The organism is Clostridium saccharobutylicum DSM 13864 (assembly GCF_000473995.1).
In the GTDB taxonomy this organism is placed as follows: Bacteria; Bacillota; Clostridia; order Clostridiales; family Clostridiaceae; genus Clostridium; species Clostridium saccharobutylicum.
In genome coordinates this window covers 3,361,275-3,418,945 of sequence record NC_022571.1, presented here as the reverse complement: position 1 = coordinate 3,418,945, position 57,671 = coordinate 3,361,275, and the positions used below count along the sequence as shown (strand labels likewise).

General features: G+C 28.7%; 52 protein-coding genes and 1 riboswitch (1 of these 53 only partly in view). Of the genes, 41 read left to right on the top strand and 11 right to left on the bottom strand.

The window, feature by feature from the left end:
• From CLSA_RS14855 to CLSA_RS14735, 25 genes are all read left to right on the top strand, one after another.
• Positions 1 to 708, top strand: partial view of a phosphatase domain-containing putative toxin gene (locus tag CLSA_RS14855; protein ID WP_022747206.1) — the 3' portion only. The gene continues 258 nt to the left of window position 1, outside the view; the window shows 708 of its 966 coding nt (coding positions 259-966); its start codon lies off the left edge, out of view; the stop codon is at positions 706 to 708.
• 257 nt (positions 709 to 965) lie between these two features.
• Positions 966 to 2,624: a B12-binding domain-containing radical SAM protein gene (locus CLSA_RS14850; RefSeq protein ID WP_022747205.1), complete on the top strand. Its 1,659-nt coding sequence runs from the start codon at positions 966 to 968 to the stop codon at positions 2,622 to 2,624.
• Between the two features lie 226 nt (positions 2,625 to 2,850).
• The gene (locus tag CLSA_RS14845; RefSeq protein ID WP_022747204.1) at positions 2,851 to 3,306 is read left to right on the top strand and encodes an Lrp/AsnC family transcriptional regulator; all 456 of its coding nucleotides are present in this window, start codon (positions 2,851 to 2,853) and stop codon (positions 3,304 to 3,306) included.
• A 1,162-nt stretch (positions 3,307 to 4,468) separates the two neighbouring features.
• Complete coding sequence (locus CLSA_RS14840; RefSeq protein ID WP_022747202.1) at positions 4,469 to 5,311, top strand: D-amino acid aminotransferase; 843 nt, start codon at positions 4,469 to 4,471, stop codon at positions 5,309 to 5,311.
• A 15-nt stretch (positions 5,312 to 5,326) separates the two neighbouring features.
• Positions 5,327 to 6,439, top strand: coding sequence for a DUF4392 domain-containing protein (locus tag CLSA_RS14835; protein ID WP_022747201.1), 1,113 nt, complete (start codon positions 5,327 to 5,329; stop codon positions 6,437 to 6,439).
• 15 nt (positions 6,440 to 6,454) lie between these two features.
• Entirely contained in the window at positions 6,455 to 7,240 is a 786-nt protein-coding gene (locus CLSA_RS14830; protein WP_022747200.1) for a putative hydro-lyase, read from the top strand.
• Between the two features lie 14 nt (positions 7,241 to 7,254).
• Entirely contained in the window at positions 7,255 to 8,031 is a 777-nt protein-coding gene (locus CLSA_RS14825) for a LamB/YcsF family protein (RefSeq protein ID WP_022747199.1), read from the top strand.
• A 163-nt stretch (positions 8,032 to 8,194) separates the two neighbouring features.
• The gene (gene alr, locus CLSA_RS14820) at positions 8,195 to 9,337 is read left to right on the top strand and encodes an alanine racemase (protein ID WP_022747198.1); all 1,143 of its coding nucleotides are present in this window, start codon (positions 8,195 to 8,197) and stop codon (positions 9,335 to 9,337) included.
• A 208-nt stretch (positions 9,338 to 9,545) separates the two neighbouring features.
• On the top strand, positions 9,546 to 10,256 hold the full coding sequence (gene pxpB / locus CLSA_RS14815; RefSeq protein ID WP_041716295.1) for a 5-oxoprolinase subunit PxpB: 711 nt from the start codon (positions 9,546 to 9,548) through the stop codon (positions 10,254 to 10,256).
• On the top strand, positions 10,256 to 11,257 hold the full coding sequence (locus CLSA_RS14810) for a 5-oxoprolinase subunit C family protein (RefSeq protein ID WP_022747196.1): 1,002 nt from the start codon (positions 10,256 to 10,258) through the stop codon (positions 11,255 to 11,257). Before pxpB ends, CLSA_RS14810 begins: the two co-directional genes overlap by 1 nt.
• Before the next feature lie 21 nt (positions 11,258 to 11,278).
• Positions 11,279 to 11,740 carry an acetyl-CoA carboxylase biotin carboxyl carrier protein gene (locus CLSA_RS14805; RefSeq protein ID WP_022747195.1) on the top strand — a complete coding sequence of 154 codons (462 nt, stop codon included), beginning with the start codon at positions 11,279 to 11,281 and terminating at the stop codon, positions 11,738 to 11,740.
• An 18-nt stretch (positions 11,741 to 11,758) separates the two neighbouring features.
• Entirely contained in the window at positions 11,759 to 13,105 is a 1,347-nt protein-coding gene (gene accC / locus CLSA_RS14800; RefSeq protein WP_022747194.1) for an acetyl-CoA carboxylase biotin carboxylase subunit, read from the top strand.
• 758 nt (positions 13,106 to 13,863) lie between these two features.
• Entirely contained in the window at positions 13,864 to 14,190 is a 327-nt protein-coding gene (locus CLSA_RS14795; protein WP_022747193.1) for an ATP synthase archaeal, H subunit, read from the top strand.
• Positions 14,177 to 16,126 carry a V-type ATP synthase subunit I gene (locus CLSA_RS14790; RefSeq protein WP_022747192.1) on the top strand — a complete coding sequence of 650 codons (1,950 nt, stop codon included), beginning with the start codon at positions 14,177 to 14,179 and terminating at the stop codon, positions 16,124 to 16,126. Before CLSA_RS14795 ends, CLSA_RS14790 begins: the two co-directional genes overlap by 14 nt.
• Positions 16,127 to 16,140: 14 nt before the next feature.
• On the top strand, positions 16,141 to 16,629 hold the full coding sequence (locus CLSA_RS14785; RefSeq protein WP_022747191.1) for a V-type ATP synthase subunit K: 489 nt from the start codon (positions 16,141 to 16,143) through the stop codon (positions 16,627 to 16,629).
• Between the two features lie 68 nt (positions 16,630 to 16,697).
• Complete coding sequence (locus CLSA_RS14780) at positions 16,698 to 17,288, top strand: V-type ATP synthase subunit E (protein WP_041716294.1); 591 nt, start codon at positions 16,698 to 16,700, stop codon at positions 17,286 to 17,288.
• 11 nt (positions 17,289 to 17,299) lie between these two features.
• Positions 17,300 to 18,301, top strand: coding sequence for a V-type ATP synthase subunit C (locus CLSA_RS14775; RefSeq protein WP_022747189.1), 1,002 nt, complete (start codon positions 17,300 to 17,302; stop codon positions 18,299 to 18,301).
• Positions 18,294 to 18,611, top strand: a complete 318-nt coding sequence (locus CLSA_RS14770; protein WP_022747188.1) for a V-type ATP synthase subunit F — start codon at positions 18,294 to 18,296, stop codon at positions 18,609 to 18,611. Before CLSA_RS14775 ends, CLSA_RS14770 begins: the two co-directional genes overlap by 8 nt.
• A 9-nt stretch (positions 18,612 to 18,620) precedes the next feature.
• The gene (locus tag CLSA_RS14765; RefSeq protein ID WP_022747187.1) at positions 18,621 to 20,399 is read left to right on the top strand and encodes a V-type ATP synthase subunit A; all 1,779 of its coding nucleotides are present in this window, start codon (positions 18,621 to 18,623) and stop codon (positions 20,397 to 20,399) included.
• Positions 20,392 to 21,771, top strand: a complete 1,380-nt coding sequence (locus CLSA_RS14760) for a V-type ATP synthase subunit B (RefSeq protein ID WP_022747186.1) — start codon at positions 20,392 to 20,394, stop codon at positions 21,769 to 21,771. The genes CLSA_RS14765 and CLSA_RS14760 overlap by 8 nt, the downstream gene beginning before the upstream one ends.
• Before the next feature lie 3 nt (positions 21,772 to 21,774).
• Positions 21,775 to 22,416, top strand: coding sequence for a V-type ATP synthase subunit D (locus tag CLSA_RS14755; protein WP_022747185.1), 642 nt, complete (start codon positions 21,775 to 21,777; stop codon positions 22,414 to 22,416).
• 181 nt (positions 22,417 to 22,597) lie between these two features.
• A complete protein-coding gene (locus CLSA_RS14750) occupies positions 22,598 to 23,551 on the top strand; it encodes an MraY family glycosyltransferase (protein WP_022747184.1) in 954 nt (317 codons plus the stop codon).
• 274 nt (positions 23,552 to 23,825) lie between these two features.
• Positions 23,826 to 23,934, top strand: a riboswitch (SAM riboswitch).
• Positions 23,935 to 24,080: 146 nt separating this feature from the next.
• Positions 24,081 to 24,542 carry an S-ribosylhomocysteine lyase gene (locus tag CLSA_RS14745; RefSeq protein ID WP_022747183.1) on the top strand — a complete coding sequence of 154 codons (462 nt, stop codon included), beginning with the start codon at positions 24,081 to 24,083 and terminating at the stop codon, positions 24,540 to 24,542.
• 29 nt (positions 24,543 to 24,571) lie between these two features.
• Entirely contained in the window at positions 24,572 to 25,255 is a 684-nt protein-coding gene (locus CLSA_RS14740) for a vitamin B12 dependent-methionine synthase activation domain-containing protein (protein ID WP_022747182.1), read from the top strand.
• A complete protein-coding gene (locus CLSA_RS14735) occupies positions 25,245 to 27,665 on the top strand; it encodes a homocysteine S-methyltransferase family protein (protein WP_022747181.1) in 2,421 nt (806 codons plus the stop codon). The genes CLSA_RS14740 and CLSA_RS14735 overlap by 11 nt, the downstream gene beginning before the upstream one ends.
• Before the next feature lie 268 nt (positions 27,666 to 27,933).
• On the opposite strand, the gene CLSA_RS14730 is transcribed toward CLSA_RS14735, so the two are convergent.
• Positions 27,934 to 29,202 carry an IS4 family transposase gene (locus CLSA_RS14730; protein WP_022747180.1) on the bottom strand — a complete coding sequence of 423 codons (1,269 nt, stop codon included), beginning with the start codon at positions 29,200 to 29,202 and terminating at the stop codon, positions 27,934 to 27,936.
• A gap of 933 nt (positions 29,203 to 30,135) precedes the next feature.
• Entirely contained in the window at positions 30,136 to 30,939 is an 804-nt protein-coding gene (locus CLSA_RS14725; protein ID WP_022747179.1) for an MBL fold metallo-hydrolase, read from the bottom strand.
• 482 nt (positions 30,940 to 31,421) lie between these two features.
• Between CLSA_RS14725 and CLSA_RS14720 the strand changes: the two genes are divergently transcribed.
• The 6 genes from CLSA_RS14720 to CLSA_RS14690 all read left to right on the top strand — a co-directional run bounded on the left by CLSA_RS14720 (position 31,422) and on the right by CLSA_RS14690 (position 36,814).
• Positions 31,422 to 31,958, top strand: a complete 537-nt coding sequence (locus CLSA_RS14720; protein WP_022747178.1) for a hypothetical protein — start codon at positions 31,422 to 31,424, stop codon at positions 31,956 to 31,958.
• 165 nt (positions 31,959 to 32,123) lie between these two features.
• The gene (locus CLSA_RS14715) at positions 32,124 to 32,369 is read left to right on the top strand and encodes a DUF1292 domain-containing protein (RefSeq protein WP_022747177.1); all 246 of its coding nucleotides are present in this window, start codon (positions 32,124 to 32,126) and stop codon (positions 32,367 to 32,369) included.
• A gap of 17 nt (positions 32,370 to 32,386) precedes the next feature.
• Complete coding sequence (locus tag CLSA_RS14710; RefSeq protein ID WP_022747176.1) at positions 32,387 to 32,785, top strand: hypothetical protein; 399 nt, start codon at positions 32,387 to 32,389, stop codon at positions 32,783 to 32,785.
• Between the two features lie 1,122 nt (positions 32,786 to 33,907).
• Entirely contained in the window at positions 33,908 to 34,111 is a 204-nt protein-coding gene (locus CLSA_RS14700; RefSeq protein ID WP_022747175.1) for a DUF896 domain-containing protein, read from the top strand.
• Positions 34,112 to 34,275: 164 nt separating this feature from the next.
• A complete protein-coding gene (gene hprK / locus CLSA_RS14695; RefSeq protein WP_022747174.1) occupies positions 34,276 to 35,187 on the top strand; it encodes an HPr(Ser) kinase/phosphatase in 912 nt (303 codons plus the stop codon).
• A 229-nt stretch (positions 35,188 to 35,416) separates the two neighbouring features.
• Positions 35,417 to 36,814 carry an aminopeptidase gene (locus CLSA_RS14690; RefSeq protein ID WP_022747173.1) on the top strand — a complete coding sequence of 466 codons (1,398 nt, stop codon included), beginning with the start codon at positions 35,417 to 35,419 and terminating at the stop codon, positions 36,812 to 36,814.
• A 279-nt stretch (positions 36,815 to 37,093) separates the two neighbouring features.
• Here CLSA_RS14690 and CLSA_RS14685 read toward each other — a convergent pair whose 3' ends face one another.
• Complete coding sequence (locus tag CLSA_RS14685; protein ID WP_022747172.1) at positions 37,094 to 37,936, bottom strand: PHP domain-containing protein; 843 nt, start codon at positions 37,934 to 37,936, stop codon at positions 37,094 to 37,096.
• Positions 37,937 to 38,386: 450 nt separating this feature from the next.
• Here CLSA_RS14685 and bcaP point away from each other — a divergent pair, with 450 nt between their 5' ends.
• On the top strand, positions 38,387 to 39,829 hold the full coding sequence (gene bcaP, locus CLSA_RS14680) for a branched-chain amino acid transporter BcaP (protein ID WP_022747171.1): 1,443 nt from the start codon (positions 38,387 to 38,389) through the stop codon (positions 39,827 to 39,829).
• Between the two features lie 470 nt (positions 39,830 to 40,299).
• Here bcaP and CLSA_RS14675 read toward each other — a convergent pair whose 3' ends face one another.
• Positions 40,300 to 40,779 carry a DUF4883 family protein gene (locus CLSA_RS14675; protein ID WP_022747170.1) on the bottom strand — a complete coding sequence of 160 codons (480 nt, stop codon included), beginning with the start codon at positions 40,777 to 40,779 and terminating at the stop codon, positions 40,300 to 40,302.
• Between the two features lie 160 nt (positions 40,780 to 40,939).
• On the opposite strand from CLSA_RS14675, the gene CLSA_RS14670 reads away from it, so the two are divergent.
• On the top strand, positions 40,940 to 41,962 hold the full coding sequence (locus CLSA_RS14670) for a pyruvate kinase (RefSeq protein WP_041716292.1): 1,023 nt from the start codon (positions 40,940 to 40,942) through the stop codon (positions 41,960 to 41,962).
• 462 nt (positions 41,963 to 42,424) lie between these two features.
• Here the strand turns inward: CLSA_RS14670 and CLSA_RS14665 are convergent, their stop codons facing one another.
• From CLSA_RS14665 to CLSA_RS14655, 3 genes are all read right to left on the bottom strand, one after another.
• The gene (locus CLSA_RS14665) at positions 42,425 to 42,919 is read right to left on the bottom strand and encodes a hypothetical protein (RefSeq protein WP_022747168.1); all 495 of its coding nucleotides are present in this window, start codon (positions 42,917 to 42,919) and stop codon (positions 42,425 to 42,427) included.
• 15 nt (positions 42,920 to 42,934) lie between these two features.
• Positions 42,935 to 43,555 carry a J domain-containing protein gene (locus CLSA_RS14660; protein WP_022747167.1) on the bottom strand — a complete coding sequence of 207 codons (621 nt, stop codon included), beginning with the start codon at positions 43,553 to 43,555 and terminating at the stop codon, positions 42,935 to 42,937.
• Positions 43,556 to 43,704: 149 nt separating this feature from the next.
• Positions 43,705 to 44,586: a DUF5685 family protein gene (locus tag CLSA_RS14655; protein ID WP_022747166.1), complete on the bottom strand. Its 882-nt coding sequence runs from the start codon at positions 44,584 to 44,586 to the stop codon at positions 43,705 to 43,707.
• Positions 44,587 to 45,291: 705 nt separating this feature from the next.
• On the opposite strand from CLSA_RS14655, the gene CLSA_RS14650 reads away from it, so the two are divergent.
• On the top strand, positions 45,292 to 45,834 hold the full coding sequence (locus CLSA_RS14650) for an NADH peroxidase (RefSeq protein ID WP_022747165.1): 543 nt from the start codon (positions 45,292 to 45,294) through the stop codon (positions 45,832 to 45,834).
• Positions 45,835 to 46,040: 206 nt separating this feature from the next.
• Here the strand turns inward: CLSA_RS14650 and CLSA_RS14645 are convergent, their stop codons facing one another.
• A complete protein-coding gene (locus CLSA_RS14645) occupies positions 46,041 to 46,703 on the bottom strand; it encodes a macro domain-containing protein (RefSeq protein WP_022747164.1) in 663 nt (220 codons plus the stop codon).
• A 259-nt stretch (positions 46,704 to 46,962) separates the two neighbouring features.
• The gene (locus CLSA_RS14640; protein ID WP_022747163.1) at positions 46,963 to 47,550 is read right to left on the bottom strand and encodes a hypothetical protein; all 588 of its coding nucleotides are present in this window, start codon (positions 47,548 to 47,550) and stop codon (positions 46,963 to 46,965) included.
• Positions 47,551 to 48,169: 619 nt separating this feature from the next.
• On the opposite strand from CLSA_RS14640, the gene CLSA_RS14635 reads away from it, so the two are divergent.
• Both CLSA_RS14635 and CLSA_RS14630 read left to right on the top strand, forming a co-directional pair.
• Entirely contained in the window at positions 48,170 to 48,388 is a 219-nt protein-coding gene (locus tag CLSA_RS14635) for a hypothetical protein (RefSeq protein WP_022747162.1), read from the top strand.
• 263 nt (positions 48,389 to 48,651) lie between these two features.
• Positions 48,652 to 49,443: an HAD-IIA family hydrolase gene (locus tag CLSA_RS14630; RefSeq protein ID WP_022747161.1), complete on the top strand. Its 792-nt coding sequence runs from the start codon at positions 48,652 to 48,654 to the stop codon at positions 49,441 to 49,443.
• 134 nt (positions 49,444 to 49,577) lie between these two features.
• Here the strand turns inward: CLSA_RS14630 and CLSA_RS14625 are convergent, their stop codons facing one another.
• Positions 49,578 to 50,255 (bottom strand): zinc dependent phospholipase C family protein, encoded by a 678-nt coding sequence (locus CLSA_RS14625; protein ID WP_022747160.1) that lies wholly within the window; start codon positions 50,253 to 50,255, stop codon positions 49,578 to 49,580.
• A 262-nt stretch (positions 50,256 to 50,517) separates the two neighbouring features.
• Here CLSA_RS14625 and CLSA_RS14620 point away from each other — a divergent pair, with 262 nt between their 5' ends.
• From CLSA_RS14620 to CLSA_RS14600, 5 genes are all read left to right on the top strand, one after another.
• Positions 50,518 to 51,201: a Crp/Fnr family transcriptional regulator gene (locus CLSA_RS14620; protein WP_022747159.1), complete on the top strand. Its 684-nt coding sequence runs from the start codon at positions 50,518 to 50,520 to the stop codon at positions 51,199 to 51,201.
• A gap of 105 nt (positions 51,202 to 51,306) precedes the next feature.
• Positions 51,307 to 52,752 (top strand): peptidoglycan-binding domain-containing protein, encoded by a 1,446-nt coding sequence (locus tag CLSA_RS14615; protein ID WP_022747158.1) that lies wholly within the window; start codon positions 51,307 to 51,309, stop codon positions 52,750 to 52,752.
• Between the two features lie 187 nt (positions 52,753 to 52,939).
• Complete coding sequence (locus CLSA_RS14610) at positions 52,940 to 53,542, top strand: nucleoside/nucleotide kinase family protein (protein ID WP_022747157.1); 603 nt, start codon at positions 52,940 to 52,942, stop codon at positions 53,540 to 53,542.
• A gap of 342 nt (positions 53,543 to 53,884) precedes the next feature.
• Positions 53,885 to 54,733, top strand: coding sequence for a zinc metalloprotease HtpX (locus CLSA_RS14605; RefSeq protein ID WP_022747156.1), 849 nt, complete (start codon positions 53,885 to 53,887; stop codon positions 54,731 to 54,733).
• A gap of 122 nt (positions 54,734 to 54,855) precedes the next feature.
• Positions 54,856 to 56,145 carry a hemolysin family protein gene (locus CLSA_RS14600; protein ID WP_022747155.1) on the top strand — a complete coding sequence of 430 codons (1,290 nt, stop codon included), beginning with the start codon at positions 54,856 to 54,858 and terminating at the stop codon, positions 56,143 to 56,145.
• Between the two features lie 196 nt (positions 56,146 to 56,341).
• On the opposite strand, the gene CLSA_RS14595 is transcribed toward CLSA_RS14600, so the two are convergent.
• Complete coding sequence (locus CLSA_RS14595) at positions 56,342 to 57,472, bottom strand: DUF362 domain-containing protein (protein ID WP_022747154.1); 1,131 nt, start codon at positions 57,470 to 57,472, stop codon at positions 56,342 to 56,344.
• Between the last annotated feature and the right edge of the window lie 199 nt (positions 57,473 to 57,671).

Genomic DNA, 57,671 nt, shown 5'->3' with positions numbered 1-57,671 from the left:
ATATCTGGTAGTGGTGCACTTTCAGAAAAAGGTTTAGCTATGATAAAAGAGAAAATAGGTAATAAAATTACCATGGATATTGATTTACGTCAAGAAGATCATGGCTTTGTCAATGGTATGGGGATAAGCTGGTTTGGAAAAGATGATCAAGCTAATAAAGGCCTTTCTAGAGATCAAATTATAGCTGATGAGAAGAATAAATTAAATGAAATATCTAAAAATGGATATGTTATGTTTGATACACTACCTAAAGGAAAATCTGTAAACACAATTAGTGAAATCAATAACCCAGAAAATGTACAAACGGAAGAAGAGTTAGCTAAAAGCCTTGGAATGAGTTATTTGAGAATTACTGTAACTGACCATGAAAAACCATTAGATGATCAAGTAGATTTATTTGTTGAGTCAGTAATAAATCTTCCACAAGATACTTGGCTACATTTTCACTGTAGAGGAGGAGCTGGGAGAACTACTACTTTTATGGCAATGTATGATATGATGCATAATGCAAAGAATGTTAGCTTTGAAGATATAATGAAACGCCAAAATTTGATTGGAGGTTCAGATTTATTGAAAAGTGAAGATAAGGATGAAAGTCAAGATAGATCAGATTTTATTAATAAGTTTTATGATTACTGTAAGGAAAATCAAGATGGATTTCAAACATCATGGTCCCAGTGGATTAAAAAATCTGAAAAAAAATCATAACCAAATAGTTTAAAAAACCAATAATTCATATAATTATCTCTTTTAAATCAAATTATTTGCTATCTTATATAATATAAAGAAACTAAAAATATAAATGTAATTGAATTAAAAGTTGCTTTTGAGAATATACCTAAAAAGACTAGCATTAAATAAGTGTTAGTTCTTTTTATTAAGTTCTTAATAATGTATACTATAAAAAGTATTGAAAATTATTATTGTTTTCAAATTTAATAGATACGTGAAAGGAAGATTTAAAGATGAAAGTACTATTAACAGCAGTTGACTCTAAATTTATTCATAGTAATTTAGCTGTTAGATATTTAAAGAATTTTACAAGAGATCTTGATTACGAAGTTAAGATAAAAGAATTTACTATAAATGACAGAGAAGGGAGAATATTAGAAGAAATAATTAAAGAAAAGCCAGATATTGTAGCATTCTCAACATATATTTGGAATGTTGAACTTATTTCAAGAATTGCGAATTTAATTAAAAGAGTTGATTCTAATATAGAAATTTTATATGGTGGACCAGAAGTCTCATTTGACTCAAGAACTTTTCTAAAAAATAATGTAGGAGAATATGTTATAGAAGGTGAAGGGGAAAAAACTTATAGGGACTTTGTTTTACATAAATTAGGTAAAGTTAAACTGGAAGACGTTAAGGGTCTTCATTATAAAATTGATGAGGTTGTTTACTCTAATGAAAAACGCCCACTTATGTCCATGGATGAAATAGTTTTTCCATATGAAGAAGGCGAAGATTTAAGTAATAAAATTGTTTATTATGAAGCATCTAGAGGATGCCCATTCAACTGCAAATACTGTCTTTCATCAACAAGTCATGGAGTTAGATTTTTAGATATTGACAGAGTATTAAATGATTTAATGTACTTTATAAATAAAAAAGTCAGATTAGTTAAATTTGTTGATCGTACCTTTAACTGTAATTCTAAATTTGCTATGGCAATATGGGAGTTTTTAATTAAACAAGATACAAACACTCAATTTCATTTTGAAATATCAGCAGATATATTAAAGCCTCAGGAAATAGAACTTTTATCAAAGGCTCCAAAAGGAAGATTTAGATTTGAAGTTGGAGTTCAAACAACTAATGACGAGGTTTTAAGAAATATAAATAGGTTTGTTAACTTTAGTGATATAAAGGAAAAAGTTTTAGAAATTGAAGCGTTAAGGAATATTGACCAGCATTTAGATTTAATAGCAGGACTTCCTGGAGAAGATTACGAATCATTTGAAAAGTCTTTTAATGATATGTATGAGATAAAACCAGAGGAAATACAACTTGGTTTTTTAAAATTATTAAAGGGATCTTCCATGAGAGAAGATGCAGATAAATATGGAATGGAATTTTCACCATATCCACCATATGAAATTTTAAAAACAGATAAGATATCATATGAAGAACTATTGAAGTTGAAGAAAGTAGAAGAAATGGTTGACAAGTATTACAATTCTCAAAAGTTTAAGCTTATAATCAAGTATTTTGAAAATAAATTTGAGAAACCTTTTAATTTTTATTATAGCTTAGGTATGTTCTTTGAAAATCAAGGATACTTTAATAAAAATATAGGAAATGCGGAATATTATAAAGTATTTTTAGATTTTAATGAGAGTATATTAAAAGAAAGTAATGAACATTTAAAAGAGATTGTTAGATTCAATTACTTAATATTCAATAAAAGACGTGGATTACCAGAATTTTTAAGAAGTGATATGGAAAAAGAGGAAGAAAAGAGCATAAAGGAAAAACTAAAAGAACAATATTCGTTTAAAGAATATCATTTGGAAAAATTTAAAATTGACTTAGAAAAATATATTGAAGCTGGAGAAATAGTACAAGAGAATACTTATTATTTATTTAATGATAAAGCTGATTATATTAGATGTATTTAAATAATATAAAAAATGATTGATTAGAATACCACATTATTCAGAAATGGATTTGTGGTATTTTTGTAATTATTTAAATATATTTGATAACCAATATAATAGTATAATGTCAAAATTAACATTTATAGACTTTTTTATTTTAAGATATTATAATAGTCATAATATTATTTGAAAATTACAGGGGCTATATAATTTTTAGATGATTATTTGAGATTTGGGGGAATAATTTATGGATAAAATGGATTATAAAATATTAAAATGTTTAAAATCAAATGCAAGAAGCAAAGCATCAGCAATAAGTAAAGAAATTCATTTATCAGTTTCAGCAGTTATTGAACGAATACATAAGATGGAAAATAATGATGTAATTAAAAAATATACAATAATTGTTGACCAAAAAAAATTAGGAAATGATATGACTGCATTAATGGAAGTTAGCCTTGAACATCCGAAATTTTATGAATCTTTTACTAAAGCTATTAAGTGTAATGATAATATTGTTTCATGTTATTATTTAACAGGAGATTTTGATTTTATGATCAAAATTATTTGTGCATCATCGAATCAACTTGAACAAATCCATAGACAAATAAAAAGTTTAGAGGGAGTCTCATCAACAAAAACTCACTTTGTTTTGAAAAGTATAAAAAATACATTCAGTGTTATACCAGATACAATTGAATAATCAGCAATACAAAATAGATAAACAACTTGGGATTTAGAATTGTGTGGTAATTAACCGAAAGAATGGTGATTATTTTACTCGGTTGCTAGATAATTAAACTGTGGATTTCTAACAGGATAAGTTGTACCCACTTTAGCTTGCTCCAATTATTCAATTGGACAAGCAAAAGTGGAACGACTTATTCTGAAGAAATACCTACAGCTTAATTATCAATGCAACACTACGTAAAATAGTCACCATTTTTTCTAGTTTATAATACATTTCAAAGTTTAAATTTAGTTTATGTTTTTTTATTTATATAGATATTTAATTCAATAACTTGAATCATACTAGAATATATATACATGTTTATTAAACTTAATGTAGTTTATATATTATAAATCAACTACATTTTTACAGTTCTGTAGAAAAAAATATATTTGATTTTATTAATTTACTATATAAGTCTAAGTTCTATGCTAGATTAGATATCAATACGTGTAAAGTTTAATCAATAATCACTAAATTTTATGGGTAATTGAATATTTTATTATGTTATATATTAATAATACAATCTATTCTGAATTGTATTATTAAATTAGCATTTATATCTTCACAAAAACTTGCTATATTTCTTAATGATGGATTTTTACGACTATACCTTTTAAAGGTGAATGATTTGTAATGTATCAAAACTAGAAAGAAGCTGTATTTTTTTCGGAGTGTTGCATTTATAATTTGGCTGTATGCATTTCTTCAGCAGAAGTTGTTCTATTTTTGCTTGTCATCAACTTATTTGAGGAGCATGCAGGAATAGTGCAACTTCTGCTGGTAGAAATCCACAACCAAATTATATAGCAACCGAGAAAAAGAATACAGCTTCTTTCGATAAGTCACCACTTAACTCTAAGATTTAAGTAGTTTATCTATAAGGAGTAAAAATTTCATGTTTTTAGTTTCAATTGTGGAAAATATAGAAAAAATTTTTGATTAAATATTAAAAACAATAAAATTTATTGAAATTTCAAAAAATATTGAAAATTTTTATTTGAGAATATAATATGTATGTATAACATAGATTTGAGCAAAAGCCAAATATGTTTTAGACAATGGGGTCGATTTTAAATGTCTAAAATATATTTGGCTTTTTTGTTTTATTTAATAAATTTTAGGAGGCAATTATATGAAAAATTTAGGCTATTACAATGGAGAATATGGTTTATTAGAGGAAATGAAAATACCAATGAATGATCGTGTGTGTTATTTTGGAGATGGAGTTTATGATGCAACTTATAGTAGAAATCATGTAATTTTTGCATTGGACGAGCATATTGAACGTTTCTTTAATAGTGCAGGATTATTAAGAATTAAAATTCCTTACTCAAAGGAAGAACTTAAGGAAATTCTTAAAGATATGGTTAAGAAAGTTGATTGTGGAGAACAATTTGTTTATTGGCAAGTTACAAGAGGAACTGCAATGCGTAATCATGCATTTCCAGATACACCAGCGAATTTATGGATTACATTAAAGCCAGCAAATATTAAAGATATGTCAGAAAAAGCAAAATTAATTACTTTAGAAGATACAAGATTTTTACACTGCAACATTAAAACATTAAATTTATTACCTAGTGTAATTGCAGCACAAAAAACTGAAGAAGCAGGATGCCAAGAAGCTGTATTCCATAGAGGGGATAGAGTAACTGAATGTGCACATAGCAATGTTTCAATTATAAAAGATGGAATTTTCAAAACTGCACCAGCAGATAATTTGATTTTACCAGGTATTGCAAGAGCTCATATTATTAAAATGTGTAAGAAGTTTGAGATTCCTGTAAATGAAACAGCATTTACATTAAAAGAATTAATGGAAGCAGATGAAGTTGTTGTTACTAGTTCAGGTCAATTCTGTATAACAGCTTGTGAAATAGATGGAAAACCTGTAGGTGGAAAAGCTCCAGAAATTATAAAAAAATTACAAGATGCATTATTAAATGAATTCTTAGAAGAAACAAAAGAAGAGTAGGAGGTTGGGTAGAATATGAATCAAAAAGAATTAACATTATTTAATATAGGCGAGAATTTAGATAATTTAATGAATTTAGATCCTAGAGGATATGGTGTTTGTCGTATATTGTACTCTGCATCAAGGGAGTATACTAAAGAACCTTTAACTACAAATGCAGCAAAGAAGCTGTTAGATACTTTAAAAGAAGGCGATTTAGTTTATATAATGACTGGATTTGTATTACTTCCATTTAAAAAGGCTGAAATGGATGGAATAGTAAGTTCTATTCTTCTTGCAAGATCTTTGGTTAAGGCGTTTAATGTAAAACCAGTAATTATATGCCCAGAGGAAAATATGTTAGCAGTAAAGAATTTATCTGCTGTAGTTGGATTACATTGTTATGATAGTATTGAAGAATTAAAAGAATATCCTATATCTATGGCTGCTATATCATTTACAAAGGATGCAAGTAAAGCAGAGCAGCAAGCAGATGATATTATGTCTAAAGGATTACCTAGTGCAGTTATTAGTATTGAATGTCCAGGAGCTAATTCTGTTGGAAAATATCATAATGCAGTTGGTTTAGATGTTACAGAATTAGAAGCAAAACAAGATATTTTATTTACAAAATTACAAGACAAGGGAGTCCTTAATATAGCAATAGGTGACCTTGGTAATGAAATGGGAATGGGAACTATTAAGGAACATTTAGAAGAATATATTCCATATGCAGCTAAAGGTAGATGTAATTGTGGATGCAATGGTGGAATTGCAGTTGCAACAAAAGCAGATAATATTATAACTGCTACTGTATCAGATTGGGGATGCTATGGATTAATTGCAGCAATTGCCTATTTAAAGAAGGATCTAGAAATATTGCATACAAAGGAAATGGAAGAAGAAGCAATGGTTGCAGCTTCAAGAAGTGGAATGATAGATATGTATGGATGGTTAACACCTGCTATAGATGGTTTTGGATTATCAATGAATCTTTCAATTGTTAATTTAATGAGAGAATGTGTATCTTATGCTATTAAATTAGAAAAAACATGTGCTACATGGTTTGAAAAAGTTATTGAATTAGGATACTATGACAATGTTATTGATACAAAGGATAGCAATGAACGATTAGTAATGCTAAAGTAAAGGAGGATAAGTGTAATGAATTATTCACAAATGGATCCAGCAGAAGTTCGTAGATTAATACGTGAAGGTGAAATTACAGGTCCAACATCTGGAATGTGTGCAGGATATGCACAAGCTAATTTAGTTATTCTTCCAAAAGATTTAGCTTATGACTTCCTTTTGTTTACTCAAAGAAATCAAAAATCTTGTCCTATATTAGAAGTTAGTGATATGGGAAGCAGAAGTCTTAAATATATAGCTAATAATGTTGATATTGCTAAAGATATTCCTAAATACAGAGTATATGAAGACGGAATACTTACAGGTGAATATACAAGTGTGGAACATTTATGGAGGGATAACTTTGTAAGCTTCTTAATAGGCTGTAGTTTTTCTTTTGAATCAGAGCTATTAGAAGCAGGGATAAGTATAAGGCATATTGAAGAAAATTGTAATGTTCCTATGTTTAAGACAAATATAGAATGTGAACCTGCAGGTATTTTTAATGGGAAAATGGTTGTCAGCATGAGACCTATTCCATATGATCAAATTGTTAAATCTGTAATGGTAACAGGAACAATGCCAAAAGTTCATGGAGCACCAATTCATATAGGAGATCCATCTGTTATTGGAATTTCAGATGTGACTAAACCAGATTTTGGAGATAGTGTACAAATAAAAGAAGGAGAAGTACCAGTATTCTGGCCTTGTGGTGTAACACCACAATCTGTAGTAATGAATGTAAAGCCTAAAATTGTTATTACACATTCTCCAGGTCATATGCTTATAACAGATGTTAAAAATGTAGATTTAAAATATTAAGGTGGGAAAATTTTATGCATGAAGTAGATTTAAATTGCGATTTAGGCGAGAGTTTTGGGAATTATAAACTTGGATTAGATGAAGAAGTAATATCATATATATCTTCTGCTAATTTAGCATGCGGATTTCATGCATCAGATCCTCTTACAATGAGCCATACAGTTGAATTAGCTAAAAAGGCTGGTGTTTGTGTTGGTGCACATCCTGGATTGCCTGATTTAGTAGGGTTTGGAAGGAGAAATATGAATATTTCTCAAAAAGAAGCTAAAGCTATGGTTCAATATCAAATTGGTGCATTGGATTCTTTTTGTAAAGCGCAAGGAATCAAAATGCATCATGTAAAACCACATGGAGCTTTATATAATATGGCAGTAAAGGATATAAAGCTTGCTACAGCAATTTGTGAAGGTATATATGAAGTTAATCCACAACTTATTTTACTTGCTTTATCAGGAAGTGAAATGGTGAATGCAGCAAATAATGTAGGCTTAAAAGTAGCAAGGGAGGCCTTTGCTGATAGGGCTTATGAAGAGGACGGTACTTTAGTTGCAAGAACCAAAGAAGGATCAATGATTACTGATGAAGATGAATCTATTAAAAGAGTTATTAGAATGATTAAAGAAAACAAAGTTAAAACGATTACTGGAATTGATATACCAATTAAAGTAGATTCTATATGTGTTCATGGAGATGGTGCAAAAGCATTAGAATTTGTAAGAAAAATTAAAGCAGGTTTAGAAGAACAAGATATAAAAATTACACCGTTATATAAATTAGTTTCTAATTCTTGATTTATAAGAATATCTCAAAGTACTATTTGTATTTAAGAACAGTTGTATATTAAAAAATATATATGTTGAAATATGATTTACTCATTAATTTAATGATATAGTATATAGTTTTAAATTTTCAACATATATAAATAAAAATATTAAATTAAAAGAAGGTTTTTTTATGGAAAAATATTTTAGATCTTACGCAAGAATAGATTTAGATGCTATCTCGCATAATATAAATGAAGTAAAGAAACGAATAGGACATGGCGTAAAGGTTATGGCAGTAATTAAAGCAGATGGCTATGGTCATGGTGCTACTGTCTTAGGAGATTTTCTTAAAAACGAAGTTGATTATTATGGAGTTGCTACTATAGAAGAGGCTATGGAGCTGCGTGAATATGGAATAAAAGTACCTATATTAATCCTTGGTTATACATCTCCAAGTCAATATTTAACTCTAGTTGAAAATGATATAACTCAAACTGTATATAATATAGAAATGGCTAAAGAAATGTCAAATGCAGGAGAGAAATGCAAAAAACAAGCTAAAATTCATATTGCATTAGATACTGGTATGACAAGAATAGGATTTCAGCCTAATGAAGATGGTGCTTTAGCCGTTAAAGAAATCGCAACTTTTCCGAGTTTAAATATTGAAGGTCTATTTACTCATTTTGCTTGTGCAGATGAAAAAGATAAGAGTTATAGTGAATTGCAGATAGATAGGTATGATAAGTTTGTAGAATTATTAGAAGAAAAAGATATAAATATTCCTATTAAGCATATGTGCAATAGCGCAGGAATAATGGAATTTGACCACCATCGTTTTGATATGGTTAGATCAGGAATAATAACTTATGGATTATATCCATCTGAGGATGTTAATAAAGATGCTATTAAATTGAAGCCAGCTTTACAATGGAAAACACATGTGGTCAATGTTAAAAATGTTGATTCCGGACATGGTGTAAGTTATGGAGCAACTTATATTACAAAAAATAAAACTAAAATTGCAACAATTTCTATTGGATATGCTGATGGATATCCAAGAGCTCTATCGTCAAAAGCAAAAGTATTGATTCACGGTAGTTATGCACCAATTATAGGTAGGGTTTGTATGGATCAGATGATGATTGATGTCACTAATATTGATAACGTGGAGATTGAAGACGAAGTAACTTTAGTTGGACAAGATGGTAGGAATGCTATTTCTGTTGAAGAATTAGCTGATATAGCTGGAAGTTTCAATTATGAGTTTGTTTGTGGAATAGGAAAAAGAGTTCCTAGAGTTTATGAAGGCGTAGAACAAGAATGTATATAAATTGAATATTAATTAGTTTAAGAGAAAATATTAATATTGAATTGTGAATTTAATAAATATGTTCTAATAAGTTATGATTTTTTTAATAAAAAATATTACTACTGAACTAGTATGCTAGAAATTAATTTTAAAGAAGAATAAATTAAAAATAATATAGAATATGTTTCTGAAAAGTATAGTAGAAATTGTTGGAGGGGGAAGCGCAATTATGAAGAAAAATGAATTTAAAACTGAAATTTCTCAAATAAGTGAAACGTGTGCGCTAATTGAATTTGGTAAGGAAATTAATGAAGATATAAATAAAAAAGTTAGAATATTATGCGCATATCTTGATAAACACCCATTTAATGGAATGACAGAATATGTGCCAGCCTTTTCTAGTGTTTCTATTATTTATGATCCTTTATATATGAAGAGCGAATCTCCTTATGAAGTAGTAAAAGATATTTTAGAGGATATGATATCTGATCTTGATTTCTCATCGAGTGATGAAGAACATATAGTTGAAATTCCAGTATGTTATGGTGGAGAATTTGGTCCAGACATTGAACATGTAGCTGAAATAAATAATATTACTGTTGATGATGTGATAAAAATTCATTCTGAAGGAAAATATTTAGTTTATATGATAGGATTTGCACCAGGTTTTCCTTATTTAGGAGGAATGTCAGAAAAAATTGCAGCTCCAAGACGTGAATCTCCAAGAACAGCAATACCAGCGGGATCAGTAGGAATTGCCGGAATGCAGACAGGAGTATATCCAATAGAGACTCCTGGAGGTTGGCAGCTTATAGGTAGAACTCCTATAAAGATGTTTGATTTAGATGGGAATCCTAAAAGTCTTTTACAGTCAGGGGATATAGCTAAGTTTTATCCTATTTCCTATGAGGAATACTTAAAGTTAAAGGAGGAAGAATAGTGAATATATCTGTTTTAAATCCAGGACTTCTTACAACAATTCAGGATTTGGGGAGAATTGGATATCAAAAAGATGGAGTTATAGTTAGTGGAGCTATGGATAGTTATGCGATGAGACTATCTAATATTATAGTTGGAAATGAAGAAAATGAAAGTGTTTTAGAAATAACTTTAGTTGGACCTTCATTACAACTTAATGAAGGAACTTTATTTGCTATAACTGGTGCAGATCTTTCTCCTACTATTAATGGGCTAAAGGTTCCTAGTGGAAGACCTGTTTATGTAAATAAAAATTGTACATTGAAGTTTGGTTCGTGTAAAGCAGGCTGTCGTTCTTATTTAGCTGTAGCTGGTGGGTTTGATGTTCCAAAAGTAATGAATAGTAAAAGTACATATTTGAGAGCGGGATTTGGTGGTTATGAAGGAAGAGCATTGAAAAAAGGAGATATACTTAGAATTGGTGTTAAAAGTTTAGAGTCTACTATACTAATAGAAAAATTAAAAGAGATTAGTGATAAAGATGATTTTGTAACACTAAAATGGTATGTAAAAAACTTTATTAAAGAAATCTCAGAGAATACAGTGATTAGAGTTTTTCCAGATAGGCAGTTTCATAGCATTTCAGAAGAAAGCATAAAAAAATTCTTTGATTCAAAGTTTAATATTGATGCTAGGTCTGATAGAATGGGATACCGTTTATGTGGGGAAAAAATTCAATTTAAAGAAAAGTTAGAAATGATATCTGAAGAAGTTTCTGTGGGAACTATTCAAGTTCCACCTGATGGAAATCCAATTATTCTTTTAGCTGATAGGCAAACTGCTGGAGGGTATCCTAAAATCGCTCATGTAGCTTCTGTGGATATTCAAAAAATAGTGCAACTTAAACCAAATGATAAAATAATATTTAAGAAGATAACATTAAAGGAAGCTGAAAAATTATATTTTTCTAGAGAAAGATATATATCAGAGATAAAAAAAGCTATAAAGTTAATAACTATATAGAAGAGATAAGGGGTAAAATTAATGATTAATATAGATGATATAGAAAAAATTATTAAAGTTGTTGATAAATTTGATGTTCCTCATTTTGAATTTCAACATGAAGATAGTAAGATAGTAATAGATAAGAATAAGACATGTGAAGGTTTAGCTAGTACAAATACGTTTGCTAAAGGTGAAATTAAGGATGCTCAGTCTAAAATTAAGAAAAGTATCAATGAGGACGTTGAGATAGAAATTACAGAGAAGGAATATATTAAAGCCGCTTTTGCAGGTACTTTCTATTGTTCCAAAGAAAAAAATGAACAAGCCTTCGTTAAAGTTAATGATGAGGTAGAATGTGATACTGTTGTTGGATTGATTGAAGTGATGAAATTATTTAATGAAGTTGAAGCTGGAGTTCAAGGAACTATAGTTGATATATTAGTTAAGGATGGAGACTTTGTAGAATACGGCCAACCACTATTTGAGATAAAAAGTAAGTAATTTGAAAAGGAGAAAGATATGTTTAAGAAAATTCTTATAGCTAATAGAGGAGAAATTGCTGTTAGAATCATACGTGCTTGCAGAGAGCTTGGAATTTCAACAGTTGCTATTTATTCAGAAACTGATAAAGATGCATTGCATGTGAAAATTTCTGATGAAGCTTATTGTATTGGTAAAACATTTGTAAAGGATAGTTATCTTAATGTACAAAATATATTGAGTGTCGCTATACATGCTAAAGTAGATGCTATTCATCCAGGTTATGGTTTCCTTTCAGAAAACACAGATTTTGCTCAAATGTGTGAAGAATTTGGAATTAAATTTATAGGTCCATGTTCTGAAATTATAAGTTTAATGGGTGATAAATCTAATGCAAGAGATACAATAAAAAGAGCTGGAGTGCCTACTGTTCCTGGGACAGATGGAGAAATACAAAATATTGATGAAGCAATAGCAATTGCAAAAGAAATAGGATATCCAGTTATAGTTAAAGCATCAGCAGGAGGCGGAGGTAAAGGAATGAGAGTGGTTAATTCTGAAGATGAATTAATAAGCTCCATTGAAACTGCTCAAAAGGAAGCACAAAACTATTTCGGAAATCCTATGGTTTATTTGGAGAAATATTTAGAGTATACTAGGCATGTAGAAATTCAAATAATTGGAGATAATTATGGAAATGTAGTTCATTTAGGTGAAAGAGATTGTTCAATACAAAGACGTCATCAAAAGCTTGTAGAAGAATCACCATCACCAGCATTAAATGAAGATTTAAGAAATGCTATGGGTGACGCGGCTGTAAGAGTAGCTAAGGCTGTAAAGTATAATAGTGTAGGAACTGTTGAATTTCTTTTAAATGAGGATAATAATTTTTATTTTATGGAAATGAATACAAGAATACAAGTTGAGCATGGTGTTACTGAAATGATAACTGGCATTGACCTTATGAAAGAACAGATATTAGTAGCAGGTGGTGAAAAATTATCTTTTACTCAAGAAGATGTTAAGATAAATGGATGTGCTTTAGAATGTAGAATAAATGCGGAAGATCCATCTAGAAACTTTATTCCTTGTCCAGGAAAGGTTGAAAATTATTTATCACCTGGTGGAATTGGTTTAAGAATAGATAGTGCAGTTTACCCAGGATATGTTATCCCACCATTTTATGATTCAATGGTATCAAAAGTGATTGCTTGGGGAAGAGATAGGGATGAAGCAATTCTAAGAATGAAAAGAGCATTAGATGAATTTGTTATTGAAGGAGTTAAAACAACAATTCCTTTTCACAAAAAATTGATGGACAATGAAACTTTTAGGTCAGGAAACTTTAATACTAAGTTTTTGGAAATTAATAAAGATTTATTTTAATGTGTTCTTTAAGGTATATTCAAAAAATAACAAATTCATATGTTAAGCATATTTTATATGCTTGATTAAATTTAATATAGAAAAAAGTGATTTTATTTTGTTGACGCATAGTAAAAAATAACAAGTCAGTATAATAGTCTATTTTATTTTAAGTTATATTTTGTCAGTATGTTTACTTAAATACATGTTATAAAGTAAACAGTCTGCTAATTATATCGAAGAATATGTAGTGTGTTTGCTGGCTTGTTATTTTTTTACTATAATTAAAAAAATAATAGCAGCAGTATATATTAAATCAAATTTAATATAGGGATTGAGGTTATTTCAGAGTATTTTGTATGGAAAGGTAAAACATTGAAAAAATTATATGTAGAGTTTATAATAAACGTTATGAAGTAATTGATACTATATAAAGTATTGATATATTTTATTTCGTACGTTTATTTTAAGGCACAATCAAAAAAATAATAGACCTGTATGTTTGTCTATTTTGAGTCATAAGGAAGCTCGACTCGCATACGCTCACTGAGTAAGTGATTTATGCAAAATCATAAATTGCACTGTGTAAAAGTTCTGCTAATCAAATATAAAATTTGGAGCATCACTTTTGGTTCTCTACTCACGTAAGCAAAATCACCTAATAGGGCCTACTATTAGCTGATTTTACTTCCTTGTGTAGCACTAAATATGCATCACATCTTTGGTCTATTATTTTCTTTCATGTGTCTAATGCTTTTTTATAGATAAGGAGGTATATTTTGGCGATAGGTGCGATTAATGAAATTAAAAAAGCTGAAGACAAAGCTGATGAAATTATAAAAGAATCAACTGTTGAAGCAAAGAAAATTATAGAAAAGGCTAAATTACAAGCACAAAGCAATTATGATGATGCTTTAGAAAAAGCAAAAGTTAAAGCTGACAAGATTGTTCATGAAGCTATCTGTTTAGGAAATGAGGAAGCAGAAATTATATTAGAAGAAGGAAAAAAAGAAGTACAGGAAATATTGAATGTATCTGAAGAGAAGAAAAACAATGCACTTAAATTAATTGTTGAGAGGATAGTGAAGATTCATGGCAATAGTTAAAATGAATAAGTTCACTTTGTTAGCTTTCGAAGATAAAAAGGATGCATTGCTTAGAAGATTGCAAGTTTTTTCAAATGTTGAGTTCATTGATTTGCAAGATGAAAATTTTATAGAAAATAATAGTATTTTTAATGATTTAGATAAATCTGAAGTAGATTCCCAAATAGCAAAATGGGAAGAAAAGTTATCAAAAGCTAAATTTTCAATAGAATTTTTAGAGAAATATGTTCCTAAACAATCGTTATTAAAATCATTATACAAAGAAAAGCTTTCTTTAACTATGGAAGAACTTGAAAAAACAGTTTCAGATAGCAATTGGGAAGGAAGTTATGACAAAGTAAAGAGTAAAGATAACAAATTAACTGAATTAGAAAATGATAAGAATAGGTTTAAAGGTTATGTTGAAAATTTACAACCATATGAGCAATTTGATGCACCTTTATCTTCGCTGGAAGAACTAAGACAAACAGCATATTATTTAGGAAATGTATCTAATCAATATGAAGATTCTTTGCAAAGTGCTTTAGATGATTGTTATTTAGAAATAATATCTAAAGATAAGCAAAATACATATTTTATTACATTATGTAATAAAGAAAATTCGAAAAAAGTAGAAAACATACTAAGAGGATTTGGATTTTCTCAATTTAAAACAGAGGAAAAGGAGAATCCTTTAAAATTAATTCATGAATATAATGAGAAGATTTCGCTTATTGAATCAGAGGAATTTATAATCAAAGAAGAATTAGCTGGGTATGATCAGGAATTAAAGGCAATGCAGTTAGTTTATGAATATTATAATAATTTGTTGTCTAGAAAAATGGTTAACAACAATTTCTTAAAAACTAAAAGTACAGTATTAATGCAGGGATGGGTACCTATTCATGAGAATGAGCAACTTATTCAGATAGCGCAACAAGTTTTAAATGATGATTACTATTTAAATTTTGAGGACGTAAAAGAAGAAGAAATTGATGATGTTCCTATTAAATTAGAAAATAATGATTTGAATTCATCATTTGAAGCAGTTACTGAAATGTATAGTCTGCCTAAATATAACGATATAGATCCAACTCCGTTTGTTGCACCATTTTATTTGATATTTTTCGGAATGATGGTTGCAGATGCTGGATATGGTATATTAATGCTGATAGGAACTCTTTTATCATTGAAATTCTTTCATTTTGAAGAGAAAACAAATAAGATGGTTAAATTTTTTATGTATTTGAGTTTTCCTACAATTTTATTTGGAATGATTTACGGGTCGTTCTTTGGAGATTTAATTAAATTTAAAGGTTTGATTGATACAACAACAGATGTTATGACAATACTTGTTATATCTGTTGTATTTGGTGTTATTCAAATTTTCTTCGGGCTAGGTATAAAAGCAACTGTTTTAATAAAAATAGGACAACCACTAGAAGCATTTATGGATGTTGGATCTTGGGTTATTACTTTAATATCGTTTGGAGGTATTGCAGCAAGCATATCATTCAATTTGTCAATATTAAAGATAATATCTATAATAGGTGCAGTTGTTGGTTCAATACTTATTGTTTTAACTCAAGGAAGACAAATGAAGACAAAAGGTGGACAAATAGCCCAAGGATTTTATGAATTATATGGAATTACAAGTTATGTAAGTGATTTAGTATCCTATACAAGACTTATGGCTATAGGATTATCAGGGGGATCTATTGCAGGGGCAATAAATATGATCATGCATATGATTCCTGGAGTAGGCAGATTTATTGCAATACCATTGATATTCTTATTAGGTCAAACTGTAAATTTAGGATTGTCTTTGTTGAGTGGGTATGTTCATACGTTAAGACTTACTTATGTAGAATATTTTTCAAAGTTTTATGATGGTGGAGGTAGAGCATTTAAACCATTTAAACCTAAAAATCAATATATTAATTTAAAACGAGATTAGGAGGATAATTAAAAATGGATATGAGTTGGATTAAGTTTTTTTCAGAAAATAATGGAGGATTTATTTTTGGAGCATTAGGTGTTGCATTAGCAGTTGGATTATCAGGTATAGGATCAGCAAAGGGTGTTGGTTTAGTCGGTGAGGCTGCAGCAGGGTTATTATCAGAACAACCAGAAAAGTTTAGTAAAGCTTTGATTCTTCAATTATTACCAGGAACTCAAGGGTTGTATGGATTTGTTATTGGATTAATTGTTTTTCTTAAATTAAAACCAGAAACAACATTGTCTCAAGGAGTGTATTTATTATTTGCTTGTTTACCAATTGCTATAGCCGGATTATGGTCAGGTATTGCTCAAGGAAAAGCAGCAGCAGCTGGTATTCAAATATTAGCTAAAAATCCAGAACATAATACTAAAGGAATAATTTTAGCTGCTATGGTTGAAACATATGCATTATTAGGATTTGTTGTATCATTCTTATTAGTAAACGGTGTATTTAAATAAGGCACATGAAAAAAATAACAGACCAGAGATGCGTCGAATATTTTGTGCCAGACAAGGATGTGAATATAATGTCTAACATAAACAATTTAACTTCTAAAATTATGAAGGATGCGGAAGATAAAAAAACATCTATATTAGCTCAGGCTGAAGATGAAAAAAGAAAAATTATTAATAAGAAGCAGCAAGAAGCTTATGAAAATGAAGTAGTGATCATAGAAAAAGCTAAAAAAGAAGCTATTTATAAAAAAGAAAGAATAATTTCAGGAGCAAAGTTACAAGCGAGAAATAAAAAGCTAGAATCGAAGCAAAAAGTTATAAAAGAAATTTTTGACTTGAGCATACAAACATTATGTGATTTATCAGACGATGATTTTAAAGAATTTGTTAAAGATTCTATATTAAACATGGATATATGCGGAGAACATAACTTAATTTTAAATGATTATGGAAAAAAGATGATTGACGAAGATTTCTTGATACAAATAAATAATGAACTTAAATCAAAAGTAATTGTGATTCTAAGTGAGGAAACTAGAAACTTTATGGGAGGATTTATACTAGAGAAGAATGGAATAGAAGTAAATTGTACTTTTGAAGCTCTAGTTAATTCACTAAAAGATGATTTAAGAGCTGAAATAGCACAAGTATTGTTAAGTTAAGGAGGTTAACTATGGATAAGATGCAATTTAGCCAAGTTATACCAAGGATTAGAGTATATGAGACAAAGCTCCTTAATAAAGCTCAAATTGATAGGATGATTGATTCGAATTCTGCTTATGAGTCATTAAAAATTCTTAAGGAAACTGAGTATGTTAATGTCATGACTGATATTAATAAAGCAGAAGATTATGAATTGATGCTAAGTAGAGAATTAATTAGAGTATTTGATTTAATGTATTACATAAGTCCAGTAAAAGGCATTATTGATTTGATGAGCATTAAATATGACTACCATAATATAAAAGTGATTTTAAAAGGAATTTTTTTAAAAAAAGATTTATCTTATCTTTTAATAAATGTGGGAACAATTGATGCGTTAAAATTAAGAGATTTAATTAAAAGTGATAATATAAGAGAATTACCTATAATTATGAGAGATGCAATTGAGGAGGTAAATAATAATTTTCAAAATACTAAAGATCCTCAGTTAGTGGATATTATATTAGATAGATATATGTTTAAGTCATTGATGCAAATTAAAAGTGAAATAAAAGATACTTTCGTTGATAAATATATTACAACATTGATTGATTCTACAAATTTAAAAACTTTGTTAAGGATTAAGAAACAAAATAAAGATAAAGAATTTTTAGCTAGAGTTATTATTGAAGGTGGCTCTATAGATAAAAATAAGTTCTTGGAAATTATAAATGATGATCCAGAAAACATATATACTAAATTTGCTCATACAAGTTATGCGGGTTTTATTAAAGTTGGTATAGATGATTATATTAAAAATAAATCTGTTAGTTTATTAGAAAAATTAATTGATAATTACATAATGAGCATGATGAGAGATGCTAAAATAATACCGTTTGGAGTAGAACCATTATTGGCGTATATTTATGCTAAAGAAACAGAAATAAAAATCATTAGAATTATAATGGTTGGCAAGCTTAATAATATTGGTGCAGGATTAATAAGAGAAAGGCTGCGTGATATTTATGTTTAAAAAAATAGGTGTAGTTGGAGATAAGGATTCAGTTTTACCGTTTAAAGCACTAGGGATAGATGTTTTTCCAGTTATACAGTATGATGATGCTAAAAATATAGTTGATAATTTAGCTAATAATGATTATGCAATTATATTTGTGACTGAGCATATAGCACAAGATATTGAGGAGACAATAGAAAGATATGATAAAAAGACTATTCCTGCAATTATATTAATTCCAAGCAATCAAGGTACGTTAAATATAGGAATGCAAAGAATAAAAGATAATGTGGAAAAAGCAGTAGGCATGAATATTTTAGAAAGGTAGGTTGATAAGGTGAAGATTGGAAAGATAATTAAAGTTTCAGGACCTTTAGTAGTTGCTGAAAACATGGATGAAGCTAACATATATGATGTGTGTAAGGTTGGGAAAAATGGCCTTATAGGTGAAATTATCGAAATGAGAAATGATAAAGCATCAATTCAAGTTTATGAAGAAACATCAGGAATAGGACCGGGAGATCCTGTTGTTACTACAGGTGAACCATTAAGCGTTGAACTTGGACCGGGACTTATTGAATCAATGTTTGATGGTATTCAAAGACCTCTTGATGCGTTTATGGAAGCAGCTCAATCTAATTTTTTAACAAAGGGTATATCTGTTCCATCATTAAACAGAACAAAAAAGTGGAGTTTTAAACCAATAGTTAATATTGGTGATGAAGTAATTCCTGGGAATATTATAGGGACAGTTCAAGAAACAGCTGTGGTGGAGCAAAAGATAATGGTTCCATCAGAGATAGAAGGTAAAATAAAGGAGATTAAAAGCGGAGAATTTACAGTTACTGAAACAATATGCATAGTTGAAACTTCTAGTGGAGATAAAGAAATTACTTTAATGCAAAAATGGCCAGTAAGAAAAGGAAGACCATATAAATCTAAAATTAATCCAGTTGAACCTATGATTACAGGTCAAAGAGTAATAGATACTTTTTTTCCAGTTACTAAGGGTGGAGCAGCTGCAATACCAGGTCCATTTGGAGCAGGAAAAACAGTAACTCAACATCAGATTGCTAAATGGGGTGATACTGAAATAGTTGTTTATGTTGGTTGTGGAGAACGTGGAAATGAAATGACTGATGTATTAAATGAATTTCCAGAACTTATTGATCCTAAAACTGGTGAAAGTTTAATGAAGAGAACAGTTCTTATAGCTAATACTTCAAATATGCCAGTGGCTGCAAGAGAAGCTTCAATATATACAGGTATTACGATTGCTGAATATTTTAGAGACATGGGATATTCTGTATCAATTATGGCTGATTCCACTTCAAGATGGGCTGAAGCATTAAGAGAAATGTCGGGCAGACTTGAAGAAATGCCAGGTGATGAAGGTTATCCAGCATATCTTGGTTCAAGGCTTGCGGATTATTATGAAAGAGCCGGTAAAGTTGAATGCTTGGGTGATGAGGGAAGAATAGGTTCAATCACAGCTGTTGGTGCTGTATCACCTCCAGGGGGAGATATTTCAGAACCAGTTTCACAATCTACTCTTAGAATTGTTAAAGTATATTGGGGATTGGATGCAGAGCTTGCATATCAGAGACATTTTCCATCAATAAACTGGTTGAGTTCGTATTCGTTATATGGTGATACTGTTGATAAATGGATGAACGAAAATGTTGCAGAAGATTTTGGAGAATTAAGATTAGAAGCTATTACAATTCTTCAAGAAGAATCTAGCCTTTTAGAAATTGTAAGGCTTGTTGGTATTGACGCACTTTCAGAACAAGATAGATTAAAATTAGATGTTGCTAAATCAATTAGAGAGGATTATTTACAACAGAATAGTTTTAATGAAATAGATACACATACATCGCTTAAGAAACAATATAAAATGTTAAAACTTATTATCAGTTATAAGAGAGAAGCAGAAAAAGCATTAGAAAGTGGAGTTTACTTAAGTGATATATTATCTCTTGAAGATTTAAAAGATAGAATTGCAAGAAGTAAATATGTATCTGAAAATCAATTACATAAAATCGATGAAATTTATACAAATCTAACAAGTTCAATTAATGATTTAATAAGCAAAGTAGGTGAAGTAAATGCTTAAAGAATATAGAACTGTAACTGAAGTGGTTGGTCCTTTGATGGTTGTTGAGGATGTTCAAGGTGTTAAATATGATGAATTGGTTGAAATTCAACTTCAGACAGGAGAAAAAAGAAGAGGAAAAGTTCTTGAAGTTAATGGATCAAAAGCTATGGTTCAAATTTTTGAAGGATCCAATGGAATAAATTTAAAGGGAACTAAAGTAAGGTTTCTAGGTAAACCGCTTCAAATTTCAGTATCTGAAGATATGTTAGGAAGAGTTTTTGATGGTATGGGAAGACCAAATGATAATGGACCAGATATAATACCAGAAAAAAGATTAGATATAAATGGTGAAGTTATTAATCCAGTAGCAAGAGATTTTCCATCAGAATTTATTCAAACAGGAATATCAGCAATTGATGGACTTAATACTTTGGTTAGGGGACAAAAATTACCTGTGTTTTCAGCTGCAGGACTTCCACATGTACAGCTTGCAGCACAGATTGCTAGACAAGCCAAGGTTTTAAATTCAGATTCTAAGTTTGCTATTGTATTTGCAGCTATAGGTATTACTTTTGAAGAAGCGCAGTTTTTTGTTGATGAATTTAAATCAACAGGTGCAATAGATAGATCAGTTTTATTCATGAATCTTGCATCTGATCCAGCTATAGAAAGAATAGCTACACCAAGAATGGCATTGACTGCAGCTGAATATTTAGCGTTTGAAAAGGGAATGCAGGTTCTTGTTATTATGACTGATATTACAAATTATGCCGAAGCATTAAGAGAAATTTCAGCAGCGAGAAAAGAAGTTCCAGGAAGACGTGGATATCCAGGATATTTATATACTGATCTTTCCACACTATATGAAAGAGCAGGAAGATTACGTGGCAAAGAGGGATCCATAACTCAAATTCCTATACTTACAATGCCAGAAGAGGATAAAACTCATCCGATTCCAGATTTAACTGGATATATCACAGAAGGACAAATAATTCTTTCAAGAGAATTATATAAGAAAGGCATAATGCCTCCTATTGATGTTTTACCATCTCTTTCAAGATTAAAAGATAAGGGGATTGGGAAAGGGAAAACTAGAGAGGATCATGCAGACACTATGAATCAATTGTTTGCAGCATATTCACAAGGTAAGCAGGCAAAAGAATTATCTGCAATTCTTGGGGAATCAGCTTTATCAAATACCGATAAAAAACTTGCTAAATTTGCTGAAGCATTTGAAGCAGAATATGTATCTCAGGGATTCGATACAAATAGAACAGTTGAAGAAACTTTAGATTTAGGATGGAAATTATTAAAGTTGATTCCAAGATCTGAACTTAAGAGAATTAGGGATGAATATCTTGAAAAATATATGATAAGAGAGGAAGAATAGTCTATGGCAAAATTGAATGTCAATCCTACTAGGATGGAACTCTCTAAATTAAAAAAGAGATTATCAACATCAATAAGAAGCCATAAGCTTTTAAAAGATAAACAAGATGAGCTAATGAGACAATTTATTAGTCTTGTTAAGCATAATAATGAATTAAGAAAAGAAGTTGAGAGTGAGCTTCAAATCTCACTTAATGATTTTGTTATGGCAAGAGCTGTCATGAGTTCAGAATTTTTAGAAGAAGCCATAGCTTATCCTAAGGAACATATTTCAGTTGAAGTTAGTGAAAAGAACATAATGAGTGTATCTGTACCAGTAATGAACTTCAAGAGACAACTAAAAGAAGATGAAGGTAGTATATATCCATACGGTTTTGTAAGTACCTCCTCAGAACTTGATGATGCTTTAGCTAAACTTTATGATGTTTTGCCAAGTTTGCTTAAGCTTACTGAAATAGAGAAATCATGTCAGCTAATGGCTAGTGAAATTGAAAGCACTAGAAGAAGAGTTAATGCTCTTGAATATAGGACGATTCCAGATCTTGAAGAGACTATAAAATATATTAGGATGAGACTTGATGAAAATGAAAGAGCGGCTACAACTAGATTAATGAAGGTTAAAAATATGATAGAGCAAAGAGGATAATAGAAAACTATTTATTTTCACGTGTCTAAACTTAATAATTTTGTAATTGATATAGAATATCTTTAATAGTATAATCAAATAGGTAGTAAAAACCAAATTTGAGATTAGATATTATGACAAGACTTTCGGCATATTCAAAAATATTATTTATTTTCATGTGCCTAACTAAGGAGTAGATAAGATGGATTATATATTAGAAATGGTAGTTGCAGCATTAATTGCACTAATTACCATGCCATTTCTTATGAAACTAGCTAATAAATTAGAATTTACAGATAAACCAAACAAAAGAAAACAACATAGAGCACCAACACCATTATGTGGAGGAATAGCATTATATTTAGGTTTTTTTATTTCGTATTTTATATTTATACATAATGATATGGAGCAAAAGATTGTTGTGTTTATAGCAGCAACGCTAATATTATTAATAGGACTAGTTGATGATTATTATAAAACAAAGGGAAAAGAATTTCCTATATCTCCCAGACTGATAATTCAATTATTATCAGCGATATTAGTATTTAAATCAGGTATTAGATTTGTTGGATTCACTAATCCATTTACTAGTGAGTTTATTACACTAAGTCTAACAATACAGTTTATACTAACAATAACTTGGATATTTGGGGTAACAACGGTAATCAATTGGTCTGATGGAATGGATGGATTAGCTGGAGGAATATCATTTATTTCAGCAATGACGTTTTTTGCGGCAGCATTAATATTAAACCAAGATCCTCCATCTGCTGATGTATCTATGATATTAGCGGGAACAACTTTAGGATTTCTTTATTATAATAAATTACCAGCACGAGTATTCATGGGAGATTCAGGAGCTAATTTCTTGGGATTTATTTTGAGTATTACTGCATTGGGTGGTGCATTTAAACAAGCGACTGTATTGAGTTTGTTTATTCCAATATTAGCTTTAGCTGTACCTATATTTGATAATTTATTTGTTATATTAAAAAGATTTTTAGAAGGAAAACCTGTATATCAAGCAGATAGAAGTCAAATACATTTTAGACTTGAGGAAAAAGGTTTTTCAAAAAAACAAGTTGTTATATGTATAATGTTACTAAGCTTAATGTTTAGTGCGATTTCAATAATACTGCTATTAATAAAAAGATAAAATTGCTTAAGATTATATCTTGATTATACATAGTTTATTACAAACAATTTAATATATACCAAGGTACTAATTTAATATATACAAGTGTACTGATTTATATAATTTATTATTAAATTTAAATAAATATATTGTAAATTTAATTTTTAAATAAAATTAAATTGTTGTTACTTAGTCTAATATAAATGACTTTTGAACATATATATTATAATTTTATTAACATTTCAGAATAAACTTTACAAAGTTAAATTAGTAAGATATAATTAATTAAATATTAAACTTATCAAGAGTGGTGGAGGGACTGGCCCGAAGAAACCCAGCAACCAATATATTTTATAAATATATGTGGTGCTAAATCCTGCAGTGTAAAGACTGATAGATAAGGTATTTTGAGCTTTTAGCCTAAAGGAATACCTTTAGGCTTTTTTTATTCTTTAGAAAATTAATAATTCAATTTTCTAAGAAAAAGTGTGCTCAATAATTATATTGTTATAAAAAATATATTATTTAAAATATGGAGGAATGAAATATTATGGAAAATAAGAATGTAGAAAGTTTTGAATTAGATCATAACAAGGTTAAGGCACCATATGTAAGAAGATGCTGTGTACTTGATGGAACTCATGGGGATAAGGTAACTAAATTTGATTTAAGATTTTTACAACCTAATGTTGAAGCATTTGGAACAGCAGCTATGCATGGCTTAGAACATCTATTAGCTCATGAATTAAGAAATCATTTAGAGGGAGTAATTGATTTATCACCTATGGGATGTAGAACAGGATATTATCTTTCTGTTTGGGGAGAAAGAGAAGCTAGTGAAATTAAAGAAGCATTGGAAACTTCATTAAAAATAATATTAGATGCCAAAGAAATGCCAGCAGCAAATCCAACTCAATGTGGAAATTACAGAGATTTATCTTTATTTGGTGCTAAAGAATATGCAAAGAAAGCTTTAGAAAAAGGATTTTCATTAAATATTTATGGAGAATAGCAATAAGCGATAAAGTAGGTGATAATAATATGAATGCTTTCGAAATTGATATTAATAAAGAGGAAGTGCTTCGTTATCTAGGACATAAAGGTCAAGTTATTGATGATAACATTATGAATATTATTGACGAATGTAGAGAAGAAATAAAAAGAGTAATTACACCTAGGGAAATTCATCAATATAACGATATAAAAATAATTGATGAAGGTGTTGAAATTCTTACTACAAATTTAGTTTTATATGGTAATGATATTAAAAATCACCTGAAAGATTCTAAAAAGTGTGTTTTAATGGCAGTGACGCTGGGAAATGATATTGAAAAGAGAACACGATTATATGAAAAGACTAATTTGACAAAGGCACTTATATTGGATGCATGTGCAACTACTGCAGTAGAAGAAATCTGTGACATAGTAGAGAATTCTGTAAAAGAAAAAGCAGAAATCCAAGGTAAAGATATAACATTTAGATATAGTCCAGGATATGGGGATTTACCTTTAGAAGTGCAAAATAATTTTTTAAGAGCGTTGGATGCTCAAAAGAAAATTGGACTTACAGTATCAGAAAATAATTTATTATTTCCCAGAAAATCTGTAACAGCAATAATAGGAATCATTGATAAAGGTACTGAAAAGAAGAAAAAAAGCTGTAAAGAATGCAGTAACTATGAAAATTGCAGCTTTAGGAGAGAGGGAGAAACTTGTGGGGCTTAAAGATTATATAAAAGATAATATACTAATATTCGATGGAGCAATGGGGAGCATGCTTCAAAAGAAAGGATTGAAGTTAGGTGAAAATCCAGAACTTTTGAACATAACGAAACCATCAATAATAGAAGAAATTCATAAAGAATATATTGCAAGTGGTGCAAATGTAATAACAACTAATACATTTGGAGCTAATGAACTGAAATTAAAATTATGCAATTTAGAGGTTGAGGTAGCTGTTGATCAAGCTATAAGAATTGCGAAAAAGGCAAGGGAAAATAGTGACACATATATTGCATTAGACATTGGACCTATAGGAGAATTGCTTGAACCTATGGGAACATTAAGTTTTGATAGAGCATATGAGATATTTAAACGTCAGATTGTTCAAGGTGTGAAATCAGGTGCAGATTTAATATTGTTTGAAACTATGACTGATTTATATGAACTTAAAGCAGCCATACTTGCAGCAAAGGAAAATTCCGATTTGCCAGTATTTTGTACAATGACTTTTGAGGAAAATATGAGGACATTTACTGGTTGTTCACCTGAAGCTATGGTACTTGTTCTTGAAGGCTTGGGCGTGGATGCACTTGGAGTTAATTGTTCACTTGGACCAAAGCAATTGGAACCTATTGTTAAAGAAATTTGTGGTTTATCTAATATACCAGTAATGGTTCAACCTAATGCTGGACTTCCAACACTGTCTATAGGAAATGAAACAAAGTATGATGTGACAAAAGAAGAATTTGCGGAAACATTATGTGGTTTCATTGACTTAGGTGTTAGAGTGATTGGAGGATGTTGTGGAACTACACCAGATTATATAAAAGAACTGTGTTCTAGAGTAAAAAACAAAAATCTTCAACCTATAAAACAGCATAATTATTCTGCAATTTGTACACCTTCAAATGTAGTGAAAATTGACGGTGTAAGAATTGTAGGAGAAAGAATTAACCCAACAGGAAAAAAATTATTTAAAGAAGCATTAAAAAATGAAGATTTAGATTATATTCTAAAACAAGCTGTTTCACAAGTAGAAGATGGAGCACACATTTTAGATGTAAATGTTGGTTTACCTGAAATTGATGAGCCTAAAATGATGCATAAAGTTATTAGAGAAATACAAGGAATAATGGATACACCACTTCAAATAGATTCATCAGATCCTAAAGCAATAGAAGCAGGTCTTAGGTATTATAATGGAAAACCTATATTAAATTCAGTAAATGGAGAAGATAAGGTATTAGATAGCATACTGCCACTGGTGAAAAAGTATGGAGCTAGTGTAGTTGGGTTAACTTTAGATGCAAGAGGGATTCCGCCTAAAGCAGAAGAAAGATTTAAAATAGCTGAGAAAATATTAAATAGAGCGATAGAGTATGGTATAAAAAAAGAAGATGTATTTATTGATTGTTTAGTACTTACTGTATCAGCTCAACAAGAAGAAGTTCAAGAAACACTAAAAGCTGTAAGAATGGTAAAAGAAAAATTAGGTCTTAAAACTTTACTTGGAGTTTCGAATATATCTTTTGGACTTCCAAATAGAGAATTTATAAATGAAACATTTTTATCACTAGCATTAGCTAATGGTTTGGATTTACCTATAATGAATCCTAATGCAAGTGGCACGATGAGAGTTATTGATTCTTATAATGTTTTATATAATCATGATAGAAATTCAGAAATATATATAAAAAAATATGCTAATGTTCAAGTGAATACAGATGTTAATATTAAAGATGTAAGCACAAATTCTAAAAAAGAAACAGAAAATGTAAATAGTACTGGGTTGCAGCAGGATTTAAAATATATAGTCGTTAAAGGTTTAAAGGAAGAAGCAAAACAAGCAACAGTAGAACTTTTAAAAGAATATAAAGAACTTGAAATAGTTAATAAGTTTTTAATTCCCGCGTTAGATATAGTAGGAGAAAAATATGAAAAAGGAGAACTTTTTCTACCTCAATTAATACAAGCAGCTGAAACAGTAAAAAATGCATTTAATGTTTTAAAAGCTCAAATAGTTAAAAATGATTCTCAAACTATTTCAAAAGGTAAAATAATAGTTGCAACAGTAAAAGGTGACATTCATGATATAGGAAAAAATATAGTAAAAGTTATATTGGAGAACTATGGTTATGAAGTCATAGATTTAGGAAAAGATGTACCAATTGAGACTGTTGTTGAGGAAACAAAAAAACATAATGTATCTTTAGTTGGGCTAAGCGCACTTATGACAACAACGCTTAGAAGTATGGAAGAAACCATAAAGGCTTTGAGGAAAGATGGTTATTCTGGAAAAATATTTGTCGGTGGAGCAGTTGTTACTGCAGATACAGCAGATAGAATAGGTGCAGATTTTTATGCAAAAGATGCAAAAGAATCTGTAGAAATTGCAAAAAAGATTTTAGGCTAATAAAATTTAAGATGTAATCAACCGAAAGAAGCTATATTCTTTTTCTCGGTTGCTATATAATTGGGCTGTGGATTTCTATCATTATAAGTTGTCACCATTATGCATGCTCCCAAGGCAAGCGCTCACTCAATGTCGTCAACTTAGTAAAATAGTAATGAAAAAATTACTACAAATTTCGAATAGCGTATGCTATATTTCTTAAAAAATGGTATAATTAATAAACCTACTGGCAAAAGTAGAATTTTGGAAATATTTAGTTTTTACAAACTTATATGCAAGATTTCCTTTGAGAATGATGCTTTTTCCTTGGGTGCTTGTTTTTTCGCTCACAATTACGGTTTGGACGTATTTGTGAGCGTATTTTTTTAGCTTTTTCTAATATATGTTCTAATATTCTTTTTCCTGAAATAGGCTTTACCATCATAACTATTATCTTCTTCAAAACGTCACATAATATAAAATTTCTATTTGCTTGATATTCTGATTTTAAATTTTTATCTTTATTTTTATTTGCTATTGCAGCGTCGGCATCTTTCTTTATAAGTGCTGCAACCATAGATATATAAATAGATGCATAAAAATCTTGTTCAATTGCAATTGGCTTAGTTCCAGAAAATTCTTCTATTTCAATACTACTTTTAAGTTCTTTATATTTGCATTCAACTCCCCATCTAAGAAAATACAATTCTTTAAATTGATTAGGAGTAATAATTTCATCAAATATATTAGTTACTAATATTTCTGTGGTGTCAGCAGAAAGTTTTATTTTTATAACTCTTACTTTTTTCAATTCTCCTTTTGATTTATATTCAAAAATACAATCTTCAGAAGAAATAGATTGTATTATCTTAAATGAAGATGATATTCTCATTAAGAAAAATAAATTTCTATCGTTTAAATAATCAAACATATCATAAGAAGGATAGCCCCTATCAAAAATTACAATGCTATTATTGAGTAATTTTTCATTATTAAGTGTATTTATATGTTGTTTGGCCATTTCTCTTTCACTAGTTCTAAATTTAGTTACAGACGCATCAATTATTATATCATTTAATACATCATATAAGGCTGACGCCGACGCAATAGCAGTTTGTACTTTATTTTGATTTTTACTTAATCCAAAATATTCACCACATTCAATTGTATCAAGAACTTGCAAAGAGGTTCCATCGACAGCAAGAACATTAAATCCATTCCACTTTTTTAAATTGTTTGTTGAGCTATAAAAAGAATCAACAAATAATCTGCATAATTCTTTAAATGCTTCAGGGGAAATATTTTGTCTTGCTTTAGAAAATGCTTGTTTTGATATACAAGGAAAATCTAAATATGTATGCTCTTCAATGAAATTACTTATTTCTGTAGCCATAGATTTTCGTAATGCGGAGCAAATAAAATGTACTGCATTAGAAAAAGATAATTTTCTTTTTCTTGAAAATGAATTACCTAAGCTATACGCTTCTTTAAACTCATTGGAAATAATTAATTTATTTGTTTTCTTTAAAATTTGGGATAATAATTTAATATTTTTCATAAAATCAAACCTCGCTATAAATTTAATATCTATAATGAGGCTTCATTTTTTCTAATTATTGTCAAGTGTTTTTTTATTAATTTTATATATTTCTTTAAGTTGACGACATTGAGCGCTCACTGAGAAAGTTCGAAGAACGAAATGTAAAATTTCGATTCTCACTTTTGTGACAAGCGAAAATGGAACAACTTATAATGAAGAAATACCTACAGCCCAATTATAAATGCAACACTCCGAAAAAGAATATAGCTTCTTTCTAGTATTAAATATATTTCGAAGTTTGTTTATCTATAGGAGGATGTTATTAAACAAAATTTTACAATCGGCAAATCGTTATAAAACAACATATTAAGCGATTAGTTTTTCTATAATTTATTCTATAAAATAGACTTTATCCATCCACCTATAGGTTTTCTCGTTTGTATTTAGACTTATGAAACTTAAAAATTACTGATATTTTTGAAATTAAAACAATCTATATGTTTTGTTATGAATATTGAATTCTATATATAAACAATTTACAGTCTAAAAAGCACAGCTATAAAAATTTTCTAAGGTAGCATTATATGAATAAATGTAATATATGTACACTTTTGGATATGTATATTTAAACTATAAGCGTGACTTAAGAATTGGACTTATAATTACAATATATATACATGTTTACTAAACTTAATGAGTTATCTATACTAGAAATCAAATACATTTTTGTGAAACAGGCATTTGAAAATTAGTTGTGAAGTTTGTTAATGAGCCTGTTGTTAATTCTTGCTTGTCCTTAACTTGTTTAAGGAGCATGCAGGAATTAACAATAGCTCATTTAGAAACTTCCAACTAATTTTCATAGTCCTGTGGAACAAAAATGTATTTGATTTCGGTAAAGCCACCACATAAGTCTACAACTAAAGTTATTTATCTATAATTTAGTTGTAATTAAAGATTTATAATGTCTAAATCATCGGGTACATATATAGTTCCATTAAATTCTTGTTTTCCTTCTTTTATATAGAGATCTTTTCTTTGTTCAAGATTTTTATCTTCTGTATGGTATAAAAGTATATTTTTTGCATTCAATTTTTTCGCATTACTACAAGCATCTTTTACAGTGGCATGATGTTTTTCGTAAGGGTTAAATATATCCTTTTGAGAATATAAACAAAATGCTTCATGTAGTAAATAATCTACATTTTCACAATATTTTTTGACATCTTCTCTATAAGGTTCATCGCCTAGAAATGTAAGTGATTTTCCATTTAATAATGTAGTGCTAAATCCGTGCTGAAGTTCTTTTGTGCTATGTATATCAAAAAAAGTAATATTTCTATTTAATATTGTAGTTTTATAATTATCAACTATTTCATGAAATAATATTCTATTATCAAATAATTTTAAAAATTTTTTTTGAAGTACAACACTAGATATTAGTTTTATAGCATCTATTGAATTTTTGTGACAGTAAATATTGAAATTATCATTATATTTATCATTAAGTATACTTTGAGCAACTGCACGAATAACCCAAACACTCCCTAAGATATGATCGTTATGATTATGAGATATGAACATATTATGTATTTGATTAACAGATATATTTAATTTTTCTAAGTTAGTTAGTATAGTATTACCACCACCAGCATCTACAAGAAAATGTTCATTCCCTTGCGATAATGTAAAGCAGGTATTATAACATTTTGTGACCATAGCAGAGCCTGTACCAATCATAGTTATATTTTCCATGTTAAAATCTCCTTTTATATTATAGGTAATAAGGCAAATTTAAAAAAATAACAAGTTCATCTGCCAAGCTTATTTTTCATCATGATGAAGCTCGATTCGCATACGCTTAAATTAGCAGATTTGTCTAATAGCCTGCTATGAGACAAATCCGCTTCCTTGCCTGATGAAAAATAATCATGACATTTTGGACTTGTTATTTTCTTTCATGTGCCTAAGTTACTTTGATTTATTATTTTTATATGACTAAAGTCTAATTAAAACGCAAATAATAATAATACAACCTCAGTTATAAAATAAAGTTTATTATATTAAATTAGTGCATTTATAGTGACTCAGATTAAATCAATTCTTATTATAAAATTAATAGAATGTAAAGGCAAGTATTCTATGTGGAAATAATATGAAGTGAGCGAAAAGTATTTACTTAAATATTATTATACTATATACTTGTGTATATACAGAGAAAACAAGGGGGAAAATAAATGAACACTAAAATTAGACAAATGGTTTATGCGGGATTACTTACTGCGTTAGCAATTATAATACCTATTCAATTTACATTTTTAAGATTTTATGTTCCACCAGCATTTTCAGCTACATTGGCATCACATGTACCAATGATGTTATCAATGCTGATATCACCATTCGTAGCAGTTGTGGTTGGAATTGGATCTACACTTGGCTTTTTATTAGCAGGCACACCAGCACCAGTAGTAGCAAGGGCAGCAACTCATATTATTGTTGGATATATAGGTGCTAAAATCATAATGAAAAATAGAAGTTATGTTAAAGCGGTAGCAATCACAGCACCAATACATGGATTGTTAGAGATGTTAGTTGTAATACCTTTCGTTGGTATTAATCTAAATTTTATATTACTTATAACAACTATAGGGACAATGATACATCATTCTATAGATGGAATAATAGCATATGTGTTAATAAGAGCAATAGCAAAAGCACGCAACAAGAGTATTTATAATGTTTTTGGAGACTTTAGAACACATCAGACTATATAATAGAAAATGAACTATCTTAAAAGTTGATTTCAGCTTGAGATAGTTCATTTTTTTAGGGTTAATTACATAAAAATAATTTAAATTACATAAAAAATATAAAAATATATAGACAAAAATATGAAATATCATATAATAAGGGTATAATACAAAGATGAGGTGAACATTTTGGAAGAAAAAGAAGTTATGTCATTTAGAGATGAAGAAGGAAATAAAGTTGATTTTGAAGCAATAGCAAAGATTTATCTAGAGGAACAAGGATATTTATTATTATCTCCTTTAGATGAAGCATGTGAAGATATGTTTGTTTTTAGAATAGACATAAATGAAGAAGGCAACGAGGAATTAAATCTTGTTGAAGATGACAAAGAGTTTGAAGAGGTTAAAAGAGAATATAAGAAATTAATATACTAATAGATGAGGTGAAGTTTATGGATAGTTTGCAAATAATAGACTATTTAGAAGACAATAACTTAGCTGAAGTAGAAGAGATTAAAAAAACTAGGGATTATGTTCTAATAAAGTTTTATTATGATTTTGATAAAGATGAATTGAATGCTGCAAAAAGTTATTCAAATGATGAAAGTGATTTCGAACCAGAAAGTGATGAATGGTTTAATGAATATTATATTCCATATTTAAAGGATATTGCAGTAGATAATGTTGAATCTATAATTGAAGAAATAATGGATGAGTTTGAGATAGAAGGTAAGTACAAAGAGTTTGGAATGGAAAATGGAGATAATGAATATTTTAAGTTTATAGCTCTATTTTCAGCAGAACTAGATGATTCTGAATTAGATGATATTTTAAACGATTACTATAAGTAAAATAAACGCTAAAACACTATTGAAAATGTATAAGAATGTGGTATAATAAAGACATAGATTTCCTGAGATGTACGCAAAGCTTATCATATTCAACCTACATGACATTATCGGGATTTGCAACATATTCAGAAATGTCGGGCTTCATTTAAATTACTTATTGTATCAGAAGATGACAAGCATGAGTTGAGCTTAACCCACCTGCGAGGCGCAGGTATTGAATATATAGGTGAACGGCATATTGGGAACTATGATATGGATTTTTAACACCTCAGAAATGAGGTGTTTTTTAGTATATAGGAAACTACATAATTTATAACTTATAATAAATAAAGTGATATCATATTCGATTATATTTATATAAAATTATAAACTATAAAAGTCAAAAAAAAGGTTACTTTACAGACAAGAAAGGCTTAATGAATTTTGTTTTCTCCGGAAAAATAAACCCATATGCATAATTGAATGCATATAGGTAAAATATTAAATTCTATATATAATCTAAATACAATATTTATTAAGCAATTTAAAATAAATTTGATATTAAAGATTATAGTACGTATAACATAAATTTGATTTATTATTTATATAAGTTAAATTATGTTATGCTACCATATCATTTATAGAATTGGAGATTTTATTTTTAATTGAGTATGTAAAAAATAATTTTTTTTGATATAAAACAATATACTTGTCCAAATCTTGCGATAAAGTGACCATAAACTTATTAGTAGGAGGAAAAAGTAACAATAACAAATTAATTAAGTACTTTCTAAATAAAATATTGCATTTAAGCTTACAAGGTTCCAAATGTTTCATAATTACACCTCTTTTTACCATAAATGGTTCTTTTTATAGGTTAATTATAAACAAAAAAACAGATTTTGTAAAAACAATTCATCATACAATTAATGACAATCATTGGCAAAAAAATAAAATAAACCATTTAAAAATATTTTTTAAAAAGAAGCGATGGTATTTAATTGTATAAAAGGGGAAAATTTAAAAAGAATCATTTCGACATTATAAAAAGCTTAAATTAGGAAAATGTCGAAATATTTTATATTGATTATATTATTTAAAATGATAAAATTATTCATATATATGCAGAAAGGATGATATGAAATGGATATTCAAAGGATGAAAATTGAGGAAGTTGTAGAAAAAATAAATTTACTATATAAAGTGAGTCAAGAAAGAGACTTAACTACAGAAGAAAAAGATTTGCAAGGTAAACTTAGAAAAAGATATATAGATAATGTTAAGAAAAACTTTAGAGCACAGTTAGAAGGAATAGAACCTAAGGCTAAGGCATGCTCAAAAAAATAATAAATATGTTTTTATTTTGAGTCATGCTCTGTTCTACGGATGAAATGTATTATGGTAACTAATCATAATAATATTATTTGTTAATTAGATAAAAATATACACTACATATTTTAACTATTATTTTCTCTTATATGTATGAAAATAAGAAAAAAGGGTGATGAGTGATGGAAATTTCAGTTAAAAAACTAATAGATGATTTTAATTTAGAGGTTATTGTTGAAGGTGAAGAAAATATAGATATTTCTGTAAATGATATAAATAGACCGGGATTACAGCTGGCAGGATTTTATAATTATTTTGCACCAGAAAGAATTCAAGTTATAGGAAAAGCTGAGTGGAGTTTCTTAGATGATATGCAAATAGAGCTAAGAAAAAAAAGAGTTAAAAAGTATTTTAGTTTTAATATAAAATGTTTAATCATAACTAGAGGATTAGAGCCACATCCAGAATTTATTAAAGAAGCTAGAAAACATAAAGTGTGGTTTTTAAGAACTAAGCTGGTAACAACTCAATTTATAAGCAAAACAACTATATATTTAGCAGATAAACTTGCTCCTGAAACAAGGTTACATGGTGTTCTAGTTGATGTTTCTGGATTAGGTATATTAATTACAGGAGAAAGTGGGATTGGCAAGAGTGAAACTGCTTTAGAATTAATAAAAAGAGGTCATAGACTTGTAACTGATGATGCAGTTGATATAAAAGAAATAGATGGACAATTAATAGGGCGATCACCAAAAATAACATTAGGAATGTTAGAAGTTAGAGGTCTTGGTATTATAGATGTTACAACACTTTACGGGTTAAGCTCTGTTGTTCAACAAAAAGAAATAAAGTTGGTTATGCACTTTGAGCATTGGAAAGATGATAATGATTATGATAGACTAGGTATAGACAATGAATATATGAATATATTAGGTATAGATGTTAAAAAGTTGACAGTTCCAATTAGACCAGGAAGAAATATTGCAGTCATCATTGAAGCTGCTGCTGTTAACTATAGATATGCACTGATGTCTAAAGTTACACCAGTTGATGTAATTGAAACTAGAATGAATAACATTAGTGATTTGTAGTATAACATTTATATAAGGCACAATTAAATAAATAGCAAGTTCATTTGCTAGCCTATTTTCCATCATCATTCTTCGGTAAATTGACCTAATAGCCCGCAATGAGGAAAATTTGCCTCATTGCTTGATGAAAAATATCCATGTCAAACTTTGGATCTGTTATTTATTTTCATGTGCTTAAAATTCTAATATATTTAATATATGCCTTATTAAAGAAAAGGAGTGGATAGTTATGAGTATTGAAAAAAAAGAATCGAGCAAAAATGCATGGAATAAGTATAATGGCAAAGAAGTTGAAGAAGTTTTTGATTTTTGTGAAGGTTATAGAAAATTCATGTCAAAGTGTAAAACCGAAAGAGAATGTGTTAAGGAAGTAATTAGATTAGCAAAAGCTGAAGGCTATAAAGATATAGAAGATATTATAAAGAATAAACAACAACTAAAGCCAGGAGATAAAGTTTATGCTAATAATAAAGGTAAAACACTTGCTTTATTTGTTATAGGAAATGAACCAATGGAAGCTGGATTGAAAATCTTGGGTGCACATATAGATTCACCAAGATTAGATGCAAAGCAGAATCCACTTTATGAAGATAGTGAATTGGTATTATTAGATACGCATTACTATGGTGGAATCAAAAAATATCAATGGGTTACATTACCATTGGCATTGCATGGAGTTGTAGTAAAGAAAGATGGAACTGTAATTGATATTTGCATTGGTGAAGATGAAAATGATCCTGTTGTTGGAGTATCTGATCTTTTAATTCATTTGGCAGGAGATCAAATGGATAAAAAGGCCAATAAAGTAATTGAAGGTGAAGACCTTAATGTATTAATTGGAAGTATGCCTTTAAAGGATACTAAAAAAGATGCTGTTAAAGCTAATATCTTAAAGATACTTAAAGAAAAATATGATTTTGAGGAAGAAGATTTCTTATCAGCAGAAATTGAAATAGTACCTGCAGGAAAAGCTAGAGATTATGGCTTAGATAGAAGCATGATTATGGCTTATGGACATGATGATAGAGTATGTTCATATACTTCGCTTTTAGCTTTATTTGATATAAAACAAACTGATAAAACTTGTTGCTGTCTTTTAGTTGATAAAGAAGAAATAGGAAGTGTGGGTGCTACTGGAATGCATTCAAGATTTTTTGAAAACATAGTTGCAGAAGTCATATATAAAGTAGAAGGATATTCAGATCTTAAACTAAGAAGATGCCTTACTAATTCAAAGATGTTATCATCAGATGTTAGTGCTGCATTTGATCCTAATTATCCATCTGTTATGGAAAAGAAAAATGCTGCATTCTTTGGAAGAGGTATGGTATTTAATAAATACACTGGAGCCAGAGGAAAATCAGGTTGTAATGATGCTAATGCAGAATATATGGCAGAACTTAGAAACATAATGGAAAAGCATAATGTTTCAATTCAAACAGCAGAACTTGGTAAAGTTGATGTTGGTGGAGGCGGAACTATTGCTTATATACTAGCTCAATATAACATGGAAGTAATAGATTGCGGAGTTGCACTTCACAATATGCATGCACCATGGGAAGTTGCTAGTAAAATTGACATATTTGAAACAATGAAAGGTTACAGAGCATTCTTAATTGAAGCGTAGTTAATATATATGCAATTTAAAGTTATATGGTGATTAACTGAAGGAAATGGTATTTTTTTGTTTCGGTTACTAGAGAAAATAGTTGTGGATTTCTAATACCAAAAGTTATTCCATCTTTGCATGTTCCTCAAACGAGTTGATGACATGCGAAGATGAAATAACTTTTGGTAAAAAAAATCCTACAACTATTTTCTCAATGTAACACTACACAAAAAAGTACCATTTTCTTCTGCCTTTGAATGTAGCCCTAATTAAATTAATTCCTGTTTTGAAAGTTATTTATCTATAAGAATTTATACCTAATGCATCTAGTAAGTTCAAAAAGTATTTGGATGGAAGTTCCATGGATCCTATATCTCCATGGCGAGTATCGGATTCAATGTTTCCATGAAAATCAGAACCACATGATACCAATAAATTGTTTTCGTCAGCAAATTTCAAAAAGTTGATAGTTTCTTTAATAGTATTTTGACAATAGATTCCTTCAATCCCATCAAAACTCATACTTAAGAATTCAGTCAGGTTTGATTTAGAGATTAATTTTGGATGAGCTAAAAATACAAGAGCATTATATTTTTTTAAAAGTTTTACTCCTTCAAGTGTAGATAACTTTAGTGTAGGAACATAAGCTTTGCAGCCTTTTCCAATAAAGTTATCAAATATTTCTTCAAATGTATAAGGATAACCAGAATTAATTATAGCTCTAGCTATATGAGGCCTAGCCACGGTATCTTTAGAATCTTTAAGTATTTTTTCAAAGCTTATTTCAATGTTAAATTCTTCTTTAAGTTTATTAACTATAGATTTAGCTCTAAGAATTCTATGGTTTTTAATTTTATTTAATTCTTCAATAAGTTCTTCATTTTTAAAACTGTTGTCTTTAAAGAAACCTAAAATATGTATACTCTCATCGTTATGTTGTGTTGATAATTCAATTCCAGGAATTAATGTAATATCATAATTTAAGGCTTCGTCTATAGCATCAGTTAATCCACTTAAAGTATCATGATCAGTTATTGATAAGCATTTTACATTATTTTTATTAGCTCGTTGAATAACTTCCTTGGGAGATAATGTTCCATCAGAACAAGAGGTATGAACATGAAAATCCACTTTTAGCATATAATAAACCTCCAATATTGTAAATTTTAATATTAATATATGTTATATATAAACTAATATTAGTATGTATTCGCATAAATTTTAATAATACTATGATATCATAACTTGAGGAATTAAGTATACATTATTTAATACTTTTAATAAATGAATATTAATAATTAGCAATAAGTTTTTACGAATTATATTCATTAATGTTATTGACAAATATAAGAACTTGAGTATAATATAAATATACGCAAAGGACTGGTGTAGATCACTAGTCCTATTTTTTTTTATATTTTTAACGTTAAAAATCAAGCAAAGGCTTAAAAAAATAGGGGGAAAGGAAGAAATGGGCTTTAATAAGCATTTGCAAGAATTTTCAGAATTATATTTAAATTGAAATTATTAATAATAAAAAAATCAAAAAGTTATTCATGAATCTAAAAAAATGGAGAGGTGACGATAATTATGAAGGATATTTTTAGAACAAAGTCAATTAAAACGTTAATTAAAGAGACAGAAGGTGAAAAATCATTAAAGAAAAGTTTAGGTGCTTTTGAACTTACAATGTTGGGTATCGGTGCAATTGTAGGTAGTGGTATTTTCGTACTTACAGGAGTAGCAGCAGCTAAATTTTCAGGACCAGCGTTGGTAATATCATTTATTGTTGCAGGACTTGCCTGTGCGTTTGCAGCTCTTTGTTATGCTGAATTTGCAGCAATGATTCCTGTTGCTGGAAGTGCATATACTTATGGCTATGCAGCACTTGGTGAAGTATGGGCATGGATAATAGGATGGGATTTAATATTAGAATATGCTGTAGCAATTGGAGCAGTTGCTATAGGGTGGTCTGGATATATTGTAAATCTTCTTAAAAATATGGGTATTAATTTACCAGCAAGTTTAGTAGCTTCTCCATATGAAGGAGGAATAGTTAATTTACCAGCAATGCTTATAATTGGTGTCATATCAATTTTATTAATTATAGGTGTTAAAGAAAGTGCAAAATTTAATAATCTTATAGTTGCAATCAAACTTGTAATTATATTCCTATTCATATTCTTAGCAGTAGGTCATGTAAAACCTGCAAATTGGCAACCATTTATGCCTTATGGATTTAATGGAGTATTGCAAGGTGCAGCATATGTGTTCTTTGCATATATAGGTTTTGATGCAGTATCTACAGCAGCAGAAGAAGTTAAAAATCCTCAAAAAGATTTACCAAAGGGAATAATAGCATCACTTTTAATTTGTACAGTATTGTATATAGTAGTATCAGCAATATTAACAGGCGTAGTTCCATATTTAAATTATATGAATACAGCAGCACCAGTTGCCTTTGCACTTGAACAAATAGGAATAAACTGGGGTTCAGCATTAGTTTCAGTAGGAGCGGTATTTGGTTTAACTTCTGTTCTTTTGGTTATGATGTTTGGTCAAACTAGAATATTTTTCGCTATGTCAAGAGATGGACTTTTACCTGAAGTTATCGGTGGTATAAACAAAAAAACAAAAACACCTGTGAACAGTACTATTATAGTTGGAGTTGCAACTGCAATTATTGCAGGATTTTTACCAATAGGAATTGTTTCAGAATTAACTAATATAGGTACACTTGCAGCATTTATTATTGTTTCTCTTGGAATTGTTGTATTAAGAAAAAAGAGACCGGATATAAAAAGATCATTTAAATGTCCACTTGTACCAATTACTCCAATAATATCAGCATTAGCATGCTTTGGACTTATTTTACAGCTTGAAACTGCAACAAAAATAAGATTTGTAGTTTGGTTTGCTTTAGGAATTGTAGTATATTTAGCTTATGGAAGACGTCATAGTACTATGAATAATGAAATAAGAGATGAAAAAGCTGGAGAAGGTAAAAGTTGCGAAGCAACCATTACAAATTAATATGAGGTAAGTTGCTTTAAAATTATTAATATTAAATCAAATATAATTTAATAATATTCCGATTTAAATGTTATGTATGATAAAATTTATATAAACACCTAAGTTTTAGTTGTCTGAAACTTAGGTGTTTTTTGTTTATAGATACATGTTTATGGAGTAAAATTGTAAATAATAAATTCTATTAATAATTTTGGAAGGTGAACTAATTCCAACTGAAAGCGGTTAGTTTATTTCGAATGGTAATTTATTTAGTTATAAAAATAAAAAAAGAGTATCTCAAAATATAAAATTATCGTAATATGCTGATGAATAGTTTATATTTTAAACCATTAACAGATTGCATATAAAATTTATTTTGAGACAGATTTTTTTAAATGTTATGTTTACTTAAAGTATAGAAATAGTAATAGTTATTAAGATTATTGAATCGAGTTAAAAGTAAAATTTTAAAATAATAATGTATAAACTGGTTAATTAGATGATGGCTCATTTTGAATGTGTTTACAGAAATCATATAGATTGTATCTTAAAGGTAAATTTTTTATAGAAACGATATCTTCTTTGTAATTACCATCCCATGGACATATAGATACAACAGAGTCGTTAAATACTTTAATAAGATATTTGTCATCTTTGAATACTACCTTTAATCTAAAAGGTTCTTTAGCATCAACTTTATCATCTATATAATTATCATTAGTTAATGTATTAGTGAAGTTTTCAAAAATAGAGTTTTCTTCGCTTGGTACTTCAATTTCTTTATAGAGATTTGTATCAAATACATAAAGCGTAAATTTTTCATTACTTAAAATCTTATTCCGAAGTTCATCAGTATAATAATGATTATTAGGTTTTGTAGAAAAACTTATGTATTTCGGGTCTTGAATATTACATCCGCTTAAAGAAAAAAGCAAAAGCAATAAAATGGAAATATATCTTAAATTTTTCAAATCAATACCTCCTGAAATAATTTTTATACTATATAAATTTATTCATAACAAGATTTTTTAGAACTTTTATCATTTTATTTAATTTGCAATAGTGATTAAAAAGTGATAATTAATGAAGATTTTTAATATTAATAAACATAGTGATAATTTGGAGGAAAACATGTATATAATAGGAACAGTAGGGCCAAATGTAAAAGACAGAAATTCATTAAAAGGCATAATAGATAATGGTGTTAATGCATTAAGATTTAATTTTGCTCATGGAAGTGAAAATGATTTTGATGAGTTCTTGAAAATGGCTAAGGAAATAAGCAGCAATATAGATATAATACTTGATCTTTCAGGAACAAAGGTTAGAGTGTCAAACAAATTTGAATATATATATAAAATTTATGATAATGAAGAAATTTATTTTTGCGGAGAAGATAAATACGAGGAAATAAGAAATAAAATTAATAGAATGAAGATGAAGATAATACCTTTAAATATAAAAAATAAAATGCTAAATGAAAAAGATTATAAACAAATAACAATTAAGGATAATACAATGATATTTAATGTAATTGGAAAAGTAGATGAATTTATAAAAGTTAGTACTATAAAAGGAGGAATAATTAGAAGAGGAAAGGGATGTAATATAAAAGAACTAGATAGAAGCATACTTTCTTTAAGTTCTAAGGATAAAAAAGCTATAGAGTGGGGAATTAGGAATGACGTAGATATAATTTGCCAATCATTTGTAGAGGATATACAAGATATTGAAGAAATAAAATCATTTTTAGATAAAAATATTGATAAGAAGTTTAGTCCAAAGATCTGGGCTAAAATAGAAACAGTAAATGGAATAAATAATATGAAAAAAATTTTGAATGAAGTAGATGGAATTGTTATAGGAAGAGGAGATTTAATTCCAGAAACATCAATAGAAGATACACCTATATATGAGGATAGAATAATAAGTGAAGTAGTTGAAGTAAAAGATAAGGATATTATAATAGCAACACATGTTTTAAACAGCATGAAAAATGGGAAAATGCCATCAATTTCAGAGGTAGAAAGTGTATATAATTTTATAAAATCAGGAGTAACAGGATTTCTTTTGGCAGGTGAAACATCTGTAGGAAAGGCTCCTATAAGAACAGTAGAATTTCTAAAAAACTTAATTACTAAATATAGTATATAAAATAGATCTATAGGGTTCGGCAATAAGAATAGAACTTATGTGAATCTCAGCCAAAATTAGATACATATTTGTTCAATAGGATTATGAAAATTTCTAAATGTGAGGTTGCCCCATTTCTGCATGCTCCCAGTATAAAAGCTCACAGATAAAGTTCGAATAACGAAATATAAAATTTCGATTCTCACTTTTGTGACAAGCAGTAAATGGAACAATATTGCCAAGGAAACTCGACTCACATTTGTTCACTGAGTAAGTTCAATTAACCAAATAATAGATTTGGTTAATTGAACTTAAGAACCTAAACAGCTTATTTTCAAAGGCCTAGTACACAAACATGTATCCAATTTCTCTGTTAGAAATTCACAGCTAAATTATCTAACAACCGAGCTAAAGAATTCCCTCTTATTTCGGTTATTAACCACACAATTCTAAATCCCAAGTTCTTTATCCATATAACTTTATTCAAAAATTATATTTGTGAAATTTATCAATAATAAAGCTTATAAGTAAAGTTAGGGCATAATCGTAAATTAAAAATATAATTTGTGCGGATATCCATAGTAACCACAATGGAAATTTATGTGGGATACTTAAAAAGCTTTTAGCTATTATATAAAATATCATTAACAATACATTGAAAGAAAGCAATTTTAATATTAATTCTATAAGCAAATTGCTAAACCTTTCTATGAAATATTTAATTATCCCATATATTCCAAAGAATAATGTATAATAAATAGCAATATTAATTGATACTAAGAAAAAGCTTAAAATACTTGAAGATAAGTAAATTAAAATTGCATTCTTTATTGATGTTCTAATGATTGAAATTGGAGTTATACAGGAAGCAACAGTTAGTATAGATAAAGTACTAATAGGAAGAATTGAAGCGGAATAAAGTATAACAAGATTTAATGCTATTAGTATTCCGCTTTGTGCAATGTTTTTTGATTTCATAGTATGTGCCTCCTTCTAGCAACATCCAATTAAATCCCCACCCATACATTCACATAATGAATCTAAGCACCAAAGATCTATACAGCATTGACAAACATCAGTACTGTTTCTATTAGTAGTTCTATAATATTGATTAGAGTAACTATTGCTCCTTTGTCTTAATGAATTTAATCCCTGTCTATATTCAAAATTATTAGGATCCATTCTAACAGCGTTTTCCATGTGCTCAAGAGCAGAATCAAACCATCCTTTTTGAAGCACTACTGCACCATATAAATAGTGCCATTCTGCATTTCTTATACTGATAGAATTTAAACGATTTTCAGCAGCAGAAAAGTTTCCAGACTGAACTAATCTTCTTATTTCTTGAAATTCATATGAGTTGTTTGAAGAATTATTACTATATGATGATGAGTCCGTATAATTATTTGAACTGCTATAATTATTGTTACCTGAATTCTTTGTCAAAGTTTCATATGCTTCATTGATTTGCATCATTTTTTCTTCAGCTAAATTCTTTAATGGATTATCTATAAATTTATCTGGATGATATTGTTTAATCAGTTTTCTGTATGCACTTTTGATTTCATCCTGGCTAGCACCAGGTTTTACTCCTAGTATTTCATATGGGTTCATTATAAATCGCTCCTTTTAGGTTTCATTAGTATGTTTAGGCACATGAAAATAAATAACAAGTCCAAAATTGTCATCATAGTGGACCTATGATGACATTTTGCTTACTCAGAATGATGAAAAATAGGCTGGTAGATAAACTTATTATTTTTCTATTGTGCCTTAGTACTATCAATTATTTTAACATATTTGTCCATTAAGCCGAGTTCAATTATATTATATAGAATATCTTTATTTCTTTTAAGATCTAGCTTTTTTAAATTTTCTTTACAATTATATCCACAATTTAAAATTGTAAACTCTAATTTAGGTTTAATGTATTGTATAAATTTATCATATGGCAAGCTTTCTTTATTATACAAAAAGTTTAGCGGATTAAATTTATTTTTTTCAATATCAGATTTTAAATCATCTAAAGCATCAATTAAATAAATCCATTTTCCTAAAGAATAGCCTAATGAATATAATGTATCTCGCAAATCATTAGAATCATCATTTAATTCATAAGGATAGTCTTTAAAGATAGTTCCTACTAGTTTACTGAATGGATCACATATTTCATCGATAGAATTAAAAGATTTATTATTTTCTAAAATATAAAGTTCATTTAGGTAGTGCTTAATACTAGTATTAATATCTAATATCGATTTAGAAAACTTTTTTTTATATGGTGATAAAAATACAATACCAAGTTTACTTTTGAAGTCTTTATCATCATTCACATCATCGATTAATTTGTAATAAAATAAGGATATGTTTATAGAGGCAGCATAAGATAGAGCTTTATTATTATAAATTATAGTTTTCTTTTCAGTAGGATGAAGTATACATCTATGAGAGGTTGCCGTAAGCTCATCAGGATTTAAAGCATCTAATAACAAACCTAAAAAAGTCATATCATAATTTAAAGATACTCTTGGAATATTTCCAAATTCATTTTTTATATGGCAGCATAGTCCACAATAGTAACATTTAAATCTAGCAAAATCTTTTACTTTCATTTCACCTTTCAATGGAGTAACATATCCAAACAATTTAAAACACTCCTTATTAATGTTAAGTATAAGCTCATTATACAGTAAAATTCAATATTAAAACAATAAAGTTTATATATACATAATAAAAATTTCAGAGAATATTAATATTTATAAGATAATCTCAACAGTTCCACAGATATGCAAACTATAAATCATACTTATGTGGTAACTCACCGAAATCATATATATATTTGTTTCGTCGGACTTATGAAATTTTCGCTGGAAGATTCTAAATGGGAGCTTTTGCCCATTTCTGCATGTTCCAAATATTCATTTTGACAAGCAGTAAATGTAACAAGCTGCCATTTAGAATCTTTAACAGTTCAATTTCAAATGCTTACTTTATAAATATATATATGATTTCTAGTAGGGATATTAACCACAAATAAGTCTAATTCTTAAATTGGATATCTTATCATGGAAGAGTTAATAAAATTAACAGTGTCTTCATATAGATATAAATGTCGTAACATTCATTTACATCTATGTTGCAATATGATTTATTAATTAATTCAATTATACAGTAATAGGTTTTAATGTGTTTTAAACTCCTGATGTATATTTTTTGAAAAATATATAAAAAACACTTTACAACGGATAATAATTATTATATAATAATAAATGTAGCAAGGAAGAAATTAACATAGATAAATAAATAAAAATAAAAATAAATAAATTTAGAAGTTTTAGGAGGAAAATATTATGAAAAAATTCGTTTGTACAGTGTGTGGTTATATTTATGAAGGAGAAGCAGCTCCAGAAAAATGTCCAGTGTGTGGAGTTGGCGCAGATAAGTTTATAGAACAAAGCGGAGACTTAGCTTTTGCTGATGAACATGTAATTGGAGTAGCTAATGGTGTAGATAAAGAAATAATTGAAGGATTACAAGCAAACTTTGCTGGAGAATGTACAGAAGTTGGTATGTATTTAGCAATGTCAAGACAAGCAGATAGAGAAGGATATCCTGAAGTTGCTGAAGCTTATAAAAGAATAGCATTTGAAGAAGCAGAACATGCAGCAAAATTTGCTGAAATGTTAGGTGAAGTAGTAGTTGCAGATACAAAGGCTAATTTAGAAGCTAGAGTAAATGCTGAACATGGTGCTTGCCAAGGTAAAAAGGATTTAGCTACTTTAGCTAAGAAGTTAAATTTAGATGCAATTCATGATACAGTACATGAAATGTGCAAAGATGAAGCTAGACATGGAAGAGCATTCAAGGGATTATTAGATAGATATTTTGCATAAAAGCTATAGTTTAGAATATTTATTTTCACGTGCCTTAAAGATATGTATTAATAATTAAAAAATATTTGAAGATTATAATATATATGAGATAAATAGAGCAGATATATTTAGCTTAGAGCTAGAATATCTGCTCTATTATTTTCAAATTTAAATATGTTTTTACTATGTTAGTTTAAAGTATTAATTAAAGATAAGTGCAGTATAAATCATTTTTCTAAAAAGTTTTCATTATATACAGTTTGATATACATTGTAAGTTTTATCATCAAAACATACCATAGCAATTTCATCGAAAGCATCAGGAAAGTTTTTGATAAAAGTTAGCATTTCGTCTAATGCTATGGAAGCTGCTTCTTCCAATGGGTAAGAATAAGCCCCTGTACTTATAGAAGGAAATGCAATAGTTTTAATTGGATGTTCTTGAATGTATTCATTAAAATCCCTGATTAAAATTTCCTTTTTTTTAGCACCTATAAATCCACTATTACTAAAGCGATAAAGATTATTATTCAAAATTTCATTACATTGCTTTGAGTAGTTGTCGGCGTAAGTACTTGCTAAATCAAGAGCGGAGTGATAAGCACTTCTTAAATATTTTTCTTCATTACCATTATGTCTATAAATAGGACCTACAGTGTGTATTACCCAATATACACCTTGTTCCATTAAATCATACGATTTTGTTATTTTAGCTTTACCAGTTAAACATCCGTTTAATTCTCTACATTCTTCTAATAATTTATCACCACAAGCTCTGTGAATAGCACCATCAACACCACCTCCGCCTAGTAATGATGTATTTGCCGCATTTATTATTGCGTCATATTTAATTTTCGTTATATCTCCTAAAATTATTTTGAATATTGTCAAACTAACCACCTCATATCAGTCATATAAATTCTCTTACTTAATAGTTTACACCTATTTACTTAAAATAAAAACCTATAATTACATTAAATGTAAAAAAGCATAAGTAATAGTAAAGAATAACTGCTTGTATGCTAGTATGAAGATAAATATTTCAAAATTGCATTTAGGATTTACATTAATAAAGATCATACATATAAGGTTATTTCTTATATGTATGATCTTTTGGTAAGGATTTGTGAATTTTACAAGATATTATTTTTTATATTTCCTTGATTTCTAAATTTCCTCTTCTATTATCTAAAGGATTTAAATTTATATGGTGAACTTTCATTGATTCATCAGGATTCATGATAAGTTCATCTAAACGGATTCTACCTTCAGGAGTATTAGCAACAACCATATATTCAGAATCTTTTTTATATGTAACCCAGTTATAACCGTCTTTAATAACTTTATTAACATCTTCCATAGAGATTAGAGCTTTTTCTTTTGGATTTCCAAATTTATCTCTTAAAATTATAGCCATTGTTTCATGATCTATTTTTTCACAATCATTTTTTAAGGTTCTATTGTATAGCTCTAAATTTTGCTTTCTATTGTCTAAAGTATTCCCATTTAAATGTTTTATTGGAGCTTTAGGACTAACATCTAAGATAAATGATTGAATGCTTTGTTTAATATTTTTAATTTTCCCATTAACATTAGTAGTAGTTAATGTTTGTACTAAATAGCTGTTAAAATCTTTGTGCCATTCTGCAAACCAAACTCCTGCTTTTTGAACTCTTTCTGCATCAAAAGTATCCATTTTGCAGATAAGTTCAGTTCCATCTTTCTTTAAAACAGTCATTTCGGTAAGGTTACCTTTTGTATTGTATTTATTTTCTTGAGTTTTATAATTTGTATTTATGGTTAAGCACCTCTTTCATAATTTTAATATTTCATTCATTTAGTTTAGAGTAATAAGACTTTGTAAAAAATAAACTATTTTCACGTGCCTAAAGTAAATTATGCTCAAAACATGTAATACTAGAAACATCATATCATTATATCAAATTATCATGATAAAAGATATATATTAGATTGTTGAAAGTCAGGCACATGAAAGAAAATAACAAGTTAAATGTCATGATTATTTTTTGAATGTACCTTATATAGCATTAATTATTCCCTAATTAATCTAATTTGAAACAATAAGGCACATGAAAATAAGTAACAAATCCAAAACTGCTATGACTATTTTTTATCAGGCAATGAAGTAAACTGCCATCATAGTGAGCATATTATGGCAGTTTACTGACACAGAATGATGGGAAGCAGGCTGGTAGATAGATTTATTATTTTTTTGATTAGCTTTATTGTAGAAAAATAAAGTTCTATTATCTGAATTTTAACCATACCATTAATATATAGAAAATAACATTTATTAATCACAATAAAAAAATAATAAAAATTAAGAGGTGTTGTTCATGGATACAATTTCAAATTATTCTTCTAATTTAATTAATATTATAATAGACGCTAAGGAAATAAGTTATTATGAATTAAAAAGATATTTTCAAAAAAATAAAACACACGTTGATGACAAAGAAATTAAAAAATTTAATTTAGAAAATGAATTAGATAAATTAGAACGTATGGGAATAGTAAAAGAAGAAGAGGGGATGATTATTTTTCAAGGTATGTAAAATGTTTAATAATATTAGGTGAAGAATTTTATATTAAAATAATGCGTTGTGATAACGGTTTAATATTATTACAACGCGTTTAAAATAATTAGTTTTACATAAAAGATGATTTGAAATGATTCATTTTTAATAAGGCACATGAAAGTTTTCTATGTGCCTAAATATAATTTTTTGAATAAAAAATAAAATTTTTATTATAATAAAAAATGTAATAGTAAATTTGGAATATAATATTTTTATAAAATGTTAATACGGAGAATAATATGCTAAAGAATAAAAAACTTTTTTTATTAGATATTGATGGTACAATAGCATTAGGAAATGAAATAATTGATGGAACTTTAGAATTTATGAATTATGTAATAAATATAGGTGGAAAATATATTTTTATAACCAATAATTCTACTAAGAGTATTGAAGATTATGTAACAAAATTTAGCAAGTTAGGACTTAAGGTTGATAAAACAAATTTTGTTACATCTTCCTATGCTACAGCTTTATATTTAAAAAAACATTATGATGAAAAGAAGATTTTTGTGGTTGGAACTACATCATTTGTGGAGGAATTAAGAAGTTTTGGATTAAATGTTGTAGAAGAATTACAAGAAAGTATATGTTGCGCAGTTGTCGGATACGACAATGAATTGAATTATAAGAAGATAGAGAATATATGTCATTTGTTAATTACTAAAAAAATAGATTATATTGCAACAAATCCAGATTTAGTCTGTCCAGTAAAGTTTGGAGTTGTTCCAGATTGTGGAGCATTATGTGAAATGCTACAGCATGCAGTTAAAAAAACTCCGTTTTTTATAGGAAAACCCAATAAGGATATAATAGATATTTGTCTTAAGCAAACTAAACTAAAAAAAGAACAAACATTAGTAATTGGAGATAGATTGTATACGGATATTGCTTGTGGAATTAATGCTAATGTTGATACTTGTCTTGTGTTTACTGGAGAAGCAAGTGAAAAAGATTTGATAGATACAGAATTTAAACCTACTTATCATTTTAATGGAATAAAAGATTTATATAACGAATTAAAATCGTAATTTTTAGACTTATTATTTATTTGAATATGTCTTAAGAGTAAAACAACTTATTAATAATAAAATTGTAAACTAAGTGAGAATACAAAATATAATTTTTTATGTATTCTCACCTTTTATTTTCATATGATTATAATTTATTTTGATAGCACACTTCTATTTAATAAAGCACTTCTATTATTATAAGAATTTAATCTGATTTTGCCAATAAAGTTAGGAATTCTAACAATATGTAGCTTAGAATTTCTCGCAAAATTAAGAGCAAAAACAGCAGAACATACTATAGAACTGATTTCAATACATTTTTTTATATCCCACAAATATGAATGTTGACCATTAATATAATTAGATAGTACATTATCTATTGAGTTTTTTATAGAAGAAAAACTTACTGATTTCATATTTGTAGTATCCATATTATTAGCAGAAGTATTTTTTTCTGATTTTTTCAAAGTATCAAAGTTTTTAAGTAAATATTTTTGTATTTCACGTTCATATTTTAAGTGATAAGAAATGTTGCCGATACATCCATTTATATGAGAGTAACAACAAAAATCGCAAAGATAATGCACAACTACGCCAAGTTGTATAGAATGATAGCTATTGAATCTTTTTATTGAAAGAAGGTGTTTGATTTTTTCTTTTATATATTCTAAAGAGTGTTGCATGTAATGGGGATGAGTTTTTACTAACCAACTTTGATCAACCATTACAAGACCAAAATTAAACATAGATTTAGAAAATCCTTTTGGAATATTATTTATATTTTTAATAAAAGCTAATTCTGCTAATTTTACATGAGTTTTAACTTTCATAATTAATCTCTCCTTTTAATAATGTGTTTTTTACTATAAATTAATTAGAGCATATAAATATTAAAATTACATTAAAATAAGTAACATTTAACTAAATTATGCAAATTATAATTATTTTTCTTTCAAGTATTGTTATTAACATATTAAATTAATATGATTTTATATTACTTTATGTTTATGATAGAATATTGTATTTAGTATAAACATAAGTTGTTACTAATATAAAAAATTAATATATAATAGTACTGGGAGGAAATTAAATATGACTAGTGATAAAATATTAAATAATAGATTGAAATATATAGATGATTTATATAAAACATATCCAGTATTAAAGAAGATTGATAAAGATAATAATAATATAATAAGTACACAAGCAATTTTTAAAACTGTACATTCAGAGGATTATATAGGATCAACAGATGGGACTTGTGAGGGTGTCTTGTTTGTATTAAGAGGAACAATAAAAATACAAAAGATAAATCACGAGGGGGAAGAAACTAACCTTTATAATATAAAAGAAGGAGGGTTTTGTCATGAGGCTTTAAGTTGTTTATCAAATTTGAAATCTTTAAATGTAACCGGTAAAGCAATTCAGGATTCAGAAGTATGTATAATACCATCTGATGTGGTTAGAAAATATTTTATGAATGATACTCAATTTTTATTATATATGTACAAAGATTTGTACAAAAAATTCAACTTTGTTATAGAAAATAAAGAAGAGATAATTCATGAATCTTTAGAATCAAGGCTAATTAAATTACTAATTAATAAAAATAGCAAAATAATTTATGCAACTCATAGTGAGTTGGCTTTTGAAGTTGACTCAGTGCGTGAAGTTATAAGCAGAAAGTTAAAAAGCATAGAAAAAAAGGGATATATAAAATTAGAGAGAGGGAAGATAGTAATTATTAAGGATTTGAATGAAATGTTAAAAAAATAAAAATAATTATTTTAACTAGAGATTTTAAAGAGTATAGATATATCAGTATCAAATAGTCTATCTAATAAATATAATATTCTAAGAAAAAATATAAAGAGGAATGTTATGGATAATATAAGTAGTGGAAATGTTACAACAAATGCGGGAAGCGGTACAACAAACGCTGAAAATGTTACAACAAGTTCTGGAAATGTTATAACAAGCGTTGGAGGGAGTACTAGAAATACTGGTGCGCTAAAAGTTCAATGCTTTAGAGGTTATAATTATGTTCCGATCGATAATGCTAAAATAACAGTAAAAGGAGCATCGGAAAATGTTAGAGATATTGAACTTACCACAAATTCATCAGGATTAACTCAAATAATAGAATTACCAGCGCCACCTTTAGAATATTCTTTAAATGAAAATAGTAATCAGATACCTTATAGCTTATATGATATAACCGTTGAAAGAAGCGGATTTAACCCAATAGTAATAAGGGGATGTCAAGTATTTCCTACCAGAGTTGCATTTCAAATATGTAATTTAGAGATTAATTTAGGAAGAGGGCCTATGAGGCAGTCATTTATTGACATACAGCCTAATACATTAAATGGAAATTTCCCTCCTAAGATACCTGAAGAAGAAGATAAACCAGTACCACCACCAAGTTCAGGAGTTGTGTTAGCTCAGCCTGTAGTACCAGAATTTGTTGTTGTTCATCAAGGAAGTCCAAATGATCCATCGGCACCAAATTATAAGGTACCGTTTAAGGACTATATTAAAAATGTTGCTTCATGTGAAATATATTCAACTTGGACAGGATCAGCATTAAGAGCAAATATTTTTTGTATTGTATCTTTTACGTTGAACAGAATTTTTACTGAATGGTATAGAGGAAAAGGCAAGAACTTTGATATTACAAGCTCTACAGCTTATGATCAGGCATTTAATTATGGTAGAAATATATACGATAACATAAGTCAAATTGTAGATGAGATTTTTTCCACATATGTAAGAAGAATTGGAAAGAAGCAGCCGCTTTTTACACAATACTGCGATGGAAAGAGTGTTACTTGTCCAGAATGGTTAAGTCAATGGGGAAGTCAGCAATTAGGTGCTCAAGGCTACGTACCGTATGATATATTAACACATTATTATGGATATAATATTGAATTAGTTACGGCTGAAAAAGTTGCTGGAATACCAATGTCATATCCAGGAGAACCGTTAACTATTGGATCATCTGGTGCATCAGTAAAAGCAATTCAAGGTCAATTAAACAGGATATCGAGGAATTATCCATTAATTCCGAAACTTGCCGAGGATGGAAAATATGGACAAAAGACAGCGAATTCAGTAAGAATATTTCAACAAATATTCACACTTCCACAAACAGGTGTAGTAGACTATGCAACATGGTATAAGATATCGGATGTTTATGTTGGAGTAACAAAACTTGCAGAGCTTACTACCACTGAATCAAGTAGACAATGGTTAAAAAATGAATTTATACCACCAGTTATACCAGGAATGGATGATGAAAAAAGAGTTCCTAGATTTTATTATTAAATATATTTAGGCACATTCAAAATAATAAGACGCGTGAAAATAAACAAGTAATAAAACCACTAATCATATTTAATTTGATTAGTGGTTATTTGAGTGCCAAACTGTATCAATTGAAGAATGTGTTTTTGTATTAGATTCTAATAAATTTACACTTTGGCAGAAAAATTAGATAGGGAAGTGTTAGTAGATGATAGAAGAAAAATTAGTAATGAAAGAATCATGTAGGAAGCTATTTCAACCAGTGGTGGAGAAAATAAATGAACTGCTAAAAACTAAAAAAACACCTATAATGATAGCTATTGATGGAATGTGTGCTTCGGGAAAAACAACTCTTGGTTATTATTTGCAAAATAAATTTGATTGTAATATTTTTCACATGGATGATTTTTTCCTTCAAAACGAGCAAAGAACAGAAGAAAGATTAGCTGAAATTGGTGGTAATGTTGATTATGAACGTTTTAAGAAAGAAGTAATTATTCCAATACTCAATAAGAAAAGTATAATATATAGACCTTTCCGGTGTGATATCAGAGCGATTGAGGCTGGAAAAGAAATAGGTAGTAAAAGACTTAATATCATTGAAGGTTCTTATAGTCAACATCCGTATTTTGGAGAAAATTATCAGATGAAGATATTTATAAGATTACCAAAGGAAAAACAGATAGAACGAATTCGAGTACGCAATGGGAACGAACTATTAGAGAAATTCATATCTGAATGGATACCAAAAGAAAATGCATATTTCAAAAGATATCATATAGAGAAAAATAGCGTGATCATTAGTAGTTAATCTATAAGATAACATAATAAACAAATTATAATATCATAGATAGAAATTTATTATAATGTTGACAAGTTCTTGGTTTAATAGTAATATAGTTAATAATAATATTAAAAGAGATAATTATAACCGTATTTATAGGGGGAGTAACTGCCTGTAGTTATACAGGATTCAAAGTCGTCATTACGGAGAAATCCCGGCTTTGAAGGTAAAATGCTTAGTGAGACTCTATAGTTAGAAAGTTTTCTAACTATAGAGTCTTTTTATTACAATAAACCTTAAACTTAAGAAGAAAATGTTGAATTAAAATTACTAAGATTAAAAATATCAGAGTACAAGGAGGAAAATAAGATGAATAGTTTAGGAAATCAAATTAAAACTCTGCTTTTAATGAGTGGTTTAACTATATTATTAGTATTAGCAGGCAGAACTTTAGGTGGTCAAGGAGGAATAATTATTGCTTTAATAGTATCATTGGTTATGAATGGAGGCAGTTATTGGTTTAGTGATAAAATTGCTCTTTCTATGACTGGAGCTAAGCCACTATCAAAACAAAGTAATGTTGAAATTTATGATATGGTGGAAAGACTGACATCAAATGCTAAAATGCCAATGCCAAGACTTTATATTACACCATCTATTCAGCCAAATGCTTTTGCAACAGGACGAAATCCAAAACACTCAGCTGTTGCTGTTACACAGGGTTTATTAGATATATTAAATTATGAAGAATTAGAAGGTGTTATTGCTCATGAATTAGCACATATTAAGAATAGAGATGTGCTTATTAGCACTATTGCGGCTGTAATGGCAGGCGTAATAACAACAATTGCCGATTGGGCACAGTGGGCACTTATGTTTGGCTGGGATAATAGTGAAGAAGAAGGTGGAGGAATATTAACTTCTTTACCAATGATAATTTTAGGACCTATTTCAGCTATATTGGTACAGATGGCAGTATCACGATCTAGAGAATATCTTGCAGACAGTACAGGAGCTAAAATAGCAGGAAATGGCAGAGGATTGGTCGATGCTTTGTTAAAGCTGGAAGTATATTCAAGAAGGGTGTCTATGGATGTTAACCCTGCAGCAAGTCATCTTTTTATAGTGAATCCATTAAGTGCTAAACGATTAATGAATTTATTTAGCACTCATCCATCTATAGAGGACAGAGTACGCAGACTTCAATCTTTAAATTAAAGATATTAATATAAATGTCTTACAAAAAATGCATGTTGCTCATATTAGATAGATAATACTATTTATTAAAAATATATAATAAACAATAGTTAATAATAATTATTTTGGAGGTATGTAAATAAATGAATATCTTAATGGATATCATCATTGTGTTTTTACTTGTATTTATGAATGGATTTTTTGTTGCAGCTGAATTTGCTATGGTAAAAGTACGAAAATCTAGAGTAGAAACATTAGTGAGTGAAGGAAATACGAACGCTAAACATACTTTAAAGGTTGTTAATGATTTGAATTCGTATTTATCAGGATGCCAATTAGGAATAACTTTAGCATCTTTAGGTTTAGGATGGGTAGGGGAACCAGCAGTGTCAAATATGTTAAGTCCAATTTTTAATATGTTTAATCTTTCAGAAGGCACTATCCATTCAATCTCGTTTGTTTTAGCGTTTTCTATTATCACAGGTTTCCATATTGTACTTGGAGAGTTAGTTCCTAAATCATTAGCTATTATAACTGCAGAAAAGATAGCAATGTATACAGCTTTGCCGTTGATTATGTTTTATAATTTAACTTATCCGATAATGTGGTTGTTCAATCATACTACTAATTTTATTTTGAAGATATTTGGATTTTCTCAAATGGATGAGCATGAGGAGGCTCATACTGATGAAGAAATAAAGCTGTTGGTTGAAGAAAGTTATAAGCATGGTTTAATAGATAAAACAGAATTAACTTTTGTAGATAATATATTTGATTTTTCTGAAAAAACTGTAAAAGATATAATGATACCTCGTACTGATATGACATGTATTTTTCTTGAAGATTCTTTTGATGAAATAATAAAATATGCTTTAGCAGAACAGTTAACTAGATATCCAGTATGTAAGGACAGTAAGGATAATATTAGTGGTTTTATACATATAAAGGACCTATATAGACTTAAGATTGAAGGAAATAATGAGAATATACAAAGCATCATTCGAGAGATTAAATTTATCCCAGAATCTATGTCAATAAGTGAATTGCTAAAGATATTCAAGAAAGAAAAAATACAAATTGCCATAGTCATTGATGAGTATGGAGGAACATTTGGATTAGTAACAATTGAAGATATTTTAGAAGAAATAGTTGGTGAAATTCAAGATGAGTTTGATGAAGAAACAGAAGAAATCAAGAAAACTAAAGAGGGTAATTATATAGTAGATGGAAAAGTTCATATTGAATATATAAATGAATTGTTAGATATAGAAATTGAAATGGAACATATTGATACTATAGGTGGGTGGATTTATTCAAAGTTAAAATCCTATCCACAAGTTAATGATAAAATTAATTACAAGGAATATGAATTTATAATATTGAAATGTGATAGTAAAAGAATAAATAAAATTTTGATTATTAAAAATGAGTAGTCAACGTGAAATATTAACTTAATAAACAAATTTGCATCATAACAATTATTCAGATAAAAGATATCATTCTTTAAATGGTATCAAATGAAAGTAAATAGAGAGACTGCAAGTAATTGATATACAGATTTATCAATTGCTTGCAGTTTTATGTTATACAGAAAGATATATTTTGATTTATTGTTTTTATAAATATGTTTTATTTAATAACAATTAAGTCATATTTACGACTACCTATACCAATCTTTTCTGCATGATTTAAACATGTCCGCCATTCTGATTCAGGAGTTGAGTTTGTAAAGTGGTCATGATGATCAACGAAATCAGATTTTGACATGTTGTCGGATAGCTGACTATTTGCTAATGGTTTTGCTGCCATACAAGCATCCACACATGCCTGATCTAGTGCCAAAGGATCGAATGATGCAAACATACCTATATTAGGTAGTATTGGAGCATCATTTTCGAAGTGGCAGTCACAGTTAGGTGAAACATCTATTACAAGAGAAATGTGGAAGCTAGGGCGACCATCGATTACTGCTTTTGTGTATTCTGCCATACGGCAGTTTAGTTCTTCACTGGCTGACCAGTTTGAAAATTCAATTGCATTAAAATTACATGCACCTAGGCAGCGACCACAACCAACACAATTTGTTGTATTTATAGTCATTTTCTTTTTTACATCATCAAACAATAGACCATCATTAGCACATTCACGCTGGCATCTTAGGCATCCTCGGCATTTATCTTCTATGACATGTGGTTTACCATTAAGATGTTGATCTTTTTTTCCAGCACGAGATCCGCAGCCCATGCCAATATTTTTAATAGTACCACCAAAACCAGTCATTTCGTGACCTTTGAAGTGAGTTAGACTGATAAAGATATCAGCGTCCATGATTGCATGACCAATTTTAGCTTCTTTTATATATTCTCCCCCTATTACAGGTACATTGATATCGTCAGTACCTTTTAATCCATCAGCGATGATAACAGGGCATCCTACTGAAAGGGGAGTGAATCCATTCTCCCATGCACATTCAAGATGTTCAAGGGCGTTTTTGCGGCTGCCTGGGTATAATGTGTTGCAGTCAGTTAGAAAGGGTTTGCCACCCAGTTCTTTCACCATATCGGCTACGGCTTTAGCGTAATTTGGACGAAGAAAACCTAAGTTACCAAGTTCGCCGAAGTGCATCTTGATTGCAACGAACTTGTTATCCATGTCTATTTGTCCTATGCCTGCATCTTTAATAAGTCTCTTTAGCTTGGTTGGTAAACCTTCGCCAAGTTTGGTACGGAAATCTGTAAAATAAACTTTTGATTTTTCCATATTTAGTCACCTCTGTAAAATATTAAATTGGTTCATATTTATTATAAAACTTAGAGTTAACTCTAAGTCAATACTTATTTTAAATAAAATAGAAAAAAATTGCTTAAAGAGAACGATGACCTCTTTAAGGTAAAGATAAATGACAGTTATATAAACATTCTGTTTGAAATCATTAAGAATAGTAAGAAAGCTTGATCCA

What these genes read in the sequence shown, in the direction of transcription:
- CLSA_RS14635 (WP_022747162.1), top strand. Translation starts at nt 48,170, where the DNA reads ATGGATACAATTTCAAATTATTCTTCTAATTTAATTAATATTATAATA.
- CLSA_RS14850 (WP_022747205.1), top strand. Translation starts at nt 966, where the DNA reads ATGAAAGTACTATTAACAGCAGTTGACTCTAAATTTATTCATAGTAAT.
- CLSA_RS14790 (WP_022747192.1), top strand. Translation starts at nt 14,177, where the DNA reads ATGGCAATAGTTAAAATGAATAAGTTCACTTTGTTAGCTTTCGAAGAT.
- CLSA_RS14625 (WP_022747160.1), bottom strand. Translation starts at nt 50,255, where the DNA reads ATGAAAGTTAAAACTCATGTAAAATTAGCAGAATTAGCTTTTATTAAA.
- CLSA_RS14730 (WP_022747180.1), bottom strand. Translation starts at nt 29,202, where the DNA reads ATGAAAAATATTAAATTATTATCCCAAATTTTAAAGAAAACAAATAAA.
- CLSA_RS14620 (WP_022747159.1), top strand. Translation starts at nt 50,518, where the DNA reads ATGACTAGTGATAAAATATTAAATAATAGATTGAAATATATAGATGAT.
- CLSA_RS14700 (WP_022747175.1), top strand. Translation starts at nt 33,908, where the DNA reads ATGGATATTCAAAGGATGAAAATTGAGGAAGTTGTAGAAAAAATAAAT.
- CLSA_RS14840 (WP_022747202.1), top strand. Translation starts at nt 4,469, where the DNA reads ATGAAAAATTTAGGCTATTACAATGGAGAATATGGTTTATTAGAGGAA.
- CLSA_RS14605 (WP_022747156.1), top strand. Translation starts at nt 53,885, where the DNA reads ATGAATAGTTTAGGAAATCAAATTAAAACTCTGCTTTTAATGAGTGGT.
- CLSA_RS14640 (WP_022747163.1), bottom strand. Translation starts at nt 47,550, where the DNA reads ATGACTGTTTTAAAGAAAGATGGAACTGAACTTATCTGCAAAATGGAT.
- CLSA_RS14785 (WP_022747191.1), top strand. Translation starts at nt 16,141, where the DNA reads ATGGATATGAGTTGGATTAAGTTTTTTTCAGAAAATAATGGAGGATTT.
- CLSA_RS14740 (WP_022747182.1), top strand. Translation starts at nt 24,572, where the DNA reads ATGAATGCTTTCGAAATTGATATTAATAAAGAGGAAGTGCTTCGTTAT.
- accC (WP_022747194.1), top strand. Translation starts at nt 11,759, where the DNA reads ATGTTTAAGAAAATTCTTATAGCTAATAGAGGAGAAATTGCTGTTAGA.
- pxpB (WP_041716295.1), top strand. Translation starts at nt 9,546, where the DNA reads ATGAAGAAAAATGAATTTAAAACTGAAATTTCTCAAATAAGTGAAACG.
- CLSA_RS14825 (WP_022747199.1), top strand. Translation starts at nt 7,255, where the DNA reads ATGCATGAAGTAGATTTAAATTGCGATTTAGGCGAGAGTTTTGGGAAT.
- CLSA_RS14805 (WP_022747195.1), top strand. Translation starts at nt 11,279, where the DNA reads ATGATTAATATAGATGATATAGAAAAAATTATTAAAGTTGTTGATAAA.
- CLSA_RS14750 (WP_022747184.1), top strand. Translation starts at nt 22,598, where the DNA reads ATGGATTATATATTAGAAATGGTAGTTGCAGCATTAATTGCACTAATT.
- CLSA_RS14630 (WP_022747161.1), top strand. Translation starts at nt 48,652, where the DNA reads ATGCTAAAGAATAAAAAACTTTTTTTATTAGATATTGATGGTACAATA.
- CLSA_RS14720 (WP_022747178.1), top strand. Translation starts at nt 31,422, where the DNA reads ATGAACACTAAAATTAGACAAATGGTTTATGCGGGATTACTTACTGCG.
- bcaP (WP_022747171.1), top strand. Translation starts at nt 38,387, where the DNA reads ATGAAGGATATTTTTAGAACAAAGTCAATTAAAACGTTAATTAAAGAG.
- CLSA_RS14660 (WP_022747167.1), bottom strand. Translation starts at nt 43,555, where the DNA reads ATGAACCCATATGAAATACTAGGAGTAAAACCTGGTGCTAGCCAGGAT.
- CLSA_RS14760 (WP_022747186.1), top strand. Translation starts at nt 20,392, where the DNA reads ATGCTTAAAGAATATAGAACTGTAACTGAAGTGGTTGGTCCTTTGATG.
- CLSA_RS14615 (WP_022747158.1), top strand. Translation starts at nt 51,307, where the DNA reads ATGGATAATATAAGTAGTGGAAATGTTACAACAAATGCGGGAAGCGGT.
- CLSA_RS14745 (WP_022747183.1), top strand. Translation starts at nt 24,081, where the DNA reads ATGGAAAATAAGAATGTAGAAAGTTTTGAATTAGATCATAACAAGGTT.
- CLSA_RS14845 (WP_022747204.1), top strand. Translation starts at nt 2,851, where the DNA reads ATGGATAAAATGGATTATAAAATATTAAAATGTTTAAAATCAAATGCA.
- CLSA_RS14830 (WP_022747200.1), top strand. Translation starts at nt 6,455, where the DNA reads ATGAATTATTCACAAATGGATCCAGCAGAAGTTCGTAGATTAATACGT.
- alr (WP_022747198.1), top strand. Translation starts at nt 8,195, where the DNA reads ATGGAAAAATATTTTAGATCTTACGCAAGAATAGATTTAGATGCTATC.
- CLSA_RS14650 (WP_022747165.1), top strand. Translation starts at nt 45,292, where the DNA reads ATGAAAAAATTCGTTTGTACAGTGTGTGGTTATATTTATGAAGGAGAA.
- CLSA_RS14755 (WP_022747185.1), top strand. Translation starts at nt 21,775, where the DNA reads ATGGCAAAATTGAATGTCAATCCTACTAGGATGGAACTCTCTAAATTA.
- CLSA_RS14595 (WP_022747154.1), bottom strand. Translation starts at nt 57,472, where the DNA reads ATGGAAAAATCAAAAGTTTATTTTACAGATTTCCGTACCAAACTTGGC.
- CLSA_RS14600 (WP_022747155.1), top strand. Translation starts at nt 54,856, where the DNA reads ATGAATATCTTAATGGATATCATCATTGTGTTTTTACTTGTATTTATG.
- CLSA_RS14775 (WP_022747189.1), top strand. Translation starts at nt 17,300, where the DNA reads ATGGATAAGATGCAATTTAGCCAAGTTATACCAAGGATTAGAGTATAT.
- hprK (WP_022747174.1), top strand. Translation starts at nt 34,276, where the DNA reads ATGGAAATTTCAGTTAAAAAACTAATAGATGATTTTAATTTAGAGGTT.
- CLSA_RS14610 (WP_022747157.1), top strand. Translation starts at nt 52,940, where the DNA reads ATGATAGAAGAAAAATTAGTAATGAAAGAATCATGTAGGAAGCTATTT.
- CLSA_RS14835 (WP_022747201.1), top strand. Translation starts at nt 5,327, where the DNA reads ATGAATCAAAAAGAATTAACATTATTTAATATAGGCGAGAATTTAGAT.
- CLSA_RS14690 (WP_022747173.1), top strand. Translation starts at nt 35,417, where the DNA reads ATGAGTATTGAAAAAAAAGAATCGAGCAAAAATGCATGGAATAAGTAT.
- CLSA_RS14725 (WP_022747179.1), bottom strand. Translation starts at nt 30,939, where the DNA reads ATGGAAAATATAACTATGATTGGTACAGGCTCTGCTATGGTCACAAAA.
- CLSA_RS14770 (WP_022747188.1), top strand. Translation starts at nt 18,294, where the DNA reads ATGTTTAAAAAAATAGGTGTAGTTGGAGATAAGGATTCAGTTTTACCG.
- CLSA_RS14710 (WP_022747176.1), top strand. Translation starts at nt 32,387, where the DNA reads ATGGATAGTTTGCAAATAATAGACTATTTAGAAGACAATAACTTAGCT.
- CLSA_RS14670 (WP_041716292.1), top strand. Translation starts at nt 40,940, where the DNA reads ATGTATATAATAGGAACAGTAGGGCCAAATGTAAAAGACAGAAATTCA.
- CLSA_RS14665 (WP_022747168.1), bottom strand. Translation starts at nt 42,919, where the DNA reads ATGAAATCAAAAAACATTGCACAAAGCGGAATACTAATAGCATTAAAT.
- CLSA_RS14780 (WP_041716294.1), top strand. Translation starts at nt 16,698, where the DNA reads ATGTCTAACATAAACAATTTAACTTCTAAAATTATGAAGGATGCGGAA.
- CLSA_RS14685 (WP_022747172.1), bottom strand. Translation starts at nt 37,936, where the DNA reads ATGCTAAAAGTGGATTTTCATGTTCATACCTCTTGTTCTGATGGAACA.